General features: G+C 69.0%; 51 protein-coding genes, 1 tRNA gene and 1 other RNA gene (1 of these 53 cut by a window edge). 29 read left to right on the top strand and 24 right to left on the bottom strand.

Going from position 1 to position 54439, the window contains the following annotated elements:
• Positions 1-430 precede the first annotated feature (430 nt).
• Genes ACZ5LB_RS07710 through ACZ5LB_RS07700 form a run of 3 tightly spaced genes read right to left on the bottom strand, consistent with a single transcriptional unit; the run spans position 431 to position 2230 of the window.
• A complete protein-coding gene (locus tag ACZ5LB_RS07710) occupies positions 431-1465 on the bottom strand; it encodes an HDOD domain-containing protein (protein WP_464605599.1) in 1035 nt (344 codons plus the stop codon).
• A 31-nt stretch (positions 1466-1496) separates the two neighbouring features.
• Positions 1497-1922 carry an alternative ribosome rescue aminoacyl-tRNA hydrolase ArfB gene (gene arfB, locus ACZ5LB_RS07705; protein ID WP_464605598.1) on the bottom strand — a complete coding sequence of 142 codons (426 nt, stop codon included), beginning with the start codon at positions 1920-1922 and terminating at the stop codon, positions 1497-1499.
• Complete coding sequence (locus ACZ5LB_RS07700) at positions 1922-2230, bottom strand: STAS domain-containing protein (protein ID WP_464605597.1); 309 nt, start codon at positions 2228-2230, stop codon at positions 1922-1924. The genes arfB and ACZ5LB_RS07700 overlap by 1 nt, the downstream gene beginning before the upstream one ends.
• 90 nt (positions 2231-2320) lie before the next feature.
• Here ACZ5LB_RS07700 and ACZ5LB_RS07695 point away from each other — a divergent pair, with 90 nt between their 5' ends.
• Genes ACZ5LB_RS07695 through ACZ5LB_RS07680 form a run of 4 tightly spaced genes read left to right on the top strand, consistent with a single transcriptional unit; the run spans position 2321 to position 5232 of the window.
• Positions 2321-2644 (top strand): hypothetical protein, encoded by a 324-nt coding sequence (locus ACZ5LB_RS07695; RefSeq protein WP_464605595.1) that lies wholly within the window; start codon positions 2321-2323, stop codon positions 2642-2644.
• A 60-nt stretch (positions 2645-2704) separates the two neighbouring features.
• Positions 2705-3283: a phosphoribosylglycinamide formyltransferase gene (gene purN, locus ACZ5LB_RS07690; protein ID WP_464605594.1), complete on the top strand. Its 579-nt coding sequence runs from the start codon at positions 2705-2707 to the stop codon at positions 3281-3283.
• A 34-nt stretch (positions 3284-3317) separates the two neighbouring features.
• Positions 3318-4280: a Gfo/Idh/MocA family protein gene (locus ACZ5LB_RS07685; RefSeq protein WP_464605593.1), complete on the top strand. Its 963-nt coding sequence runs from the start codon at positions 3318-3320 to the stop codon at positions 4278-4280.
• A 13-nt stretch (positions 4281-4293) separates the two neighbouring features.
• Positions 4294-5232: a serine hydrolase domain-containing protein gene (locus ACZ5LB_RS07680; RefSeq protein ID WP_464605592.1), complete on the top strand. Its 939-nt coding sequence runs from the start codon at positions 4294-4296 to the stop codon at positions 5230-5232.
• Between the two features lie 29 nt (positions 5233-5261).
• Here the strand turns inward: ACZ5LB_RS07680 and ACZ5LB_RS07675 are convergent, their stop codons facing one another.
• The 3 genes from ACZ5LB_RS07675 to ACZ5LB_RS07665 form a co-directional block, all read right to left on the bottom strand.
• Complete coding sequence (locus tag ACZ5LB_RS07675) at positions 5262-6848, bottom strand: capsule assembly Wzi family protein (RefSeq protein ID WP_464605591.1); 1587 nt, start codon at positions 6846-6848, stop codon at positions 5262-5264.
• A 64-nt stretch (positions 6849-6912) separates the two neighbouring features.
• Positions 6913-8049 (bottom strand): glycosyltransferase family 9 protein, encoded by a 1137-nt coding sequence (locus ACZ5LB_RS07670; protein ID WP_464605590.1) that lies wholly within the window; start codon positions 8047-8049, stop codon positions 6913-6915.
• Positions 8046-9428 (bottom strand): IgA Peptidase M64, encoded by a 1383-nt coding sequence (locus ACZ5LB_RS07665; protein ID WP_464605589.1) that lies wholly within the window; start codon positions 9426-9428, stop codon positions 8046-8048. The genes ACZ5LB_RS07670 and ACZ5LB_RS07665 overlap by 4 nt, the downstream gene beginning before the upstream one ends.
• A 75-nt stretch (positions 9429-9503) precedes the next feature.
• Here ACZ5LB_RS07665 and ACZ5LB_RS07660 point away from each other — a divergent pair, with 75 nt between their 5' ends.
• Positions 9504-9800 carry a YhbY family RNA-binding protein gene (locus ACZ5LB_RS07660; RefSeq protein WP_306601361.1) on the top strand — a complete coding sequence of 99 codons (297 nt, stop codon included), beginning with the start codon at positions 9504-9506 and terminating at the stop codon, positions 9798-9800.
• A 12-nt stretch (positions 9801-9812) separates the two neighbouring features.
• On the top strand, positions 9813-11915 hold the full coding sequence (locus ACZ5LB_RS07655; RefSeq protein WP_464605588.1) for a GAF domain-containing protein: 2103 nt from the start codon (positions 9813-9815) through the stop codon (positions 11913-11915).
• Here ACZ5LB_RS07655 and ACZ5LB_RS07650 read toward each other — a convergent pair.
• The 8 genes from ACZ5LB_RS07650 to ACZ5LB_RS07615 all read right to left on the bottom strand — a co-directional run bounded on the left by ACZ5LB_RS07650 (position 11912) and on the right by ACZ5LB_RS07615 (position 19112).
• Positions 11912-12466, bottom strand: a complete 555-nt coding sequence (locus ACZ5LB_RS07650) for a 5-formyltetrahydrofolate cyclo-ligase (protein WP_464605587.1) — start codon at positions 12464-12466, stop codon at positions 11912-11914. The two genes, ACZ5LB_RS07655 and ACZ5LB_RS07650, sit on opposite strands and share 4 nt — an antisense overlap.
• Positions 12459-13577, bottom strand: a complete 1119-nt coding sequence (gene mqnE / locus ACZ5LB_RS07645; protein WP_464605586.1) for an aminofutalosine synthase MqnE — start codon at positions 13575-13577, stop codon at positions 12459-12461. Before mqnE ends, ACZ5LB_RS07650 begins: the two co-directional genes overlap by 8 nt.
• Before the next feature lie 532 nt (positions 13578-14109).
• The gene (locus tag ACZ5LB_RS07640; protein WP_464605585.1) at positions 14110-15237 is read right to left on the bottom strand and encodes an ABC transporter permease; all 1128 of its coding nucleotides are present in this window, start codon (positions 15235-15237) and stop codon (positions 14110-14112) included.
• 3 nt (positions 15238-15240) lie between these two features.
• Positions 15241-16173: an ABC transporter ATP-binding protein gene (locus tag ACZ5LB_RS07635; protein WP_464605584.1), complete on the bottom strand. Its 933-nt coding sequence runs from the start codon at positions 16171-16173 to the stop codon at positions 15241-15243.
• Positions 16166-17062, bottom strand: coding sequence for an ABC transporter ATP-binding protein (locus ACZ5LB_RS07630; protein WP_464605583.1), 897 nt, complete (start codon positions 17060-17062; stop codon positions 16166-16168). The genes ACZ5LB_RS07635 and ACZ5LB_RS07630 overlap by 8 nt, the downstream gene beginning before the upstream one ends.
• A 2-nt stretch (positions 17063-17064) precedes the next feature.
• Positions 17065-18018 (bottom strand): HlyD family secretion protein, encoded by a 954-nt coding sequence (locus ACZ5LB_RS07625; RefSeq protein WP_464605582.1) that lies wholly within the window; start codon positions 18016-18018, stop codon positions 17065-17067.
• Positions 18015-18683, bottom strand: coding sequence for a TetR/AcrR family transcriptional regulator (locus ACZ5LB_RS07620; RefSeq protein ID WP_464605581.1), 669 nt, complete (start codon positions 18681-18683; stop codon positions 18015-18017). The genes ACZ5LB_RS07625 and ACZ5LB_RS07620 overlap by 4 nt, the downstream gene beginning before the upstream one ends.
• Before the next feature lie 141 nt (positions 18684-18824).
• Positions 18825-19112: a DNA-directed RNA polymerase subunit omega gene (locus tag ACZ5LB_RS07615; RefSeq protein WP_464605580.1), complete on the bottom strand. Its 288-nt coding sequence runs from the start codon at positions 19110-19112 to the stop codon at positions 18825-18827.
• A 78-nt stretch (positions 19113-19190) separates the two neighbouring features.
• On the opposite strand from ACZ5LB_RS07615, the gene coaBC reads away from it, so the two are divergent.
• Positions 19191-20387, top strand: coding sequence for a bifunctional phosphopantothenoylcysteine decarboxylase/phosphopantothenate--cysteine ligase CoaBC (coaBC, locus tag ACZ5LB_RS07610; protein WP_464605579.1), 1197 nt, complete (start codon positions 19191-19193; stop codon positions 20385-20387).
• Between the two features lie 63 nt (positions 20388-20450).
• Here coaBC and ACZ5LB_RS07605 read toward each other — a convergent pair whose 3' ends face one another.
• The gene (locus tag ACZ5LB_RS07605) at positions 20451-20882 is read right to left on the bottom strand and encodes a hypothetical protein (protein ID WP_464605578.1); all 432 of its coding nucleotides are present in this window, start codon (positions 20880-20882) and stop codon (positions 20451-20453) included.
• Positions 20883-20957: 75 nt separating this feature from the next.
• Between ACZ5LB_RS07605 and ACZ5LB_RS07600 the strand changes: the two genes are divergently transcribed.
• Together ACZ5LB_RS07600 and ACZ5LB_RS07595 are read left to right on the top strand one after the other, a co-directional pair.
• The gene (locus ACZ5LB_RS07600; protein WP_464605577.1) at positions 20958-22457 is read left to right on the top strand and encodes an acetyl-CoA carboxylase biotin carboxylase subunit; all 1500 of its coding nucleotides are present in this window, start codon (positions 20958-20960) and stop codon (positions 22455-22457) included.
• A gap of 9 nt (positions 22458-22466) precedes the next feature.
• The gene (locus tag ACZ5LB_RS07595; protein ID WP_464605576.1) at positions 22467-23027 is read left to right on the top strand and encodes an acyl-CoA carboxylase biotin carboxyl carrier protein subunit; all 561 of its coding nucleotides are present in this window, start codon (positions 22467-22469) and stop codon (positions 23025-23027) included.
• A gap of 3 nt (positions 23028-23030) precedes the next feature.
• On the opposite strand, the gene ACZ5LB_RS07590 is transcribed toward ACZ5LB_RS07595, so the two are convergent.
• Positions 23031-24170: a hypothetical protein gene (locus ACZ5LB_RS07590; protein ID WP_464605575.1), complete on the bottom strand. Its 1140-nt coding sequence runs from the start codon at positions 24168-24170 to the stop codon at positions 23031-23033.
• Positions 24171-24484: 314 nt separating this feature from the next.
• Between ACZ5LB_RS07590 and ACZ5LB_RS07585 the strand changes: the two genes are divergently transcribed.
• Positions 24485-25645: an ATP-binding protein gene (locus ACZ5LB_RS07585; RefSeq protein ID WP_464605574.1), complete on the top strand. Its 1161-nt coding sequence runs from the start codon at positions 24485-24487 to the stop codon at positions 25643-25645.
• Here ACZ5LB_RS07585 and ACZ5LB_RS07580 read toward each other — a convergent pair.
• Positions 25642-26106, bottom strand: a complete 465-nt coding sequence (locus tag ACZ5LB_RS07580; RefSeq protein WP_464605573.1) for an aminoacyl-tRNA deacylase — start codon at positions 26104-26106, stop codon at positions 25642-25644. The two genes, ACZ5LB_RS07585 and ACZ5LB_RS07580, sit on opposite strands and share 4 nt — an antisense overlap.
• 241 nt (positions 26107-26347) lie before the next feature.
• Between ACZ5LB_RS07580 and ACZ5LB_RS07575 the strand changes: the two genes are divergently transcribed.
• Positions 26348-26533 (top strand): hypothetical protein, encoded by a 186-nt coding sequence (locus ACZ5LB_RS07575; protein ID WP_464605572.1) that lies wholly within the window; start codon positions 26348-26350, stop codon positions 26531-26533.
• A 247-nt stretch (positions 26534-26780) separates the two neighbouring features.
• Here ACZ5LB_RS07575 and ACZ5LB_RS07570 read toward each other — a convergent pair.
• Positions 26781-26855, bottom strand: a tRNA-Gly gene (locus ACZ5LB_RS07570).
• A gap of 92 nt (positions 26856-26947) precedes the next feature.
• Here ACZ5LB_RS07570 and ACZ5LB_RS07565 point away from each other — a divergent pair.
• The gene (locus tag ACZ5LB_RS07565; protein ID WP_464605571.1) at positions 26948-27670 is read left to right on the top strand and encodes an SHOCT domain-containing protein; all 723 of its coding nucleotides are present in this window, start codon (positions 26948-26950) and stop codon (positions 27668-27670) included.
• Here ACZ5LB_RS07565 and lpxK read toward each other — a convergent pair.
• Complete coding sequence (lpxK, locus tag ACZ5LB_RS07560; RefSeq protein ID WP_464605570.1) at positions 27657-28679, bottom strand: tetraacyldisaccharide 4'-kinase; 1023 nt, start codon at positions 28677-28679, stop codon at positions 27657-27659. The genes ACZ5LB_RS07565 and lpxK overlap by 14 nt on opposite strands.
• A 90-nt stretch (positions 28680-28769) precedes the next feature.
• On the opposite strand from lpxK, the gene ACZ5LB_RS07555 reads away from it, so the two are divergent.
• The 3 genes from ACZ5LB_RS07555 (at position 28770) to ACZ5LB_RS07545 (ending at position 31686) form a co-directional block, all read left to right on the top strand.
• Positions 28770-29495: a cyclic nucleotide-binding domain-containing protein gene (locus tag ACZ5LB_RS07555; protein WP_464605569.1), complete on the top strand. Its 726-nt coding sequence runs from the start codon at positions 28770-28772 to the stop codon at positions 29493-29495.
• Positions 29492-29713, top strand: a complete 222-nt coding sequence (locus ACZ5LB_RS07550; protein ID WP_464605568.1) for a hypothetical protein — start codon at positions 29492-29494, stop codon at positions 29711-29713. Before ACZ5LB_RS07555 ends, ACZ5LB_RS07550 begins: the two co-directional genes overlap by 4 nt.
• Before the next feature lie 80 nt (positions 29714-29793).
• Positions 29794-31686, top strand: a complete 1893-nt coding sequence (locus tag ACZ5LB_RS07545; protein ID WP_464605567.1) for a pentapeptide repeat-containing protein — start codon at positions 29794-29796, stop codon at positions 31684-31686.
• 12 nt (positions 31687-31698) lie between these two features.
• Here the strand turns inward: ACZ5LB_RS07545 and ACZ5LB_RS07540 are convergent, their stop codons facing one another.
• Together ACZ5LB_RS07540 and ACZ5LB_RS07535 are read right to left on the bottom strand one after the other, a co-directional pair.
• Complete coding sequence (locus tag ACZ5LB_RS07540) at positions 31699-32661, bottom strand: electron transfer flavoprotein subunit alpha/FixB family protein (RefSeq protein WP_464605566.1); 963 nt, start codon at positions 32659-32661, stop codon at positions 31699-31701.
• 21 nt (positions 32662-32682) lie between these two features.
• The gene (locus ACZ5LB_RS07535) at positions 32683-33432 is read right to left on the bottom strand and encodes an electron transfer flavoprotein subunit beta/FixA family protein (RefSeq protein WP_464605565.1); all 750 of its coding nucleotides are present in this window, start codon (positions 33430-33432) and stop codon (positions 32683-32685) included.
• Positions 33433-33521: 89 nt separating this feature from the next.
• On the opposite strand from ACZ5LB_RS07535, the gene ACZ5LB_RS07530 reads away from it, so the two are divergent.
• The 3 genes from ACZ5LB_RS07530 to ACZ5LB_RS07520 are packed head-to-tail and all read left to right on the top strand — an operon-like array spanning position 33522 to position 36837.
• Positions 33522-34610 carry a UDP-N-acetylglucosamine--N-acetylmuramyl-(pentapeptide) pyrophosphoryl-undecaprenol N-acetylglucosamine transferase gene (locus ACZ5LB_RS07530; RefSeq protein ID WP_464605564.1) on the top strand — a complete coding sequence of 363 codons (1089 nt, stop codon included), beginning with the start codon at positions 33522-33524 and terminating at the stop codon, positions 34608-34610.
• 3 nt (positions 34611-34613) lie between these two features.
• On the top strand, positions 34614-35912 hold the full coding sequence (locus ACZ5LB_RS07525) for a S41 family peptidase (protein ID WP_464605563.1): 1299 nt from the start codon (positions 34614-34616) through the stop codon (positions 35910-35912).
• A gap of 7 nt (positions 35913-35919) precedes the next feature.
• Positions 35920-36837: a divergent polysaccharide deacetylase family protein gene (locus tag ACZ5LB_RS07520; RefSeq protein WP_464605562.1), complete on the top strand. Its 918-nt coding sequence runs from the start codon at positions 35920-35922 to the stop codon at positions 36835-36837.
• Between the two features lie 149 nt (positions 36838-36986).
• Here the strand turns inward: ACZ5LB_RS07520 and glpX are convergent, their stop codons facing one another.
• The gene (gene glpX / locus ACZ5LB_RS07515; protein WP_464605561.1) at positions 36987-37955 is read right to left on the bottom strand and encodes a class II fructose-bisphosphatase; all 969 of its coding nucleotides are present in this window, start codon (positions 37953-37955) and stop codon (positions 36987-36989) included.
• A gap of 24 nt (positions 37956-37979) precedes the next feature.
• Positions 37980-38306 carry a divalent-cation tolerance protein CutA gene (cutA, locus tag ACZ5LB_RS07510; protein WP_306602286.1) on the bottom strand — a complete coding sequence of 109 codons (327 nt, stop codon included), beginning with the start codon at positions 38304-38306 and terminating at the stop codon, positions 37980-37982.
• Positions 38307-38584: 278 nt separating this feature from the next.
• On the opposite strand from cutA, the gene ACZ5LB_RS07505 reads away from it, so the two are divergent.
• The 4 genes from ACZ5LB_RS07505 (at position 38585) to ACZ5LB_RS07490 (ending at position 43409) form a co-directional block, all read left to right on the top strand.
• Entirely contained in the window at positions 38585-39832 is a 1248-nt protein-coding gene (locus ACZ5LB_RS07505; RefSeq protein WP_464605560.1) for an FG-GAP repeat domain-containing protein, read from the top strand.
• 70 nt (positions 39833-39902) lie between these two features.
• Positions 39903-41042: an Ldh family oxidoreductase gene (locus tag ACZ5LB_RS07500; protein WP_464605559.1), complete on the top strand. Its 1140-nt coding sequence runs from the start codon at positions 39903-39905 to the stop codon at positions 41040-41042.
• A gap of 25 nt (positions 41043-41067) precedes the next feature.
• On the top strand, positions 41068-41589 hold the full coding sequence (locus ACZ5LB_RS07495) for a GNAT family N-acetyltransferase (RefSeq protein ID WP_464605558.1): 522 nt from the start codon (positions 41068-41070) through the stop codon (positions 41587-41589).
• A 473-nt stretch (positions 41590-42062) separates the two neighbouring features.
• Positions 42063-43409 carry an IS5 family transposase gene (locus tag ACZ5LB_RS07490; RefSeq protein WP_464604112.1) on the top strand — a complete coding sequence of 449 codons (1347 nt, stop codon included), beginning with the start codon at positions 42063-42065 and terminating at the stop codon, positions 43407-43409.
• A 468-nt stretch (positions 43410-43877) separates the two neighbouring features.
• Here ACZ5LB_RS07490 and ACZ5LB_RS07485 read toward each other — a convergent pair whose 3' ends face one another.
• The gene (locus tag ACZ5LB_RS07485) at positions 43878-47276 is read right to left on the bottom strand and encodes an adenosylcobalamin-dependent ribonucleoside-diphosphate reductase (protein WP_464605557.1); all 3399 of its coding nucleotides are present in this window, start codon (positions 47274-47276) and stop codon (positions 43878-43880) included.
• 256 nt (positions 47277-47532) lie between these two features.
• On the opposite strand from ACZ5LB_RS07485, the gene ffs reads away from it, so the two are divergent.
• The 7 genes from ffs to ACZ5LB_RS07450 all read left to right on the top strand — a co-directional run.
• Positions 47533-47628: signal recognition particle sRNA small type (gene ffs, locus ACZ5LB_RS07480), an RNA gene on the top strand.
• A 148-nt stretch (positions 47629-47776) separates the two neighbouring features.
• Positions 47777-49288 (top strand): amino acid permease, encoded by a 1512-nt coding sequence (locus tag ACZ5LB_RS07475; protein ID WP_464605556.1) that lies wholly within the window; start codon positions 47777-47779, stop codon positions 49286-49288.
• Between the two features lie 185 nt (positions 49289-49473).
• On the top strand, positions 49474-51003 hold the full coding sequence (locus ACZ5LB_RS07470; protein WP_464605555.1) for an amino acid permease: 1530 nt from the start codon (positions 49474-49476) through the stop codon (positions 51001-51003).
• On the top strand, positions 50987-51670 hold the full coding sequence (locus tag ACZ5LB_RS07465) for a phosphoribosyltransferase family protein (RefSeq protein ID WP_464605554.1): 684 nt from the start codon (positions 50987-50989) through the stop codon (positions 51668-51670). The genes ACZ5LB_RS07470 and ACZ5LB_RS07465 overlap by 17 nt, the downstream gene beginning before the upstream one ends.
• 70 nt (positions 51671-51740) lie before the next feature.
• Complete coding sequence (locus tag ACZ5LB_RS07460) at positions 51741-52733, top strand: deoxyhypusine synthase family protein (protein WP_464605553.1); 993 nt, start codon at positions 51741-51743, stop codon at positions 52731-52733.
• A gap of 120 nt (positions 52734-52853) precedes the next feature.
• Positions 52854-53045, top strand: coding sequence for a hypothetical protein (locus ACZ5LB_RS07455; protein WP_464605552.1), 192 nt, complete (start codon positions 52854-52856; stop codon positions 53043-53045).
• A 210-nt stretch (positions 53046-53255) separates the two neighbouring features.
• Positions 53256-54439, top strand: the 5' portion of a protein-coding gene (locus ACZ5LB_RS07450; RefSeq protein WP_464605551.1) for a TonB-dependent receptor. 1804 nt of this gene lie beyond the right edge of the window; 1184 of the gene's 2988 nt are visible here — the first part of the coding sequence; it begins with the start codon at positions 53256-53258; its stop codon lies beyond the right edge, outside the window.

Raw genomic sequence — 54439 nt, 5'->3', positions numbered from 1 at the left:
TTCGAGTACCCCGAACGATCAGACTTCCGAGGCATCTCAGGTTTTGGAGAAGGTCATGCAGCAAGGCGATGCCCTGGAGATGACGATTGAGGAACGCAAGGTCGCTCTCGTGCGTGCCAACCCCCCTTCTGGGAGGGTCCCCCGACCTGGCATCTGAACCGATTGCTGAGCCCAGGCCCGTTCAAGGCAGGGGGCGCTGGCCCGCCACAGGCTCGCATGCGGAAGGGCCAGCGCCTCCTGCCGCGCGTCGCGCCAGCGACGCAGCCCGCGCCAGCGGGCAGGGCCTGGGCGGCATGGGTCGGCGCCAAGAATGCGAAGCCGCCTCAGCGCAACTCTGCGCCTCGGCGTGCTCGGCGTACGTGTTCTTTACTCGAATATTCCTCAACATTCCATTTGGGCGAAAGGGTTCCGCTATTCCAATCGACCCACACTAGGCCGGGAACAGCACCTTCACCCGCTCCACCTGCTGCTCCATCTCCCGGTGCAGCAGGCCCACGCCCCTGCGCACCAGCCTCATGGCCGCGATGCTCTGGCGCGTCTCGTCCAGGCGGCGGAGGTCCGTGGGATCCTTCACCAGCCGGTGGATGCCCGAAACCATGCGCAGGATGTGGATCTCCATGTCGTCGGGGCCGTCGGGCACGAAGGGGTCGTGGTGCCGGCGGCAGATGTCCTGGAGGTGGGCGGGGAGGCCCCAGATCCCGTGCACGGCGGTGCCGATTTCCACGTGGACCCGCTCCAGCACCTCGTTCACCACGGCATCGGGCAGGGGGACCTCCACCTCGCCCGCGATGACCAGGGCCGCCAGGGAGCGCAGGGCCAGGGACTTGCCCAGGTCGTGGAACATGCCCGCCAGGAAGGCGCGGTCCGCCCGGCCCACGTTCTGCTCGAAGGCGAACTGGCTGGCGCCGAAGGCCACGGCCATGGTGTCCAGGAAGAGATCGGTCCACCGCTTCCCGAAGATCTCGTATTCCACCCGGAGCCCCACGTCGAAAAGGCTGCGGCCCGCCACGCCCGCCGCGATCTCGCCCACGCCCCGCAGGCCGATGCGCATGACCGCCATGCGCATGTCGGTGACGTCCGCGCCCCGGCCGTAGAGGGCGGAATTGGCCACCCGCAGCACATTGACCGAGATGGCCGGATCGGGGGTGATGGCCTTGAGGAGCCTGGCCATGTCCACGTCGGGCTCGTTGAGCAGGTCCACGATCCGCACCGCCAGGGCCGGGAAGGAGGTGGGATCCGGGCGGTTCCGGGAGAAGTGCTCCAGGACGCGCGGGGCCAGCTGTTCCACCCGCTCCAGGTCCCCGGGCTCCAGGGTGCGGGGGGCGGGCTCGGCCGCGCCGGAAAGGAAGGCCCAGGGCCCGTCGAAGGGGTCCGGCGGCGCGGCCGGAGCCGCCTCCCGGGGCTCCGGGTGGGCCTCGGCGGGGCGGGAAGGGCCGCGGAACAGGCGCCTGAAGGGGTTGATCACTCCACCATGGTAGTGAAGGAGGCCGGCCCTGTCAGTCCCAGTCCTTGCGGGCGCGGTCCTTTTTCACGGCGCCGGCGCGCTTCTTGACGATGAGGCGCACCGTCCTGCTGGAGCGGGTGGGGCGGGTGGGCCTGCGCGGGACGGGGGCCTTGAGGGCCTCCAGGACGGCGGCGGCCACCTTGGCGCGGGCGTCCTCGAGGTTCAGCAGCTGGTCCCGGGTGCGCGAACTGGTGACGATCCAGCGGCCATCGGCGTCCAGCTGATTGCGGACCCTTCCCCGCAGGCGGTCCAGGGAGGCGGGGTCCAGGCCCTCGATGAGGGCGAGGTCCACCCGCACCTCCACCTTGGAGGCCACCTTGTTCACGTTCTGGCCCCCGGGGCCGCCGGCCCTCACGGCCTTCACCTGGAAGGCGGAGGCGGGTACGACGACGGTGCCGGTGACCTGGAGGGCGTCCATCAGTCCGTGATCTGGAAGAGCCTCTCGAACCGCACCACTTCAAGGAGGTTCAGGACCGGCGGAGACGGGCGGTGGAGGACGACGGCCACCTGGCGGGCCTCGGCGGCCTCGCGCAGCAGCAGGATCATGCCCAGGGAACTGGCGTCCAGGTAGGTCACCTTCTCCATGTCCAGGACGATGCGTTCCAGGGGCCCGGATTCCAGGGCTTCCCGCGTGCACGCCTTGAAGCCGGGGTGGGCTTCGAATGTGAACCGGCCCTCGAGTCCGATCGTCGCCGTGAGGCCCTCAATCCGGCTCGTGAAATTCATGCGTTCCTCCCAGGCGTCCCAGCCAGAATACCCAGGGGAGCCCCGGTTTGCTATTCTGGCGGCCCGGATGCCCCGGATCGGAACCTTCCCATGACGCTTTCCCTGCCTTTCTCCGCCGGCCAGCTGGTGGTCGTGGTGCTCCGCGAACCGCGGGAGCGCATGTGGGGAAGGCTCCTGGGGCTGGAGGCCGCGGGCCTCGCCCTTCGGGGGCTGGACCTGCGGGTCTGGGAGGAGGTGCTCGCCCTGGCCCGGCGCGGGGAGGAGGATCAGATCGCCCTGGGCACGCGGTTTTTCCCCATGCACCGCGTGGAGTCGCTCTACCTGGACGAGCCCAGCTCCGGCGTGCCGAGCCTCGGGGCCGATTTCCTCCAGCGCACGGGGAGGGATCCCCTGGATTTCCTCAAGGACCTGTAGGAGGCCCGGCCCGCTCAATCGTTCGCTTTTCGCTCCATCGCCCCGTGAGAGGATGGGGGGATGAAACGACTGGCGCTCTTCATTTCCGGCACCGGGGGCAACGCCCTGAACCTCCTGGAGGCCTGCGCGGCGGGGAGGGTCCCCGCCACGCCCGTGCTGGGCCTCTCCTCCAGCGCCCGGGCCGCGGGCGTCGAGCGCCTCGCGGCGAAGGGCCTACCGGTGGCCGTGGTGACGCGGCCGGCCTTTCCCGACGACCGCTCCTTCTCCCAGGCCTGCTTCGCCCGCGCCCGGGAGGCCGGGGCGGACGTCATCGCGCTCTGCGGCTGGCTCAAGAAACTGGAGGTGCCCGCGGACTGGGAGGGGCGGATCCTCAACATCCACCCGGGCCTGCTGCCCGCCTTCGGCGGGCCGGGCATGTACGGCATGCACGTGCACCGGGCGGTGCTGGAAGCCGGGGCCGCGGAATCCGGCTGCACCGTGCACCTGGTGGACAACGTCTACGACCACGGGCGCATCCTGGCCCAGGCGAGGGTGCCCGTCCTGCCCGGCGACACGCCCGAGGCGCTCCAGCAGCGCGTATACCAGCAGGAGATGGCCCTCTACCCCGCGGCGCTCCGGGATTTCCTCGCCTCGCTCTGATAGGCTGGATCCAACGGATTGCTGAGGAGACACCATGTCCAAATTGCGTGTGGCCGTCGTCGGAGTGGGCAGCCTGGGCCAGCACCATGCCCGGATCGCCGCGGGTTCTGAGGCCACCGACCTGGTGGCGGTGGTGGATCCCGGCGAGGCCCGGGGCCGGGAGATCGCGGAGAAGTTCGGCACCGCATGGGCGCCCTCCATGGATGGGGTGCTGGACCGCGTGGACGCCGTCCAGATCGCCGCCCCCACCGGCTTCCACCACGCCCTGGGGCTCAAGGTGCTCAAGGCCGGCAAGCACGTGATCATGGAAAAGCCCCTGGCGGCCACCCTCGACGAGGGCAGGGCCCTGCTGGAGGCCCTGGGCGCCGCCCGCCGGGAGCACCCCGGCCTCGTGGCCGCGGTGGGCCACCTGGAGCGCTTCAACCCCGCCGTGACGGCCCTGCGGGCCCTGGGCATCAAGCCCCACTTCGCCGAGGCCATCCGGGTCTCGCCGTTCCCCATGCGCTCCATGGAAGTGGACGTGATCATGGACGTGATGATCCACGACCTGGACCTGCTCCTGGCGCTGATCGGACGTCCCGTGACGTCCGTGGAGGCCGTGGGCGTGCCCGTCCTCACCCGGTACGCCGACCTGGTCAACGCGCGCCTCCGGTTCGAGGGCGGCGCCTTCGCCACCGTCACCGCCAGCCGCGTGGCCCGCAAGAAGGAGCGGGTGCTCCGCGCCTTCGGGACCCAGGCCTACGCCAGCCTGGACTTCGCCGCCCAGAAGCTGGAGGTCCTCCGCCTGGGCATGGGCCCCGACGGCCCCACGGTGCTGCCCGACGTCATCGACATCGTGGAGGGCGAGCCCCTCAAGCTCGAACTGGAGGCCTTCTATACGGCCTGCCTGGGCAAGGGCGAGGACCTCTGCCCCTGGGCCGACGCCCTCGAGGCCATGAAGGTGGCCGACATGGTCCAGAAATCCGTGGCCGAGTCCCTGGCGAACCTCAAGATCTAGGGACAGCCTCCTGGTGTTCTACGACCTCGCGTCCCTCGCCAAGCCCCTGGTGACCGCGCCCCTGGCGCACCGCCACCTGGACCTGGACGAGGACCGCCGGGCGCAGCTGGGCTTCGCGGACCGGGCCCAGCCCCTGACGGTGCGCCAGCTCCTGTCCCATGCCGCGGGCCTGCCCCCGTGGCTCCCGTACACGGGGGAGCCCCTGGCGGCCCAGCTGGGGCGGGGCTTTCCCGTTGGCGCCCACCCCAAGCTCGTGCCGGGCGTCCCCGGCACCAGCCTCTATTCCGACCTGGGGTACCGCCTCCTGGCCGAACTGCTGGAGCGGCAGACCGGCGTGCCATTCCCGGAGCTGGGGGCCCGCGCCTCGGGCCTGGACCCGGCCCCCTGGGCCGTGCCGCCGGCCTTTGCGCCCCAGGGCCCCGACCTGGACATGTGGCGCCTGGCCGAGCCCGGCCTTCCTTTTCCACCCCGGGACCCGCACCTGCCCAACGACGCCAACGCCCGGGCGGGAATGCGCGGCCACGCCGGGTTCGGAACGGACGCCCGGGGCCTGAAGGCCTGCCTGGAGTCCTGGGTGGCTTCCGGTGTCCCCTACCGCATGGCCTGCGACGCCGCCCGGGGCGCCGACGGCTCCCGCTGGGGCCTGGGCCTCCAGCGCGCCTTCACCGGCCCGGGCCGGTTCGGCGACCTCCTGGAGGGCACCCGGCGCACCGGCGTCCACGTCCTGGAATGGACCCCGGAGCGCCTGTCCCCGCCCGTCCCCGATGCGCCCCCGGGACCCCCCTCGGCCTTCTGGTACCACCTGGGCTTCACCGGGCCCGCGCTGTTCTTCCGGCCGGAGGATGGCCTCTGCGTGGCTATCCTGGCGCACCGCGTGGGACCCGCAGGCGAGCTGCTGGATGCCGCCCAGCTTCAGGCGCGGCGCATGGAGGCCCTGCGGGCCTGGGTCTAGCGGAACGAAGCGGGGCCGGGAAGGGCGGGTTACCGGCTCCACCGGAACGCAAGCTCCGCGAAGTACCGGAACCCGTTCTGCCACGCCCCGGGCACCCAGTCCACGGCGGAGTGGCGCGCCCAGGAGGCGCCGGCGCGCAGGGTCGCGGAGCGGTCGATCTTCCAGACGATGTCCTGCTGGAGGCCGTGGAAGGCGTCGCTGGTGGGGGCGAGGCCGGGGTGGTCGGCGGCCCACAGTTCGGGATCGTCCCGGAAGGCGCGGACGCCGGCCAGGGCCCAGGTGGAGGTGGAAACCCGGGGGCCGAGGTCCAGTTCCAGCTTGGCCACCGTGGTCCGGGCCTCGCCCCCCAGGGCTTCGCCCAGGGGGTCGCCGTAGGTGTAGAACCCGGACGGATAGAGGCCGTTGACGAAGGAGCGGTACGAGATGCCGCTGTGGTTGGCGGTGGAGTGGCGCTCGAGGCCCAGGCGCACCCCGGGCCATTCCAGGAGGATGCCGATGGTGTCGTTGGGCGCGATGAGGTTGGGGGCCACGTAGCTGTCCTTGCGGTTCCAGAAGCGGCTGGGGCTGAGGTGGCGCAGGTCGCGGAAGTCGTGCTCAACTTCCTTGCCCAGGTAATGGAAGGGCTTCCGGGCCAGCAGCTTCCACTGCAGAAGGACGCCCTTGCTGCCGCGGCTCACGTAGGCCCAGGCCTTCTCGCTGGAGGTCAGGCGCGCCAGCCAATCCGCGCGGAACCGCATGCCCATGTCGAAGTTCGTGGAGCTCCGGGCGCGGTTCACGGGAATGACTTCCGGGTGGTTGGGGTCGCTGAAGTCCACGCCGCTCTCCGCGATGGCGTCCTTGGTGCCGGTGATGGCGGTGAGGTATTCGCCCAGGTTGTACCCCTGGGTCACGGATTGGCCGTTGAGGGTGCCGCCCCACAGGACGGTCCAGTTCAGGTAGAACTCCACCTTCCCGTTCAGCGACCGCGCCTGGGTGCGCCAGCCGGAGAAGAAGGGGCTCTGCGGGTCGCCGTTATCGGCCATGTCCCGGGCGATGGAACGGGGCATCTGCGAATTCTCGGGGATGGACCGGTCGTTCTCCAGGCGTCCCGTGAACCACTGGAAGCCCCATTCGCCCAGGGACCACTTCCCCAGGGAGAGGTGCCAGTAGGGCGTTTCCACCCGGAGCTTGGGGACGGGGCGCGCGGCCTCGCCCAGCAGGTAGCCGCCCATGAGTCCGTAGCCCCAAACCAGGGGCTCCTGCTCGAACCCGGCGGTCCAGCCCCCGTTCCGGTAGAGGGCGTGGCTGCGCATGACGGTGAAGTGGGACCGGCCCTGGCGGTCGGTGTTGGCCAGGCCCTGGATGGCGAAGCTCCAGCGGCCGAGGTTGGCTCCGGCCTCGGCGGAGACGCCCGACCCGATGTACCCGTTTCCCATGCCCAGGGAATCCACGAGGGGAGCCGGGGCGGCGTGCCGGTCCGCGGTCCACAGCCCCGCGCCGAACCAGGCCGCGTCGCCGGGAAGCCCCGACCCCAGCCCCTCCCGGCGGTTCCAGCCCTCGGGGGCCTGGGCCGCGAGGGCCAGGCCGGGCAGGGCGATCAGGAGGAGGCGCAGCGCGCCGGTGCGGGACGGTGTCATTCAAGTCTCCAAAGGATTCACGGGGATCCTGCTGCGGTAGGATGCCACCAGGAAATCATTGGTTTCAGGGAATATTCTGGGCGACCGATGCGGAGGAGGGGGCCACTTCCTCCCGCGCCGCCTCCCGGGCCAGGGCGTGCAGGATGTTGGCCGCGCGCAGCGGCGTGATGCGATGGGCGCCGCCCCCGCGGGGGTTCCCGGCGCGTTCGTCCTCGGCCAGGCCCATGGCGGGGCCCCGAACGGCCACCGAATAGGGACCCTGGGGCTGGATGAGATGCTCCAGGGACATGTTCATGAGGGTCACGGTGGGCCGCCCCGCCCCCGCGCTGCAGTGGGACAGGCCCGTGTCGACCCCCACGCAGCCGTAGGCGTGGTACTGGACCGCGCAGGCCTCTGGGATGGTGGTGCGGCCCGTGAGGTCCAGGGTCCCGGGGGCCTTCGCCGCGATTTCCGCGGCCAGGGGCATCTCGTCGGAGCTGCCCAGGAGGACGGTGGCGAAGCCCTGGTCCATGAGGATCCGGGACAGTTCCGGCCAGTTCTCCAGCTCCGGGAACCAGCGCTTCTCCTCGCCGCGGGTGCCGAAGGCCAGCACCACGTAGGGCCGGCCGTCCCAGCCCGCCTCCCGCAGCAGCGGCAGGGCGCCCCGGCCTCCCAGGAGTTCGGGCGTGATGGGCAGCCACCGGAGGTCGGAGCGTCCCGTGAGCTTTTCGAGCAGCGGCTGGTAGCGCTGCACGATGTGGATGGGCAGGTCCCGGTACTTGAAGGGGTGTGTGTAGAGCATGCTCAGGTTGTTGTCGGCGATGCCGCCCCGGATGGGCACCCGGGCCATCCACGCGGCCAGGATGAGCCGCACCGACTGGCTGAGGTTGATGACGGCCACGGGGCGGTCCTTGCGCCAGCGCCGGAGCAGCATCCAGGGGTCGGGCTTGCCGACGCCCCCGGTCTCGATGACGCTTTCGGCGATGACCGAAGGGGCCGCCTCGCTGAACACCGCCGCGCCGATGGCGTGGCCCACGGCCACCCACTTGAGGGTGACGCCCAGCTCCGCGGCGGCGGCGTTCCATTCCCGCTGCAGGCTGCCCAGGAAGGGCAGGGCGAAAATGACGTCCCCCAGCTGCCGGGGAAAGCGGATCCACACCTCGGGCAGGGCCTCCCCGCGCCGCAGGCTCTCCTTGAGGGCTTGGGTGCCGTTCGCCCTCATTTGGCGTACAGGGCGATGACCCGCTCGATGGCGCCCGCGCAGGCCGCGCAGAACGGCACGTCGTCGCGGGTGAACATGACGCAGTCCTCCTGGGCCCGGTAGTAGCCCGTGCCCTCGTAGTTGCAGCCCTCGAAGGCGCCCACCTTCCCGGAATGGGCATCGGTGCCCAGGAGCCGGGTCTCGAAAGCCTTCTGCTGGGCGAACAGGGCGTCCATCTCGGCTTCGGGGCGGTTGGCCGCGCGCAGGTCCCGGCGCCGGGCCTGGGTCGCGTGGCTGGCCTTCTCGAAGGCCTCCTTCTGCCAGGGGGTGGGCAGGGGCGTGCCGGCCTTGACGAGGGCCTTCCACTTCGGGGCCTTGGGATCGGCGGTGGCGTTGAGCTCCCAGGGCTCGGGCCGGTCCTTCGAACTCTCGTAGGCGACGTCGGAGGTGTAGTACTCGTCGGCGAGGCCCGCGAAGTGGTGCCCGAACTCGTGCACGAAGACGTAGGGGGCGTAGAGGTTCCCGGCCGCCACGGTGCTGAACTGCCCGAAGATGCCCGCGCCTCCGTAGGTCTCGCCGTTCACAAGGATCTCCAGGACATCGTAGGGGGCGAAGGACGCCACGTCCCGCAGGGCCCGGTTCTCGAAGGTCAGGATGTAGCGCTCGCTGCCGAAGGCGTCGTAGGCGGTGCCCAGGGGGCTGCGGCGGTGCACGCCGGTGGAAGGCCGGGACACGCCGGAGACTTCGGCGGCCGGGCACAGGGCCCACACGTTGAAGTCCTTGCGGTGTTCCCGGAAGGGCGACGTGGCGAACAGGGCCTCGGTGAGCTTCCGGGCCTGCTGCTCGAACCTGGGCTGCTCCTCCCGGGTGTAGCCGTCCCCCAGGATCAGGAGGTCCACCTTCGTGGCCGGATCCCCGGATTCCTGGATGGCGATGAGCTTGCCCGGCGAGGGCGGCGGGGCGGGATCGATGGTCGCGTCGGCGGGGTCCAGGGGGAACGACCAGATCTCCCGGAAGGCGTTGCGCGCATCCCGCTTCTTGACGCTGATCTGCACGGGGCCCGCGGGGCGGGGGAAACGCAGGGACTCGGAGAAGGTGCGGGCCATGGCCCGGGCCTCGCCCGTGGTCTCCCACTCCCCGTAGATGGAATTGAAGCCCCGGGAGAAGATGACCCGGTTGGTGGCCCGGTCCACCACCTCGAAGAAGTACTTGCCCAGGTTGGAGGTGTCCAGGGCCTTGGCGGGGTCTCCGGGCCAGGGCAGGGGCTCCAGGACGGTGCGGTCCGGGGTGAAGGTCTCCGTGGCGGCGGTGCCGGTGTGGTAGTAGTCCACCCGCAGGGTCCGGGGGGCCTGGGCCGCCAGGGCGGAAGCGAGGAACAGCGCAGAAAGGGTTCGTAGCATCACAAGCCTCATCGATACTCCTATACTAGAGCATTCCCGGAATCCCGCCGAACCCAGGCCCCTCTCGAGGTCACCATGCTCACCCCCCGACAACGCCAGCACCTCAAGGCCAAGGCCCACCCCCTCAAGGCGAACGTCCACATCGGCAAGGCCGGGCTCACCGACGCGCTGGCCCAGGAACTCGACGTCATGCTGGAAAGCCTCGAGCTCATGAAGCTCCGCCTCAACCAGAACACCCCCGAGGACGAGGCCAGCGCCGTGGAGGCCCTGACCGCCAAGGTGCCCGGACTCGAGGTGGTGCGCGTCCTGGGCCACACGGTGCTGGTCTTCCGGGCGAGCCGGAACAAGCCCACCGCCTATCCCCTGCCCTGAAGGGAGACCGGCGTGCCCTACCTGTCCTGGACCGATGGCGGCGTCGTGAGGCGCCATGAGGTTGACGATCCGGTGCAACTGGGGCGGGATCCCGTCCTGTGCCCGGTTTCGCTGCCCGGGGATGCCAGCGTCTCCCGGACCCACGCGCTCCTCGCGAAGGTGGGCGGCAGGTGGTGGATCCGGGACCTGGAGTCCCGCAACGGCACGCTCCTCAACGGACTCTCCGTTTCCACGCCCATCGGCAGCGCCCTGGAGGACGGGGACGAGATCGGCCTGGGGGACTGGTGCCTCACGTTCACGGAGGGCTTCCCGGGCCTGGACGGCGTCAACTTCATCGAGGGCGTGGGCGACCTGTTCGCCGAGGTCAAGCCCGAGGCCGGGCAGTCCATGGTGCTCCTGCGGGCCCTGGAGCTGCTGCACCGCTCCTCGGAGAGCCTCCTGGGGGAGGGCAGCTCGTACGTCATGTTCCGCAGCATCCTGGCCGAGGCCCTGAAGCTCATGGGCGCCGACCGGGGCTTCATCGTGATGGTGAACCCGGACGGCACCTGGCAGAGCCTGCACCGCATGGGCGACGTGGAGGACCGCCAGGGGCTGTCCCATTCCGTGGTGGCCTACGTCCTCTCCCACCGCACGGGCATTCTCAGCAATTCCCCGCTGATCGACCCCCGCTTCGGGGGCGAGAGCCTGCTGGAGCTCACCGCCGGGGCCGTCATGTGCGCGCCCATGGAGGTGGCCGGGGAGATCCAGGGCGTGCTCTACCTGGACCGCGCCCAGCAGGGGCGGCCCTTCTCCAGGTTCGACCTGGCCCTGCTCCAGGCCTTCGTGCGCCAGGGCGCCGTGGCCCTGCGCCACACGGAGCTCGTGCAGAAGGCCATGCGCCAGGCCGAGATCCAGGGCGAGTACCTGCGGCTCCGCACCCTCCACGAGCGCATCGTCAAGCGCATGGGGGAGCTGCTCGGGGCCATGGGATCGAGCCTGCGCTGGATCCAGAGCTACTCCGAAAGCGGCTACGGAGACCTGGCCGCGGTGCTCCGCCACCAGACCAGCCGCATCCAGCACCTGGTGGAGTCCGGCCTCCAGGAGACCCTCCTGGAGGTGCCGCGGGAGACCCCCGTGTCCACGAGCCTGCAGGCCCTCCAGGAGGTGCTCGAGCCCGTGTGGCGGGACCTCCTCACCATCCGGAACATCCCCCTGACCCTGGATACCGTTCCCCCCGGCACGGTGTGGGTGGCCGGGGACCTGGCCACCCAGGCCCTCATGGGCCTCGTGGAGCCCCTGCTCATGCGGGCTCCGGAGGGCGGCTCCGTGCAGGGCCGGTGGCTGGACCAGACCACGGACTGGACGTTGCGCCTGACCTTCTCCTCGGGCATGGCCATCCCCACGCCGGATCCCTGGACCCTGCGGACCCTCCAGGAATCGGGCATCCGCTGGCATTGGAACGACCAGTCCCTTTCCCTGGAGTTTCCCAAGGACATCGACCACACCCAGGAAAGCCGGGCCCTTCCCCAGCTGGGCCTGGTCACCGAGGAGATGGAACTGGTGGGCCTGTTCGAGAGCGTGGCCCAGGCCGAGGACCTGGGCCTCCACCTGCTGGAGGCCGAACCGCCCCGCACCCCCCTCCACCCGTTCAGGTACCTCGTCATCGACGCCAAGGGCACGCCGGACCCCGTGGCCGTGGTGGAAGCCTACCGGCGCAACGCCAGCTTCACCACCGTGCCCATCCTCGTGGTGCGGGCCGGGGACGACCAGTTCCCCCGGTTCCTGGCCGCGGGCACCACGGACTGCCTGCCGGAGGGCTTCCGGTGGGAGACCCTCCACCACCGCCTCCAGGTGCTGCGCGGCCACGACGAGCTCCAGCGCAAGGCGCGGGCCGCGGAGCGCCTGGATTCCCTGCGCCAGATGGCCGGGACCCTCAAGCACGAGATCAACAATCCCCTGGCCGTGATCTCCATGCAGGTGGAACTCCTGGCCCGCAAGTACCCCGACGAGCCCAAGCTCCAGAAGGTGATGGAGATGGTCGAACGGATCCGGGTGCTGGTGCAGGTCCTGCAGAAGATGCGCGAGGCCTCCACCGAGGACTACCCGGGCGGGGAGAGCATCTTCAAGCTGGGCTAGAAGACCAGAATCCCCTCTTCGTTGGCGAGGCCCTTGACGGGGACGTCCCGGGGCCCCACGGGCAGGGACTCGCACCTCTGGATGCCGAAGCCCGCGCCCAGGGTCAGGACGTCGGGGGCCAGTGCGGGCAGGACGGCGTCGTAGAAGCCCCGCCCGTAGCCCAGGCGGTGCCCGTCCGCGGCGAAGGCCAGTCCCGGCACCAGCACCAGCTGCACCGGCGGGGACGGATGGGGCGCGGCCAGCGGCTCCTGGAGGCCCCAGGCGCCCGGGCCCAGGGGGCGCGGTCCCCAGGCCAGGGTCGGCGGGTCCTTCTCGACGATGCGGGGGAAGAAGAACGTCCAGAAGGGGTGGGCGTCCATGAGGGGGCGCAGGTCGATCTCGGACCCCAGCGGCCAGAACGCCGCGATGGCGTGGATCCCCCGGCCCTGGCAGAAGGCGCCCAGGTGCCGGCACGCCTCCGCCGACCACAGGGCCCGCTCGAGGGGATCGACGGCGTCCCTCAGGGCCAGGTGATGCCGCCTCAGCGCGGCCTTGTCGCGGGGATCAGGCATAGACCTTGTAGAGATTGTCGCGTTCAAGCGGCTCGAAGCCGGCTTCGGTGATCAGGCGCTCCAGTTCGGACTTGGTGAGGGCCTGGGGCGTCTTGGCGCCGGCGAGGTGGGCGATGGTCTCCTCGATGATGGTGCCGTCCAGGTCGTCGGCGCCGTAGTTGAGGCCCACCTGGGCCAGACCTTCGGTGATCATGACCCAGTAGGCCTTGATGTGCGGGACGTTGTCCAGGAGGAGCCGGGCCACGGCCACCTCCCGCAGGTCGCGGTGCCCGGTGGTCTCGAAGATCTCGTAGGCCCTGCCCAGCTCGTTGTCTTCGATCTGGTAGGCCAAGGGGATGTAGGCCAGGAAGCCCCGGGTGCGGTCCTGCAGATCGCGCAGGCGCAGCAGGTGGTCCACCCGGTGCCGGGCCTCCTCGATGTGCCCGTAGAGCATGGTGCAGTTGGTGGGCAGGCCCATGCGGTGGCTCAGCTCGGCCACGCGCAGCCAGGTGCCGGCGTCCTTCTTGCCGATGCAGATCTTCTCCCGGATCTCCTCGTCGAAGATCTCCGCCCCGCCGCCCGGGCAGCTCTCCAGCCCCGCGGCCATGCAGCGGGCGATGAATTCCTCGATGGGAATCCCCGAGGCCCGGGCGTAGTAGTCCATTTCCACCATGGTGAAGACCTTCAGGTGCAGGTCCGGGAACCGGGCCTTGAGCCTGCGGAACAGATCCTCGAAGTACTCGATCTTGAGCTTGGGGTAGTGCCCGGCCACCATGTGGAGCTCCCGCACCCCGAGGTTCTCGGGCTTCTCCATCTCGGCCACGATGTCGTCCGCCGAAAGCACGTAGGCCCGGGGATCGCCCGGCCTGGCCTGGAACGCGCAGAACTGGCAGTGGGTGACGCAGATGTTCGTGTAGGAAAGGCGCCGGCTCACCACGTAGTAGGTCTTCCTGCCGTGGAGCTTCAGCCGCACATGGTGGGCCATGGCGCCGATGCCCGGGAGGTCGGGGCTTTCGTAGAGCAGCAGGCCGTCGTCGAAGCTAAGCCGGATGCCCCGTTCCACCTTCTCCGCGATGGGGAGGAGCCGGGGGTCCGTGATGTAGCTTTGCAATCCGAGGCTGAGGCTGTGCATGTAGTTCTCCGTCCACCAGTCTAGCGGGGCCCGCTGGGCCGCGGCTTATCGTAAAACCATTCATGACAATGAGCCGGAACCCCGGGAAGGCCGGGGCGTCGGATGGCCATGGCCAACGCGGGAATCGGCCTATATTGAGGCTGTGGGAGGGAGCGGCTGTTTTAAAGTTTCATTCATTCAGGATGGAGAAATCATTATGAAATTTGCATTCCTTCTCGCGGTCCGTTTGGCCCTCTTCGCCCTGGGCCTCCAGGCCTTCCTCCTGGTCTGGGCCTGACGTCACGCACGAACCCGTCACGCCTCGGAAACGGAGCAAAAAGACCAAACGCTGGGGCGCAGAGATCTCGCTGGGGCGCTGGGTGTTGAACTTCGAAATTCAACTTTTTTCTTTTCCCAGCGCCCCAGCGTTTCATCTTTTCGATGGCCTTCCCGATCCGCTCCGGACCTTCCGCAACGACCCTCTACCTTTGGAACCCACTTCCCCGCCAACGAGCCGTCAGCCAGGAGTTCAATCAGAGATTTTCATCTCCCCTCAGGCCGACGCCCGCTTCATCCCCCGCAATGCCACGCTCCACACCACCAGCCCGAAAAACGCCAACTTGATGAGCTGCGGCCAGAACGCCTCGATCCCCGCCCCGCGCAGCACGATGGCCCGGACGATGATGAGGTAGTGGGTGAGCGGGATCACCTGGGCGAGCCCCTGGAAGATGAGCGGCATGCCCTCGATGGGGAAGATGTAGCCGGAGAGGAACACCATGGGCAGGAAGGTGAGGATGGCCATCTGCGTGGACTGGGCCTGGGTGTCGGCGACGGTGGAGAGCGAGATGCCCACCCCCAGCATGGGGACGATGAAGAAGATCGACATGGCGTAGAGCAGGGGCACGCTGCCGGCGACGGGCACGCCGAACAGGACCTTGGCGGCGCCGAAGAGCACGGTCAGCTGCAGGTAGGCGATGCCCACCACCGGGATGATCTTGCCGAGGAACAGTTCGGAAGGGCGCACCGGCGTGACCATCACCTGGTCCAGGGTGCCGCGCTCCTTCTCCTTGACGATGCTGCCCGAGGCGTAGATGACGCAGGTCATGGCGAGGATCACGCCCACGAGCCCGGGGACGATGAAGTTGGGACTGCGCAGGTTCGGGTTGTACCAGGGGCGCACCCGCAGGTCGATGGGGGGGATGGGCTGGGTGGCCTGTCCGTAGCCCATGCGCTGGAAGAGCAGCGTGGTGCTGCGCATCTGGGAGACCCCCACGGCGGTGGCGATGGCGTTGCTGGCCGTGGTGGGATTGGAGGCGTCCACCACCACCATGGCCTGGGCCGTGGCGCCCGACCTCAGCTTTCGCGCGTAGTCGGGGGGGAACCACACGCCCACCTGGGCCCGGCCCATGTCGATCTCCCGGGTGAACGCGGCCTCGCTGTCCACGCGGCTCTTGAGGTCGAAGTACTGGGTGGCGACCAGCCCGTCCACGAAGTCGCGGCTCTCCTGGCTGCGGGACTCGTCATAGACCACGCAGGGGAGATGCTTGACGTCGGTGTTCACCGCGAACCCGAAGATGAGGATCTGGGCCAGGGGCATGATGAGCACGAATCCGATGGTCAGGCGGTCCCGGCGCAGCTGCAGGATCTCCTTCCAGACCAGGGCCTTGATGCGGTTCCACATGGTTCACCTCGGGGGGCGGCCCTGGTCCACCAGGTCCACGAAGACGTCTTCAAGGGAAGGGAGCTCGGGCTCACCCGGGGCGAAGGGCAGCCCCAGGGACGCCACGGACCGCAGGATGGCCCCCGGATCGCCGTCCTCGGCGTAGGCGAGGCGGACGCTCCGCCCCTGCAGGACCGCGGAGAGGACGCCCGGGATGGCCCGCGCGGCCTCCTGGAGGCGGCGGTACTCGGGGGTGCGCAGCGCCAGCACCCGGCGGCCCAGGCCGGCCTTGAGGCGGGAGGGGCTGCCGCTGGCCACGAGCTTGCCGCCCAGGATGAAGGCCAGGCGGTCGCACTGGTCGGCCTCGCCCAGGTTGTGGGTGGTCACCAGGATGGTCATGCCGTCGTCGATGAGGTCGGCCATGGCTTCCCAGAACAGGCGCCGGCGCAGCGGGTCCACCCCCGAGGTGGGCTCGTCCAGGAAGAGCACCTCGGGCTCGTGGAGGGTGGCGGCGGCCAACGACACCCGCTGGCGCTCGCCGGTGGAGAGGCCCGACACCAGCTGGTCCCGCAGGGCCCACACCTGCATCTCCCTGAGCCGGTGGGTGGTTTCCGCCTTGAGGCGTTCGCCGGAAAGGCCGTAGAGGCTCCCGAAGAAGGCCAGGTTCTCGGCCACGGTGAGATCGGTGAGCAGGCTGGACTTCTGGCTCATGTAGCCCATGCGCGCGCGCACCAGCTGGCCCTGGGTGAACAGGTCCCGGCCCAGGGCCCGGGCGCTGCCCGAGGTGGGCGCCAGGACGCCGCACAACATGCGGATGGTGGTGCTCTTCCCGGCGCCGTTGGGGCCCAGGAACCCGAAGGTCTCGCCCTTACGGATCTCGAAGGAGATCCCGTCCACGGCGGTGAAGTCGCCGAAGCGCCGGGTGAGGTTCTCCACTTGCAGGACGGCCTCACTCATGGAGGGCTCCCGACTGGGCGCTGAGCACGTGCAGGAAGTAGTCCTCCAGCGTGCTTGCGGATTCCCGGGCCGACGCCACGCCGGGCAGGGCCCCCAGCCTGGCCAGAAGCGGTTCCACGGGCTGGTCCGGGAAACGGGCCCGGAGCACGTCGCCTTCGGCGAAGAGATCCAGGGGCGCCAGGGCGGCCACCTGGGCCCTGGCGAGCCTGCGGTCCGCCATGGTCAGGGCCGCCACGACCCCGCCCAGCTCCTCCCGGAACCCGTCCAGGGTGCCCTCCGCGAGGATCCGGCCGCCGTCCATGAGCATCAGGCGCAGGGCGTACTCCGCCTCGTCCATGTAGGGGGTCGAGAAGAGGATGGCCACGCCCTCGTCGTGGATGGCGTGGAGCATGGTCCAGAATTCCCGCCGGCTCACGGGGTCCACGCCCGTGGTGGGCTCGTCCAGCAGCAGCAGCCGGGGCTCGGGCAGGAGCGCCGAGCACAGGGAGAGCTTCTGCTTCATGCCGCCGGAAAGGGCCCCGGCCATGCGGTCCCGGAAGCGGTCCAGTTCCACCGAGGCCAGGAGGGACGTGATGCGGGGGCCGGGGTCCCGCAGGCCGTAGAGCCGGGCCTGGAGAATGAGGTTCTCCTCCACCGTGAGGTCCGGGGCCAGGCTGAAGACCTGGGGCACGTAGCTCAGGGCGTGGCGGTCGGCGTGGAGCCGGATGCGCCCGCCGGCGGGTTTCTGGAGGCCCATGAGCATGCGGAAGGTGGTGGTCTTCCCGGCGCCGTCGGGGCCGATGAGGCCCACAAGGTCGCCTTCGTCCAGGGCCAGGTCCAGGCCCTGCACGGCGCGGGTGCCGTTGGGATACCGGCAGGCCAGGCCGGACGTCTCCAGGAGGCGGGCCATGGTCACTTGCCCCGGGGCTTGAGCTTGACGTCCACGGCCACCCCGGGGATGAGGCCCTTGTCCCAGCCGCGGGCCAGGTGCACCTGGGCGGGGTAGACGAGGTTGATGCGCTCCTCGGCGGTCTCCACCATCTTGGGGGTGTATTCGGGCACGCTGTTGACCTCGTCCAGGGCGGCGTCGAAGGTGCGTCCGTCGAGGGTCGCCACCTGCAGCGGCATGCCCTGGGCCACCTTGGGCTGGAGGGGCTGGGGAATGTAGAGCCGCACCCAGAGCTGGTCCAGACGCGCGATGGTGAGCACGGCCTGGGAGGCTCCCACCACGCTGCCCACCTCCCGCAGGCGGTGGATCACCACCGCGTCGAAGGGCGCGCGGATCTCCAGGAACGAGGCCTGGACGCGGCTCTGGTCCAGGACGGCCCGGGCCTTGCGGGCGTCGGCCTCGGCGCCGGCGCGGTCCTCCATGCGGAAGCCCGCGCGCAGCTCGTCCAGGGCCCTGCGCTGCAGGTGGAGGGCCGCCTCCGCCCGTTCCCGGTCGGCCACGGCCTTGTCCAGGTCCGCCCGGGATGCGATGGCGTCCCGGTGGAGGGCGGAGATGCGCTTGAGGGTGTCGTTGGCCAGCGCCAGGGCGGCCTGGGCGTCCCGTACCCGGGCCTCGCCCTGGGCGATGTCCTCGGGGCGGTTGCCGGCCTTGTAGAGGCGGTTGCGGGCCTCGGCGGACGCCAGCCCCGCGGCGTCACGGTCCACCGCGGACCCCAGCTCGGCCGCGGAGAGGCGCACCAGGAGGTCGCCGGCCTTCACGCGCTGGCCCTCCTTCACGTCGATGGAAAGGATCGTGCCCGGCACCCGCGGGCCCAGGTCCGACAGGTAGGCTTCGACCCGGCCGTTGAGCGTCACGGCGCCTTCGCGGTTGCACCCGAGGGCGAGCAGGGCCACCAGGGCCAGGGCGGTCTTCTTCATAGGGACTCCAGGAAGGGCAGGGGTTCCATGGGATGGGCGGCCACGCCCCTCCAGAACACGTCGAACCAGGTGCGCTCGGCCATGGCCACCGCCGCCGGCGGCTGGAGGCCCGCGAGCCGTTCCGCGAAGACCGGCACCAGGTCGAGGATCTCGGCCTCCATGCGGATGAGGAACAGGCCCACCAGGTAGGGGTTGAGGCCCGGGCGCAGCTCGCCCCGGCGCAGCCCGCGGCGGATGATGGCGATCACGGCGAACTGGGCGGGGCGCAGGCGCCGCGCCAGCTGCTCGGGGATGGTCTCGGCGCCCCGCACGATCTGGCCCCGCACCATCGCGCGGAATCCGGCGCTGTCGTGGAGGTGGCGATGGAAGCACCGCATGGCCGTCCAGAGCTTCTCCGCCGTGCTCCGGGGATCCAGAGGGTCGGCCAGGCGGCGCAGGTCCTTCACCAGGGGCGGGATGCGCTCTTCCAGGAGGGCCGTGAACATGGCCTCCTTGTTCTCGAAGTGGTAGTAGATGAGCGACGGGTCGCAGCCGGCCTCCCGGGCGATGGCCCGAAGGCTTGCGCCCTCCAGGCCCTCCCTGCCGAACACCTTCAGGGCGGCGTCCAGGAGGGTCCTGGGATCCATCTTCACGGCTTTGGGGCCACGGGGGCGGGGAGTGGGCAAGGGGCATCCTTATTCAACGCTTGTTGAATTATGGAGCCCGCCCGGGGAAACGCAAAGCTAATTTCATCGATCGTTGAAATAAGGCCGGTGAACGCGAAAAGGCCCCCGCGACGGGGGCCTTGCCGGAGTCCGGGCCGGAACCTACTCCACCGAGATGGGGATCTCCGTGGTGTAGTCCAGGGTGATCACTTCGGGTTCCTCGAAGGCGATGCGGCCTTCCTCCACTTCCTTGATGGCCACCTGGGCCCAGAAGGACGCGAGGCGGGGGGCCTCCTGGGGCTGGCCCAGCTTGTTCACGGGCACGGTCACCTCGACCTTGGGATAGGCGCCGCGCTGAAGCTGCTCGCAACGCTTGCCCGTGACCACGACGAACCGGTACTTGTTGGCGATCTCTTCAGGAATGTGGACTACGGTGCGCTGTACGGTCATGGACTTCCCTCGAAGAGGCCAAGTCTATCAAGGAAACTGGGAGAAATCCAGCGTTAGTATGGTAATGGAGGCTTGAAGATGAACATCCTGCTGGGCATCACGGGGGGGATCGCGGCGTACCGGGCCGCGGAACTGGCCCGCACCCTCACCAAGCGCGGCCACGTGGTCAGGTGCTGCCTGACCGACGCGGGGTCGCGGTTCATCACCCCCCTCACCCTGGCCTCCCTCACGGGCCAGCCCTGCTTCGGCGCCAACCCCGACTACCACGAGTGGCGGCCCAACCCCATCATCGAGCACATCGACCTGGCCCGCTGGGCGGACGTGGCGGCGGTGGTGCCCGCCACCGCCGACATCATCGGCAAGACCGCCAACGGTCTGGCCACGGACCTGCTGAGCACCCTGCTCCTGGCCACCACGGCCAAGGTGCTCTGGGCCCCGGCCATGAACAAGGCCATGTGGGCGCACCCGGCGGTGCAGGCCAACGTGGCCACCCTCAAGGGCTTCGGCCACACCATCGTGGAGCCGGTGGAAGGCCTCCTGGCCTGCGGGGAGGAGGGCGCGGGCAAGCTCGCCGACATCCTGGACATCGCCGACGCCGTGGAGGCCCTGGCCGGGCCCGCCCACCCCACCTTCCAGGGCCGGCGCATCCTCGTCACCGCCGGGCCCACCCGGGAGGACCTGGACCCGGTGCGCACCCTCACCAACCGCTCCACGGGGGAGATGGGCGTGGAACTGGCCCGGGCCCTGCGCAACCTCGGGGCCCGGGTGGATCTGGTGCTGGGTGGCGACCTGCCGGCGCCCTGGGGCATCGAGACCCGCCGGGTGCGCAGCGCCGAGCAGATGCTGGCGGCCTGCCGGGAGGTGTGGCCCCACGCCGACGGCCTCGTGGCCGCCGCGGCCGTGGCGGACCAGCGCCCCGCCGCCTGCGCCCCCGAGAAGGTGAAGAAGCAGGAGGGTCCCGAGACCCTCACCCTGGTGCGGACCCCCGACGTGCTGGCCACCCTCGCCGCGGAGAAGCGCAGCGGCCAGTGGCTCCTGGGCTTCGCCGCCGAAAGCGAGGCGCACGTTCCCAACGCCACGGTCAAGCTCCACAAGAAGCACCTGGACGGCGTGCTGGTGAACGACATCGGCGCGGGCAGGGCCTTCGGCCACCAGGCCAACACCCTGCTGCCGGTCACCGCCGCCGGGGAGGGCGAGCCCATCGGCCCGCTGCCCAAGGATCAGCTGGCCAAGGCCGTGGCGGCGTGGTGGGGGGACTGGCTGGCGTCCCGGTAGGACCGGCCGCCGCCGGGTCGCCCCGGCCGGGCCGAGGAATGCCTTGTCCCTGTCCGGATCCCGTCAGATCGCGGGATCCAGCCAGGCCACCGGTTCGCTGGGGGCGCCGACGACGTTGCCGACCCGCACCGCGGCGGCGGCGACCCAGCCCGAGGGCTTCCCGATCTGCCGCATGTCCAGCAGCACGACTTCCCCCGGACCGGGAAGATCCGGGCGGCTCCGCTCCAGCACCACTTCGCCCCGGGTGAGGACGTCCTGGCCGGTGGGACGGCCGGGCCCCAGGGGCAGCAGGAAGACGCGGACCTTCTCCACGCCCACCAGGTCGCCACCGCGCGCGTCCAGGCGCGGCAGGCGCACCTCCAGCATCCGGTGGGCGGTCCAGCGGATGACGCAGGGGCCGGGCGCCGCGCGGGTGCGGGGAATGGGGTCGCCCTTGCGGCCGCAGGCGGCCAGGGAGAGGACCAGGACGGTACAGATTATGGACCTTGGTGTCATGTTTGGTAGTCTGGGGGTTCGCACTATTCTATGATGCCCCAGTTCGAGTCCGGGGCCATCCGTGAGGAAGAGGCCATGCCCGTCACCAGATTGCTCATCGCGAACCGAGGCGAGATCGCCTGCCGGATCATGCGCACATGCCGGGAGATCGACATCCCCACCGTGGCCGTGTACTCGGATTCGGACCGGGGGGCCATGCACGTGCGCCTCGCCATCCTCTCCGTCCCCATCGGGCCCACCCCGGCCCGGGAAAGCTACATGCGCACCGACAAGCTCATCGAGGCCTGCCGGAAGACCGGGGCGGACGCCATCCACCCGGGCTACGGCTTCATCGCCGAGGACCCCGAGGCGGTGCGCCAGATCCAGGACGCGGGCATCACCTGGCTGGGTCCCAGCGCGGAAGTGTTGGAAAAGATGGACAACAAGATCATCGCCCGGGAAATCGCCCAGTCCGTGGGCTGCCCTGTGCTGCCCGGGATCCAGGAGACCATGGGCGACGAGGAACTCCTGGACGAGGCCCGGAAGATGGGCTACCCCATCATGGTCAAGCCCGTCCTGGGCCGTGACGGCAAGGGGATGCGCCTGGTCAAGACCGCCGGGGACCTGCGCCGGGCGCTGCCCCGGGTCAAGGGCGAGAGCATCTTCTCGTTCTGGGACGAGCGGGTGTACCTGGAGAAGGCCCTCATCCACCCCCGGCACATCGAGGTGCAGATCGCCGGCGACGCCCACGGGAACTACGTGCACCTGTGGGAACGGGAGGGTTCGGTGCAGCGGCGGTTCCAGCAGATCTGCGAGGAGGCCCCCTCCCCGGGCGTCTCCCCCGAGCTGCGCAGGACCCTGGGCGAACAGGCCGTGGCCATCGCCAGGGCCGTGGGCTACGTGGGCATCGGGACGGTGGAGTTCCTCCTGGACCAGGAGGGCAACTACTACTTCCTGGAGATGACCTGCCGCATCCAGGGCGGCCACGCGGTCACCGAATGGATCACGGGCCAGGACCTGGTGAAGTGGCAGATCGACATCGCCCAGGGGAAGAAGCTGCCCCTCACCCAGGACAAGATCCCCTTCTGGGGCCATGCCATCCAGTGCCGGATCAATGCCGAGGACGCCGACCGGGACTTCGCGCCCAGCTCGGGCCGGATCCAGTACCTGCGCTCGCCCCAGGGGCACAACCTGCGCAACGACAGCGGTGTCTACTTCGGCTGGGACATGTCCCCCTTCTACGCGCCGCTGCTGGCCAAGATCTCCACCTGGGGCCAGACGCGCCAGGAAGCCCTGCAGCGCATGCACTCGGCCCTCATGGAGATGCGCCTGGGCGGCGTGCGCAACAACGTGGCCTTCTTCAAGACGCTCCTGGAGAACAAGCAGTTCCTCAAGGGCGACCTCCATACGGGGATCCTCGCCCATCCCTGGTGGAAGCAGAAGGCCGTGGGGCCCAGCCTCAAGTTCGCCGTGGCCGCCGCGATGTTCGACGAGCTGGAGATGGAGGAGCGCCGGGCCCAGCAGCCCACCCCCCGGAACGAGTGCGTTCCCACCAGCCAGGCCTGGAAATCCCTGAACAAGTTCAATAGGCTCTGAGGTCATACCATGAAACGAACCCTCGTCGTCGCCGACCAGACCGTCGAGCTAGAGATCTACCGCCGCCGTGGCACCACCGTCATGACCTGGGACGGGGAGGAAGTGCCCCTGGACATCGTGAAGGTGGAGCGTTCCAGCTATTCCATCATCATGGAAGGCCGGAGCGTGGGCGTGAACATCGACCGCATCCGCAACCCCGACCCGGACCTCCACGGCTTCCGGGCCGCCACGTACGACGGGGCCTACGAGTTCACGCTCCAGGATCCGCGCAAGACCCTCCTGGCCGAGGCCATGGCCCGGAGCAAGCGCAGCGAAGCCAAGACGATCATCGCCCTCATGCCCGGCAAGGTGCTCAAGCTCCTCGTGCAGCCCGGGGACGTGGTGGAGGAGGGGCAGCCCCTGCTGATCCTCGAGGCCATGAAGATGCAGAACGAGTACACGGCGCCCACCGCGAGCCGCGTGTCCGCGGTGCACGTGGAGGAGGGCGTGAACCTCGAGATTCACGCCCCCATGATCTCCCTGCAGAACCTGGAACACCTCGAGGCGGCGGAAGCCGCCCCTAAGGCCTGACCGTCAGTCCGTGACCGCGAAGGCCACCTTCTCGTTGCGGAACCGCTCCTTGGCCAGCAGCTTGACCGTGGCCTGGGTGTGGTCGGGGTTGTACGCCAGCGTGTAGTGCTTGTCCTTCACCAGGGATCCGGGAACCACGTTGATCTTGCCGATCCGCTCCAGGCCCGCCTCGGCGGCGCTGATGGTGATGGTGTCCTGGGAGCGCAGGTCGGCCGTCTTCGTGAAGGCCTCGTCGTTCCAGTTGGAGCCGGCGCGGTCCTTGGAGAACACGGGCACCACGATGATGCCTTCATCCTCCAGCACCTTGCGCTTGCCCACCAGGTAGTGGACGGAATTGAGGAGCGCCTGCTGGGCCTGGCTGGCGGCGGTGAGCACCGTGAGGTCCTTGGTCATCTTCTCCTTCTCGGCGCGGAGGCCCTCCACGTCGGCGGTGAGCTTCTGCTGCTGGGCCGTCAGGTCCACGATGTTGGCCTGGAGCTCCCGGCTGCGCTGCTGGGCCTGGTCCCGCTCACCCTCGATCGCCGCCTTGCGCTCGGCCATCAGCTGCGTGGGGCTCCTGTCCGCCTTGCCCTGGGCCACCCAGGACCCGTAGACGCCGTTGCTGTAGAAGTGGTAGACGTGGAAGCCCGGCGCCAGCTGGTCCACGGTCAGGACCTTGGCCACCAGTGTCTTGGCCTTCTCCTCGGGTACGCCCCGCTTCCTCAGGTACCGCACGGCCATGTCGAAGTGGGTGTCGTCGGCCTTGGCGACTTCAGGGCGGGGCAGGACGGCCCGCAGCTGTCCGATCTTCTGGTTGAGGCCCTTGATCTCCTTGTCCTTGTCCAGCACCTCCTGGAGCAGGGCCTGGTAGGAGCTGTTCTTCTCCACCTTGATGCGGGCCTCCAGGGCCGTCTTCTGGTCGGGGGTCAGCTCCAGGGTGTCCGGGTTGGGCGCCACGTTGTTGACGCCCGCCTGGGCGAGCTTTCGCTTTTCCTCGGCGCTGGCGGTGCCGGCCTTCTGGCTGAGGTCCTCCAGCTCGGCGGCCTTCTGGGAGAGGTCCTTCACCTGCTTCTCGCCTTCGGTGCGGCCGCAGGCGGGGGCCACCAGCATGGTGGCCACCGCCGCCGCGGCCAGGAGGAAATTCGTAAGGGTTGTCCGTGTCATGGCTTTCTCCAGATTCGTGAAGCCGGGAATGGATGTTCGCCCCGGCTCCGGGGTTGGATGAAGGGACCTCCTAGGAAGGTCGGCACGATGCCTGCCCGCCTCGGGGTGCGCCGAGGGGGCCTGGGACAAACCTCCCCCGCCATGGGGCAGGTCTACGGTTCGGCTATTGGATGACCCGGAGGTGACCTTGTTCCAAGGTGGGGGCGGGTTTTTCGAAAGGTGACCATCTAAGTCTTATTACGTATGGGAATAGATGGGTAAACGCCTATTTTTCAAGGGAGGCCGCCGGTGTCCGGCGCCCGGGCGGAGGGAGCATGGTGAAGGAAGAACCGGGCGTGGCCGGGGCCGGGTTGCCGGCCATGCAGGCGGTCCTGGACGCCATGCCGTCGAACATCGCGGTGCTGGATGCCGGCGGCCGGATCCTCCTGGTGAACCGGAGCTGGAAGGAGTTCGCTCTGGCAAACGGCGGGACGAGCGAGGACGTGGGGGCGGACTACCTGGCTTCGGTGCCCCTGGAGGAGGGAGAACTCCGGAAGGGACTCCTGGATGTCCTCGCGGGCGGGAGTGCCCGCTCCTTCGACTACACCTGCGACGCCCCGGACAGGCGGCGCTGGTTCCGCATGACGGCGACGCCCCTTGATGGTCCGGCAGCATTTCTGGTCAACCACGTGGACATCACGCATACGAGGGAAGCGGCGGAGGAAGCCCGGGACGTCACGGCGCTGCGCCGGGCCCAGGAGGCCGAGGCCAGGGCGCGCAAGGCCGACAGCCTCGTGCTGATGGCCGGGAGCATCGCCCACGACTTCAACAACCTGTTCGCGGGCCTTTCGGCGGGCCTGGAGATCATCGCCATGCAGGCGCGGAGCCCCGAGGACGTCCTCCAGGGCGTCGCCACCACCAAGGCCGTGCTCACCCGCGCCGTGGCCCTCTCCTGGAAGATGAACGACTTCTCCGGCCAGGGCATCGTGAGGATGGCCCGGGTGGAGCTGGGGGACCTGCTCCGGCGCTGGGCTCCGGCCTCCGGCGCCCGGCACGGCGGCCGCACCCCGTTGCTGGAGTTGGAGATGGCGGCCCCGGTGAAGGCGGACGCCGCGCGGCTGGAGGCGGCCCTGGACGCCATCGTGGCCAACGCCTGGGAGGCCATGGACGACGCCGGCGTGGCCGGAGGCCGGGTGCGGGTCAGGCTGTTCATGGACCGCGGGGAGGACGGCCCGGCCGGCGGCGAAGGCCTGTGGGCCGCGGAGCGCCCCGGGGGCGCCTGGACGGTGTGCCTGGAAATCGCCAATGAAGGGCCGTGGCCGGGTCCCGAGATCCTCAGCCGCATGTTCGATCCCTTCTTCACCACGCACTTCGTGGGCCGGGGCCTGGGTCTCGCGTCCGTCCTGGGGGTGCTCCAGTCCCACGCCGCGGGCATCCACGTCCTCCCCGCGCCGGGGGGTGGCCTGGCGTTCCGGATCCACTTCCTGGCGCACTAAGGCGCTGAGAGGGCCAGGGTCCTGGGGTGCACGAGACGGTCGAAGTCCCGGTAGCGCATGCGGACCAGTTCCGTGTGGGAACCGGCGTTGAAGGCGATCTCCTCGTTGGACGCCAGGCGCGGGTCCACGAAGACGTCCATGCAGTAGAGGTTGCCGAAAGGCGGCATGGCCCCCAGCTCGCATTCGGGGAAGTCGCCCCGGAATTCCGGCTCCCTGGCCAGGTCCAGGTTCACCGCCCCGGTGCCCCGGCGCAGCAGGTCCAGGTCCACGTGGCGGGTGGCGGGAAGCACCGCCATGGCCAGGTGGTCGTCCACCTTGACCACCACGGTCTTGGCGACCTCCTTGCCCTTGACGTGGGCGGACTCCGCCACGTCCATGGCCGTGTAGGCCTTGGCGTGGGTGATGGAAAGGTAGTTGACCTCGTGGTCATCGAGGAAGTGCTTGAGTTTGGCGACAGGCATGGGTCCCTCCTTTGCCGTCGGCAGGTTGGACCCGAAGCATCGGGCATCGGTGGGCCTTCGCAAGGTGGATTCCGGGCTAATTTAATGAGCTATTTCTAAAAATTTCCGTTCATCCCCCGTTTTCGACCGTTCAGGGGAAGATGGCCGGTTCCGGCCGCTCCGGCGTTATGTTCCTTCATAGCGTCCCGGCGGGCATGCCCGGCCGGGCGCGGAACCTTCCTCCTCCCTGGACCGTGCGCTGATGCAACAGACCACCAAGCCGAGAATTCCCGTCGTCCTGAGCGAAATGGAACTCCATTGGCTCATCACGTGGCATGACTTGAACATCCACGAACCGTCCCCGACGAGCGCGAGCGCCGGCAGGGACTGGAGCCTGGACCGGAGGGAGGACCTGCTGAGCGCCTGGGACCGGACGCCGGAACGGTGAACCGTCCTACCGGCGCGCATCGGACGATTCGATCCCGCCCACCCCCTCCATCGCAAAGGCCCCTTTCGGGGCCTTTGTGCTGGAGCGGGCGATCGGGATCCCCTGCGGGCCGCGTCCGCTGCTGCGCCCGGCCCTGATCCTCCGGACAGCCCCCCGGGCTGTCCTCCGGGGGCCTACCGGCGCGCATCGGACGATTCGATCCCGCCCGCCCCCTCCATCGCAAAGGCCCCTTTCGGGGCCTTTGTGCTGGAGCGGGCGATCGGGATCGAACCGACGACGTTCAGCTTGGGAAGCTGACATTCTGCCACTGAATTACGCCCGCGATAACGTGCACGGTCAACGTATCACGGGGAGGGGAGGGGGTCAACCTGGGTGCTATCCTGGCGGATGCATGACCCACGTTCTGGAGGTTTCATGAAGGTTTATGCAGGGGTGTCGATGGTCCTGTGCGGGTTGGCGGCCTTCGCGGCCGCTCCCCACCGCACCAACTGGGAAATGAAGGAGTTCACCTGGGTCAAGCTGGTGCCGGCGGAGGCCGGGGCGGCGCCTTCGCAGCATCCGGCGCAGCTGGATGGGGAAGTGCTGCGGCGGGGGCTGAAGGCGATCCGGTTCGGGGAGGAGGCGCTGTTCGAGGGCCGGGAGGTGGACCAGCTCGTGAAGCCCCTGCTGGAGGCCTTTGCGGTGGCCGATCCGGGCGAGGATCTGGTGCTCCTGAGCACGGGGCGGCGCGGCGGCGGGTTCCTGAATCCGTCCTTCGGCGTGACGGCGCGGCTCTTCGTGCAGGGGGGCAAGGTGCAGGTGATCGTGCGGGACACGCGCCTGGGTTTCGTGGACCGCTACCGCGTGCGAGGCGAGAAGCCCGAGTTCGTCTACGGCTCCCGCGCGCAGGCGGGCTCCGCGGCCCTCAAGGGCGAAGGCCTGGCCTCCCGGCGCGGGGACTGGGTGGAGTTCCCCGCGGTGCCCGCCGCGGCGCCGGCGGCGGTGCTGCCGGGGTTCCAGGGCGCCCCCGAACCCAGGGCCGTCCCGGCCGAGGGCCCCGAGGCGCGGCTGCGGGCCCTGAAGCGCCTGCGGGAGGAGAACCTCATCACCGAGGATGAGTACCAGGCCAAACGCCAGGAGATCCTCAAGAACCTCTGAGCTGCTCCAGGACCCAGGCCTCGAGGGCTTCGGCGCCCGTCACCCGCTGTTCGGCGACCCAGATGGGCATCGTGGAGGCCCGCCCTGGGTCCAGCTTCACGGCGTCCTTCTCCGTGCACACCAGGCCCTCCGCGCCCGCGGCCCGGGCCTCGGCCTCCAGGGACGCCAGCCGCGGGCCCAGGGCCTGGTGGTCCGGGAAGGCGCGGCTACCGGTCCAGGGGGCGCCGGCCACCAGGAGATCGGCGAAGAACGCTTCGGGGTTTCCCAGGGCGCAGAAGGCGAAAAGCGGTCCGGGCCCGCCCAGGGGCAGGGGGATGCGGGCGCCGTCCTCCAGGCGCCGCAGGGCGGTGATGGCGAAATCCACCCAGAACACCGGGCCTCCGGAACCGTAGCGGCCCCACCAGGCCAGGATGGCGTCCCGGTCGGCGCGGCCGCCCCGGGTGACCACCAGGGCCGAGGCCCGGGCCGCGGACGTGGCGGGCTCCCGCAGGTCGCCCAGGGGCAGCATGCGCCCGTTGCCCCAGCGGCGCACCCCGTCCAGCAGGAGCAGGTCCAGGTCCCGGTGAAGGCCCCGGTGCTGGAATCCGTCATCCATGATCAGCAGGTCGGGCCGGGGCGCCAGGGCCAGGGCGCGCAGGGCGGCGTGATGGCGGCGCCGCCCCACCACCACCCGGCCGGGTCCCAGCCGCTGGGCCATCATGAGGGGCTCGTCCCCGGTCTGGGCGGGGTTGGAACCGGGCGCCACCTCCATGGGGTCCAGGTCCCGCCTTCCGCCATAGCCCCGGGAGACCACCGCGGGGAAAAAGCCTTGGGCTTCCAGGAATTCTGCCAGGTGGAGCGTGACGGGCGTCTTGCCGGTGCCGCCGGTGGACAGGTTGCCGACGGACACCACCGGCACGTCCACCCGGGCCGCCCGTTCCGGGTGCCGGTCGAAGGCGCGGTTCCGCAGGCGCACCACCTCGCGGTACAGGGGGGCCAGGGGCGCAAGGATCCAACGGAGGGGCCGCATCCTTCCAGCATAAAGGGAAAAATCACCTGCCAGTGAAGTTCCCTACGGAAGCGAAGGCAGGTTATCTTTAGATCCATCCCTCGGTTACCCATGTCCGATTCGAACTTCATAGGCCAGAGCAAGCTCACCTTCAAGGAAGGGGAGGTCGTGTACCGCAAGGGCGACCTGGCCCAGGTGATGTACGTGATCCTGTCGGGGAAGATCCGCATGTACGTGGGCTCCGAGCCCCAGGGCGACTGGTCCGAGGAACTGGCCAAGGGCGACTTCTTCGGCGAAGGCAGCCTCCTGGAGCCCATCCCCCGGCACCACACGGTCGTGGCCCTGGAGGACACCGAGGTGGTGACCATCTCCCGGGGCACCTTCCTGCGCATGATCCGCCAGAACCCCGAAGTGTCCGTGAAGATGATGCAGCGCCTGGCCCAGCGCAACCGCGAACTGGCGGGACGCGCGGACCCGGATCCGCAGCGGGGCGTCAAGGCCAAGGCCCAGCCCGTCTCCGTGAGCCTCGTGTCCGTCATCTCGGGGCGCAAGTTCAACATCCTCTCCCACGGCGCACTCGTGGGCCGCTTCGATCCCAACACCGGCATCCACCCCGACATCGACCTCACCGAGGAGGACCCGCAGCTCAGCGTCTCCCGGCGCCACGCGCGGATTCTTTGCGAGCACAACCGGTACTTCCTGGTGGAGGAGCACGGCGTGGCCAACGGCACCTACATCAAGGGCGAGCGCCTCCCCCCCGGGGACGCCCGGGAGCTGAAGGCCGGGGACCGCGTGGGCTTCGGCATGGTGGTGCTGTTCTTCGAGAAGCCCTCATGATCAGCGTCGAGGTGTGGCGCGACGAGCACGGCGTCACGTGGGAGCTGGTGCAGCTTGGCCTGGACGAGACCGGCGGCGGCTGCATCATCCGGGAAGGCTTCAACAGCCTGGACCGCGCCGACGGCGACATGCGGGAGGGCGTGGAGGTCATCGCGCGCTTCGGGGATGTGGAGGACGCGCGGGCCTTCCTGGAGGAGGAGGGCTTCGAGCGCGCCTGAAGGGGAACCGGAACGGCCACACGGACACTTGAGGAGGGAATGCCCCGGAACCGGGCATTGACTTCCACAAGGATTTTCCGATGCAACCGACCCTTCCTTTGGCCCTGGGCCTGCTCCTCGGTGCCCTGCCCCTGGCGGCCCAGGACCCCGTCTACACGCTTCCGCCCGGCCTCGCGCCGGGCGACGTGGGGCCCCTGGGCACCGGGAAGACGCACTTCCCCATGCGGGTCGACGGACGCGTGGCAGGGCCCGGGGCCCGCCTGGAGAACGCCAACCTGAGGGGGGCCGACTTCGCTGGCTGCGACCTCACCGGGGCCCGCCTGGACGGAGCGGACTGCACGGGCGCCAGCTTCCACAATGCGACCCTGGCCGGCGCCAGCCTGAAGGGCACCCGCCTGTTCCAGGCCGACATCTCGGGCGCGACGGGGCTGGACCTCGCCGGGGCCCAGCTGCATCCCTTCTTCGAGCCCGCGGGCGGGCCGGAGAAGACCGGAGCGTTGCGCTTCTACCACACCGGCGGAGAGGAGGCGCCCCGGTATCTCGTGGCCTCTCCCTGGGGCGAGGTGTTCTGGCAGGAAGGATCGGCCCTGCGGCACCTCTCACCCACGGGCGTTCAGTACGGGCTCCGGATCCTGGGGGAGAACCAGGGGGTGAAAGGGATCGCCAAGGACTCCCTGGATCGCCTCTGGGTGTTCGGGGACCGGCGGCACGCGTGGTTCCTCCTAGCCGACCTGAGTCCCGGGCCCAGGTCCGCCAGGGGTCTCTGCCACACCCTTGTCGCGGAGCCGGACCTGGCGCCCGTCGCCATCACCGCCGGGACGTGCGGGGACGTGATGGTCTCCATACCCGGCGGGGCGCTCCACTACCACGCCTACGACGGCAAATTCAGGGTGGACGCCCTGGGAACGCTTCCCGGCAGCGGCCCCGCGGGGGTGGCCACGATGAATGCCGCCGGAACCGGCGTCTTCCTCGCGGGGCCGGAGCGGACGGATATCCGGTTCGTGAAGGTGGGCGGCAGGGGCGGCACCGCCATCGACCTGCCCGCGGGCTGCCGTGTCAACCGTCTCGTGCGCGGAGCGGGAAACTCGGTGTGGTTCACCCTGACGGGGTCCCAGGAGGGGATCGGCTGTTTCGACGAGGACACCCGGGCCGTGACCTTCACGATGCTTGCCCCCGGGGGCGGCCCCCGCGTGCCCTGGGACCTGGCCCTGGACGAGGACGGAGCCGTCTGGTTCACGCAGCGGGGAAGGTCCTGCCTGGGCTGCCTGAAGCCCGGGGGCAAGCCGGTCGAATTCCCGCTTCCCGAAGGCTTCCGCGCCTCGGAACTGGTCCGGGGTCCGGGTGGCCGGATGTTCTTCACGGTGGAAGGCGAGCGCCTCATCGGGTCTGTCCTGGCGGTGCCGGCCCCAAGGGAGGAGAAGAAGTCCACCTCGGGCGGCGGCTGGGACGTGGCGGTCTACGCGCCGCCCCGGGTGGAGCGGCGCAAGCCCCTCACGGACGCCGAGCGCCGCGAGCGCCACGGCGCCCGGGTGCTGGCGGCGGAAGAGCGCTACCGGGCGTGGACCGAGTCTGTCCCCGCGCCCCTGGAGGAGGTGAAGTCCGCCCTCATCCCGGCCGAGCCCCAGGACCGGCTCGCGGCCCTGGACGTGTACCTCTCCAGGGGCGCCCTGCGGAGCATCCTGGCCAAGCACGGATTCGGATCGTGCCCGGACAAGAGCCAGTTCGCGCCGGAATACGGCACGCCCGCGGCCCTGGCGGCGCTGATCGCCGAGGGCATGGAGAACGCCGGCGTCATCGGCCGGGTGCGGGTCACCGACGCCGAAGGCCACTTCCTCACGTTCTGCGAAAAAGCGAACGTGGGCACCCGCTTCGGAAGCGAGGTGCCCACGGGGCGCTTCGTGGTGAGGACGGTGCGGTACTTCAACGGGGAGCACTACGAGCACGACGTGATCGGCGCCTACCCCACGCGGTAGACAGCCTCCAAGCTACCTGGCCAGGGCCTTCGCGGCCTTGGTGAGCTCGGGCACCACCTCGAACAGGTCGCCCACGATGCCGTAGGTGGCCAGCTTGAAGATGGGGGCTTCGGGGTCCTTGTTGATCGCGACGATGACCTTGGAGCCCGACATGCCGGCCACGTGCTGGATGGCGCCGCTGATGCCGCAGGCGATGTAGAGGGTCGGGCTCACGACCTTGCCGGTCTGGCCGATCTGCATGCTGTGGGGCAGGCCCCAGCCCGCGTCCACCGCGGCGCGGCTCGCGCCCACCACGCCGCCCAGGGCTTCGGCCAGCTCCTCCAGGAGCTTGAAGTTGGCGCCGTCCTTCATGCCGCGGCCGCCGGCCACGATCACGTCGGCTTCGGAGATGTCCACGTGGCCCGCGCCCTTGGTGAGGATCTCCTTCACCACGGCCAGGAAGCCGCCGGCGGGGGCGGGCAGGGTCTCCACGGCCCCGGCCTTGGCGCAGGGGACGACGGCGAACACGTTGGGGCGGGTGGTGGCCACCTGCACGGACGTCTCGAAGCGGGTGGTGGCGAAGGCCTTGCCGGCGTAGACGGGACGGGTCGCCAGGAGGCGGCCCCCTTCCATGGCCAGGCCGGTGACGTCCGAAGCGTAGCCCGCGCCCAGGCGCGCCGCGACGCGGGGCGCCACGTCGCGGCCGCAGGAGGTGGCCGCGGCCAGGAGCACGGTGGCGCCCTTGGCCTTGACGGCGTCGACGATGGCCGTCGCGTACCCGTCGCTGGAATAGGCGGCCAGGCTCGGCGCCTCGACCTTGACGATCACGTCCGCGCCGTACTGGGCGGCATCCTCGGCGCCCGCGCTTTCGGCGCCCACGAACAGGGCCCCCAGGCCCAGGCCCGCGCCGTCGGCGAGCTTGCGGGCTTCGCAGAGGGCCTCGAGGGAAGGCTTGCGGATCTTCCCATCCTTCGTCTCACAGAAAACCAGAATCATTTCGACCTCGGAATGGGTGGGTTACAGGACCTTGGCTTCGTCGCGCAGCAGGCCCAGGAGGGCCGCGGCCTGGGAGGCGGCATCCCCGTCCAGCTTCCGGCCTTCGGGGCGGGAGGGGGGCAGGGCGAGGGCGACGGTGGTGACCGCGGGGTCCACGGGGGCGCCGTCGATCTCCTCGATGGTCTTCTTCTTGGCGGCCATGATGCCCTTGAGGTTGGCGTAGCGGGGCTCGTTGAGGCCGCGCTGGGCGGTGATCACCGCGGGCAGGGAGCCCTCGAGCACCTCGCTGTCGGCGTCCCCTTCGCGCTCGGCCTTGAAGCGGCCCTCGGCCACTTCGAGCTTCGTCACGACGTTGGCCTGGGCCACGCCCAGGAGCTCGGCCAGCATGGGGCCCACCGAGGCGTTGTCGCCACCGAAGCCCTTGTTGCCCAGGAGGATCAGGTCGAAGCCCTTGCCGTCGGCGAACGCGGCCAGGGTGCGGGCCACGGCCAGGGGGTCCCCGGTCTGCGCGGACTTGACCAGCACGGCCTGGTCGGCGCCCAGGGCCAGCGCGTTGCGCAGGACGTCCTTGGCCTTGTCCCCGCCCACGGAGACCGCGGTCACCTCGGCGGCGGCGGATTCCTTGAGGCGCAGGGCCTCCTCCAGGGCGTACTCGTCGTAGGGGCTGGTGATCCACTTGACGTCGGCCCCGTCCAGGGACGTGCCGTCCGCGGCCACCTTGATCTTGGTCTCGGTGTCGGGCACCTGCTTCAGGGCCACAAGAATCTTCATTCGATCTCCCGAAAAAAAGGGAGCCGCCCTTTCGGTACGGCTTGGTCCTAAATACTACCAGGGAATCACCAAATGGTATCCTCGTGCCCATGAACGGACGCATGTATGCCGAGAGCCTCGTGTTCACGGGGGGCGGAACGGGGGGCCACTTCTTCCCCGCCGTGGCCCTGGCCGAAGGGGCCCGGACCCGGTGGGACCGGCCCATCGCCTTCGTGGGGGCCACCCGCGGAATCGAGGCCCGGCTCCTGCCCCCGGGGCCATGGCCGCATCAGCTGCTGGACGTGGAAGGCTTCGTGGGGCGCTCCCCGGCGAGGACGCTGCGCGCGGCCTGGAAGCTCTTCCGCGCCTGGCGGACCCTCGTGGACCAATGGAAGGCGAACCGCCCCTGGGCGGTGGTGGGCACCGGCGGATACGGGGCCGGTCCGGCCCTCCTGGCCGCGCGGAGCCTGGGCATCCCGTTCTTTCTCCACGAGTCCAACGCCTATCCCGGGCTCCTGGTGAAGACCTTGGCGAAACGCGCCGACGGCGTCTGGTGCGGCATGGAGGAGGCCCGGGCCGGCCTTCCCGGAGCCCGGTGCGTGCTGGCGGGAACGCCGGTGCGGGAGGCCTTCCTGCGGGACTTCCAGCCCCTGTCCTCCCAGCGGCCCCCCTACCGGCTCCTGGTGCTGGGCGGCAGCGGCGGGGCAAGGGCCCTCAACGAGGCGGTGTTCCAGGCGGCCCCCGGGCTTCTGGAACGCTTTCCCCAGTGGGACATCCTTCACCAGACCGGCCCCGGGCCCTTCGCGGACCTGGCTGGCCTGGACCGCCATCCCCGGCACAAGCTGGCGCCCTTCCTGGAATTCATGGACCGGCAGATGGAGGCCGCCAGTCTGGTGGTGACCCGGGCCGGGGCCAGCACCTGCGCGGAACTGAAGGCTGCCGGACGGCCGGCGATCATCGTCCCCATGCCCGGCAGCGCCGGCGACCACCAGGTGGGAAATGCCCGGGCCATGGAGGCCGAGGGCCGGGCCCGGGTCGTGCTCCAGGGGTCCGGCATGCACCTGCCGCTGGCCGAAGAGGCCGCCCGGCTCATGGCCGACCCCGCCTTGCTCGCCAGCCTGGCGCGGAGCGAGCCCAACCGGGCGGTAAACATCTGTCTGGATGATCTCGCGTCCAGGATGCAAAGGAGCCTACACTAGGGCATGCACCAGCGCACCTGGCTCTCCCTCCTGACGCTCCCCATGGTGGCGATGTTCACCTACCCCGTTGTGTTCCACCCGGTGCAGGAAGCGCCGCGCAAGGAACTCAAGTCCGCGAGCCAGGATCCCCTGGCCGGACTGTCCGACATCCAGGACGTCCTGTCGCTCATCAAGGACAACTACGTCGATCCCCCCGACATGGAAAAGGTCATCACGGGAGGCATCCAGGGCGCCCTGGAAAGGGCCCACCCCCTGAACTCCTACCTCACCCCCGAGGACCTTCGCCTGCCCGACCCCGGGGTCGGGTCCATCGGGATCCAGGTGCTCAAGCGCCAGATCTACGCCCAGGTCATGGGCGTTACCGCCGGAAGCCCCGCCGCCAAGGCGGGGTTCCAGCCCGGCGATGTGATCCGCAAGGTGGACGGCGATTCCATCGGCCCCATGAGCAGCTGGACCCTGGAACGCAGGCTGCGGGGGGTCCCGGGTTCCGAGATCTCCCTGCTGCGCTACGCGGCGGCCAACGGCGAGCTGAAGAAGATCTCCCTCAAGCGCGAACGGGTCGCGGCGCCTCCCGCGTTCGTGCGCAAGGAGGCCAAGGCCACCCTCATCGGCATGGAGGACCTGACTCCCGGCCGGGCGGTTGAACTCCAGGCCCTCCTCAAGGACCTGGACCACAAGCTGCCCCTGATCCTGGACCTGCGCCGCTGCAACGGCGGCACCCTCAACGAGGCCGCCCTGGTGGCGGGGCTCCTGGTGGGCGCCGGTCCCCTGGCCACGGTTCAGGAGACGGGCAAGGCGCCTGTTCCCGTGGCCGTCATTCCCGCCGGCCTGCCGCCCTTCGCCAAGGTGGCCGTGCTCCAGGGTCCCTGGACCTCCGGCGCCGCCGAGGCGCTGTCCTCGGCCCTCAAGAAGCAGTCGGTGCCCGTGTTCGGCGAGCGCACCATGGGCATGGGCGTGGAGCGGACCCGGTTCCCCCTGCGCCAGGGCGGCGCGGCGGAAGTGGTGAACCGGCGCTGGCTGGGCGCCGGCGGTGAGTTCCTGGGCGTGGGCGGCGAGAAGCCCGCGGCCATGAAGGCCAAGGCCGACCCGGCCCGCCCCGGGGAGCCCGTGCAGGCCGGCGTTCTTCCCGACCATGTCTTCAAGAACCTGAAGCCCGAGGAGGACCCCATCCCGCGGATCCTGGAGATCCTCGAGCAGAAGGCCAAGGCCGCCAAGCTGAACATCCCGCGCCAGGAACGGCGCACCCCGGTGCTGGTCTCCGGCCTGCGCCGCATGGTCCCCGCGGACCGGGAAACGGCTTGAATCCGTGGTGAGCCGACGGGGAGGCCGCGCCTCCACGCCCCGACTGGCCGCCCTGGCCGTGCTGATGTTCGCGCTGGGCCTGGGCGTCGGCGCCCTGTTCACGGCCCAGTCCTGCTCGAAGAAGGGCCGCCTTCCCGGGGACGAGGAGAAGACCCCGCCCAGGACCGCTCCCAAGCCCAAGTCCCAGAAGCCTGACAAGCCCGAGAAGCCCGCGCCGGCCGAGCCGGCTCCCCGCGAAGCGGAGCCCAGGCCAGCCCTGCCCCGGTTGGCCGTGGTGATCGACGACCTGGGCTACGCTCCCACCGAACTGGTCACCCGCCTCTGCGCCCAGCCCGTGCCGCTGTCGGTGGCGGTCCTGCCCTACCAGGAGCACACCCGCGCCAGCGCCGACATCGCCCACCAGCGCGGCAAGGAGGTGATGCTGCACCTGCCCATGGAGCCGGTGGGCTACCCCGCCCCCGGCAAGGACCCCGGCCCCGAGGCCGTGATGTTCGACCTGAAGGAGGCCGACATGCGGGCCCGGGTGCGCAAGGCCCTGGCCGACGTCCCCTGGCGCAAGGGCGTGAACAACCACATGGGCTCGCGCATCACCCCCGACCGCACCCGCATGCGGTGGATCCTGGAGGAGATCCGGGCGAAGAAGTGCTTCTTCGTGGACAGCCGCACCGAAAAGGAATCCGTGGCCTTCGACGTGGCGAAGGACCTGTCGGTGCCCGCCGTCCAGCGCAAGGTCTTCCTGGACGACGACAAGAGCTTTGCAGAGATGAAAAAGCAATGGGAACGCGCCCTGGGGATCGCCCAGAAGGACGGCCAGGCCCTCATCATTGGCCACATCTACCCGGAGACGGTGGAGGCGCTGGAGAAGCTCATTCCGGCGGCGAAGGGCAAGGTGCAGTTCGTGCGCGCGGGAGAGCTGGCGCGGTAGCCGGCAGCATCCCTCCCGCATGGGCAGAACAAGGCCCTGACCTATCCGCGGTGCTTTCCGTTCCCATGGGTCGCGTCAGCGACCCATGGGAACGAACGGGGCGGAATGGAGGGACCGCTGCCTATCAAGACCCGATGGACCCAGTAGAACTAGAACCGGACCGTGATGTCCTCGCCCTCGTTCACGTGGACGGTGTCGATGAAGCGCACGCGCCGGGGGTGGCGGTTCAGGACGAGGCTCGCGGTGCGCACGCCGTCGCCGAAGGTGTGGACGCCGTCCAGGAGGTTGCCCCGGGTGACGCCGCAGGCGGCGAAGACGATGTGCTCGCCGGGGGCCAGGTCGTCGGTGAAGTAGATGCGGTTGAAGTCCACGCCCATGGCCTCGGCCTTCTCCCGGCTGGCGGTGTTGGTGTCCACCACGAGGCGGCCCTGGATCTCGCCGCCGAGGCACTTGAGGGCGGCGGCGGAGATGACGCCCTCGGGGGCGCCGCCGATGCCCATGACCGCGTGGATGCCCGTGCCGGAGACCGCGGCGGAGATGGCGGCGGAGAGGTCGCCGTCGCCGATGAGCTGGATGCGCGCGCCCGCGGTGCGGATGGCCTCGATGAGGTGCTCGTGCCGGGGCCGGTCCAGCACCACCACGGTGAGCTCGCTCACCTTCCGGTGCAGGGCCAGGGCGATGGCCTTGAGGTTCTCGGCGGGGGTCGCGTCCAGGCTGACCTTGCCCTTGGCGGCGGGGCCCACGCAGAGCTTCTGCATGTAGAGGTCGGGGGCGTGGAGGAGGCCGCCCTTCTCGGAGGCCGCCAGCACCGTGATGGCGTTGGGAGCGCCGGTGGCGCAGAGATTGGTGCCTTCCAGGGGGTCCACGGCGATGTCGATGGCGGGGTGGCCCATGCCCAGGCCCAGCTTCTCGCCAACGTACAGCATCGGCGCCTCGTCCCGTTCGCCTTCGCCGATGACGATGGTGCCGTCGATGGGCAGGTGCTCCATGCTGCGGCGCATGGACTCCACCGCCAGCCAGTCGCTGTGCTTGCGGTTGCCGTTGCCGATGCTCACGGCGCATGCGATCGCGGCCTGTTCCACGACGCTGAGAAACTCTCCGCTGAGGGACATTTCCATGATGGGCTCCAGATTTTGGGGTGATCAGCCTTCGCGGGAGACCGATTCCTCGATCCACTCGAGGAAACTGTCCGAACATGCTTCCACCGGGACCATCAGGATCTCCGGGATCTCGTACGTGTGGAGTTCGGTGATGACCTGGGCCACCGCGTCGTACCGGTCGCGGCTGGTCTTGATCATCAGCATCACCTCCTCGTCGAGGTGGGTCCCGCCCTTGTAGTAGTAGTAGCTCTTGATGGAAGGCAGGATATTGACGCAGGCGGCATACCCCTGGTCCACGACCGCGGCTGCAATGGTGAGGGCTGTCTCTTCGCTGCCACAGGTGGTGAAGATCGTCACGGCATTGATCATGGGCAATCAAAACTCCGGGCCGGTTCGTGGCCTGAATGTCGAGTTTGCCACGGCTTTGGATGCCATCCCAAGGGAAGTCTCATGGAAATGATTATTTCCTATCGGTTGGCCTTGGACGGTTCCGGCCCCGGAGCGCTAAAACCTCGCAATGCAAGGCATCGGTATCCGAAAAAAAGTGGTTCCCGCGCGTCAACGGTTCCAGGATGGGGGACGTCTATCCTTCTGCGGCCAATCGCCGAGCCGTGGTTTTTTCAAACACCCGAACCGGAGGATCCACCATGGGCAGCCGTCCGATGAACCGAATCCTGTGGGGCGCCCCCCTCCTGGCGGGGCTCGCGTTCGTCCAGGTCTCCTGCTCGGGGGACGACCACTACTACCGGGTGGGCCCGCCGTCCTACCCCGCCACCTGGGTCGCGGTGGCGGACCTGGACGGGGACGGCAGGGTGGACATCGTGGACGCCGTCCACTACGAGGGGGGCGGAGCCACGGCCTCGGGATGGGTCTCGGCCCGGCTCCAGGACCCCGCCAGCCCCGGCACCTACCGGGATCCGGTGCAGACCGCCGCGGGCGACAACCCGGGGTTCCTGGTGGCGGCCCGGCTCTCGCCCACGGGCAACCCCGGCGTGGTGGTGGTGAACACCCAGCTGGCCCTGGACACCGGCGCGTCCAACCACGTCTCCGTCCTGTTCCCGGACGCCGCGGTTCCCGGCGGATTCCGGCCCCCGGTGACCCTGCCGGTGGGCGCGCGCAACCCCCGGGCCGTGGCCGTGGGCAACCTGGACGGGGATGCGCTTCCCGACGTGGTCGTGGCCGCTGACGGCGCCAGCACGCTGCTCCTGTTCGCCCAGCAGGCCCCGGGCGGGACCTTCGCCGCCCCGGTGGCCCTGGCGGTGGGCGGCGAACCCACCTCGGCCGCCGTGGCCGACGTCAACGGGGACGGCCTCCAGGACATCGTGGCCACCACGAACGGCAACCTGGTGTCGGTGCTGATCCAGGACCCCGCCCACCCGGGATCCTTCCTGGCCCACGTGGACTACCCCGTGGGGCCCCACCCCGTGGCCGTGGCCATCGCGGACCTGGACGGCGACGGCCGCCCTGACCTAGCGGTGGCCAACAACGGCACCCGCCTCGCACCTACGACCCAGGGGCTCAGCATCCTTCTCCAGGACGTCCAGCCGGGGACGTTCCGGGCGGCGGTGGCCTACGACACGGGGGATTCCTACGCCACCTCGGTGGCCGTGGGCGACCTGGACGGCGACGGGCGCCCCGACGTGGCCGTGGCCAACGCGGGCCTGCCGGGCTACCCCGGCGGCGTGTCCGTCCTGGTGCAGGATCCGGGCGTTGCCGGCGCGTTCAAGCCGGCGGTGCGCTACGGCGGCGTCCAGGGGCCCGGTTCGGTGGCCATCGCGGACATCGACGGGGACGGCCTGCCGGACCTGGTGATCGGGGACGGCGCCCTCTTCGTGCGGTCCCAGCTCACCGGCCGGCCCGGGGTGTTCGGGCCGCCCGCCCAGTACCGGCAGTAGATCCTTTGGGGCTTGTGCCACCGGGACGATCCGTCCACCATGGCTCCATCCCCTGCTGAAAGGATCTGCCATGAAGTGGGTCGAAGCGTATCCGAACCCCTACCACGACTGCGTCTGGCTTGATTTCGACTACCTCGGGGGGTTCATGCGGGACGCCCTCGCCGCCGCGGGCGTCCCGGGCCCGGACGCGGCCGTCATCGCCGACGTCCTCATCGAATCCGACCGGCGCGGCATCGACTCCCATGGCATCGGGCGCCTCAAGCCCATCTACATCGACCGCATCCGGGACGGCATCCTGGACCCCGTGACCCGCGTCAAGGTCATCCGCGACCGCAAGACCGTCACGGTCCTGGACGGCCAGAATGGCATGGGCCACGTGGTGGCCCGGCAGGCCATGGAGACGACCCTCGCCAAGGCCCGGGCCCACGGCATGGCCATGACCGCGGTGCGGAACTCCACACACTACGGCATCGCCGGCTACTACGCCACCATGGCCACCCGGGAGGGGATGATCGGCATCACCGGCACCAACGCCCGCCCCTCCATCGCCCCCACCTTCGGGGTGGAGAACATGCTGGGCACCAATCCGCTCACCATCGGCTTCCCCACCGACGAGGACTTCCCCTTCATCCTGGACTGCGCCACCTCCGTCACCCAGCGGGGCAAGATCGAGAGCTACGCCCGCATGGGCAAGGAGCTGGTCCCCGGCTGGGTGATCGACGAGGAGGGCCGCACCCGCACCGACACCGCCCAGGTGCTGGTGGACCTGACCCTGGGCAAGGCCGCCCTGACGCCCCTGGGGGGCATCGGCGAGGAGCTGGCCGGGTTCAAGGGCTACGGGTACGCCACCGTCGTGGAGGTGCTCAGCGCGGCCCTGCAGGACGGCGCCTACCTGAAGATGCTCAACGGCGTGGACGAGGACGGGAAGAAGATCCCCATCCCCATCGGGCACTTCTTCATGGCCGTGGACATCGAGGAGTTCATCGAGCTTGCGCGGTTCAAGGAGATCGCCGGCAACATCATGCGCGAGTTGCGGGCGAGCCGGAAGGCGCCGGGCGAGGACCACATCTTCACCGCGGGCGAGAAGGAGCACCTCGCCTGGCAGATCCGGAAGGAGAAGGGCTGCCCGGTGGGCGCCGCCCTGCGCAAGGACATGGAGACGCTGCGGAAATGGTATGATCTGCCCTACCATTTCCCCTGGGACGCCTGAGTCTCAGGATCGAAGGAGGGCGGCCATGACCTTCACCGTCAGGAAAGCGGAACTCCACGAAGGCCACGCCCTGGGACAGTTCGCGGAAGCCTGCTTCCGGGAGTCGTTCGGCTACCTCTTCCCCGAGGAGGCCCTGGACCTCCTGTGCTCCAAGGCCTTCACCACCCCCGTGATGGAGGGCCTCATCCGCAACGGCACCTGGATCGCCGAGGGCGGGGAGGGCTGGCGGGGCTACCTCTCGCTCTCCCCCGATCCCTGTCCCGCGGAGGGCCTGGCCCAGCCCCACCTGGAACTCTCCCGCCTCTACGTGCCCGCCCCCTGGATGGGCCAGGGCGTCTCCGACGCCCTCATGACCGCCTTCCTGGAACACGCCCGGGCCCGGGAGGTCCGGGGCGTGTGGCTGGAGGCCTTCGAGGGCAACCCGAGGGCGCTGCGGTTCTACAAGCGCTGGGGCTTCAAGGACCTGGCCGGCAGCGTGAAGATCCGGGAGGGCCTGCACCTGCCGCACCGCATCCTAGCCAGCGACCTGAGCGGGGTCATCCAGTAACTGGTGTTGATCGATCAAATCACCGAAACCATTTGGTTCCATTTGGTCGTACCGGTATCCGCGAGTAGAAAACACGTACGCTGAGTGCGCCGAGGCGCAGAGTCACGCCGAGCCTGCTTCGCGGTCAACCGTGCCGACCCATGCCGCCCAGGCCCTGCCCGCTGGCGCGGGCCGCGCCGCGAGCGGCGCGCGGCAGGGGGCGCTGGCCCTTGCGCATGCGAGCCTGTGACGGGCCAGCGCCCCCCGCCTTGGACGGGCCTGGGCTCAGCCGATCGCCCTGGCGAAAGTTTCAGTAACCTTCTCCGGTAGCGTCCTATCTTTGCTCCATGCCAACAATCGGCTTCGGTCTTCGGCGGCCAATGAGTCGGCCCTGAAAAACCCTCAAGTTGAAATTCTTCAAATCTTTAAGGGAACTTTTCAAGTATCTGGTACACCAGAAAGGTAGGGACAAACCCCCTTATTGCGGTGTACCGATGAAGCCGAAAGCCAAGCCCAGGACTCACGAGCAGCCCCTGATCGCCACCATGCGCCTCGACTTGGCCCTGGACATGGACCATGAACTGGTTCGCCTGGCGGCCACGATCCCCTGGGACCACCTGGCGGAGGAATTCGGCCCCCTGTACTGCGCCGACAACGGAAGGCCGGCAGTACCGATCCGGCTCATGGCGGGCCTCCATTACCTCAAGCACCTCAAGGGCATCTCCGATGAGCAGACGGTACGCGGGTGGGTCGAGAACCCCTACTGGCAGTTCCTTTGCGGGGAGGAGTTCTTCCAGCATGCCCTGCCCATTGATCCAAGCCAGATGTCCCGCTGGCGCCAGCGCATTGGCGAGGAGGGCGTTGAGAAGCTGCTCCAGGCAACGATCACGGCAGGGATGAAGGCTGGCGTCATCACCGAGAGCAGCCTGGAGAAGGTCATCGTCGACACGACGGTGCAGCCCAAGGCCGTGGAGCATCCGACCGATGCCCGGCTCTATCGGAAGGTCCACGCCGCCATGCTCCGCATTGCCGAAAAGGAAGGCATCACCCTTCGCCAGAGCTACCGAAAACTGATGGCCAGGGCCTATCAGAAGCATGGTGGCCATGCCAAGGCCAAGCAGTACGGCCGGGCCAAGAAGATCCTGCGAACCCTGAAGACCATGACAGGCCGAGTGATGCGGGATGTCGAACGGAAGATGAGTGATGAGGCCTTCGAGGCCCACAAAGGTATCTTCATCCTGGCGGAGCAGATCCTCACCCAGAAGCGCTTCACCAAGGGCAAGGTCTACAGCCTCCATGCCCCCGAGGTGGAGTGCATCGCCAAGGGCAAGGCCCACAAGCCGTACGAGTTCGGGGTCAAGGTGAGCTTGGCCGTGACCCACAAGGAGGGTTTCGTCGTGGGCATCCAGGCCTTCCCGGACAACCCCTACGACGGCCACACCCTGGAGGGCCAACTCGACCAGGTCGAAAGGCTCACCGGCAAGGTCCCCGAGACCACCTTCGTGGACCGAGGCTACAAGGCCCATGGGGTCCCCGTAGAACGGAGCCGGGTCCTCATCAGCGGCACCCGCAAGCTCGGCTACACCCTGAAACGACACCTCCGGCGGCGTTCGGCCGTGGAACCCGAGATCGGCCACATGAAGAACGACGGGCTGCTGGGACGAAACTTCCTCAAGGGCATGAAGGGCGACGCGATGAACGCCTTCCTGTGTGGAGCTGGACACAACCTGCGGAAAATCCTGGCCAAGGTCAGGCTTGGCCTGTACCGATGTGCCGCGGCCATCGTCCATCGGCCCTGGTGGGCCCCCTTTATGCCCTGCCTTCGCCTTCAGGCTGCGTGAGGCCTCCGGACCTGCCATGGGGCGCCGGAGCTCCTTCCGCCGCCTCCGGCGGCCGGAAGGGGTTTTTCACGGCCGACCAATGATACAGCTTCGGCTTTCAGCATCTCATATCACAATTCTTGAAATGTCGTATAGATATAATGATTACAATGGTTGCTTATCACCACGGAGAATGTGCGGGGAGATCGCATTGGGCCACACGGTAATAGCCCAGGCTCGTCCAAGGCAGTGGGCGCTGGTCCGCCACAGGCTCGCATGCGGAAGGGCCAGCGCCCGCTGCCGCGCGCCGCTCGCGGCGCGGCCCGCGCCAGCGGGCAGGGCCTGGGCGGCATGGGTCGGTACCCTTGGGCACGAAGCCTGCTCGGCGCAACTCCGCGCCTCGGCGAACTCAGCGTACGAGTCCTTTACTCGCCCATGCTGGCGCGACGGGATGAAATCTGAAGGTATCGTTGTTTTGATCGACGTACCCTAGCTGCAGCCCGTGGTGGCGCCGCAGGTCTGGCACTTGAGACAGGCGCCGTTGCGGACCAGGGTCAGGTGGCCGCACTCGGGGCAGGGGTCTCCCGTGTAGCCCTTCTGCCGCGCGGACATGAAGGCGGAGGGCGTGGCGGCGGGCTTGGCGGCGCCGGGGGCCGGGTGGCCGTGGGCGGCCAGGGCGGGGGCGGGCTGGGGCGCGGGGGCGGTCTCGGCTTCGGGGAACAGGGGCGTCATGCCGCCGATGGCCACCGAGGACAGGCCCTGGCTCTCGGGCTTGTTGGTGCCGTTGCCGCCGGTCATCTGCATGAGCTGCTCGGGCTCCACCTGGGCCAGTTCGTAGCGGCCCAGGTAGCTGATGGCCAGCTCCCGGAACACGAAGTCGATGAGGCTGGTGGAGAACTTCACCGTGTCGCTGCCCTGGACCATGCCGTTGGGCTCGAAGCGGGTGAAGAGGAAGGCCTCGCAGAACTCCTCCAGGGGCACGCCGTGCTGGAGACCCATGCTAACGGCGATGGCGAAGCAGTTGAGCACGGCCCGGAAGCCGGCGCCCTCGCGGTGGATGTCCAGGAAGATCTCGCCCAGCGTCCCGTCCTCGTATTCGCCGGTGCGCAGGTAGAGCTTGGTGCCTCCGATGGTGGCGGCCTGGGTGTAGCCGCCGCGCCGGTTGGGGAGCTTCTTGCGGTAGGTGCGCACCACCTGGTTGGCCAGGGCCTGGCTGAGGGCGTGGACCTTCTCTGGCTTGGGGGCCTCGTCGTCCACGAGGGTGTCGATCCCCTCCAGGAGGTCCAGGTTGGTGGCGATGGCCTGGCTCATCTTGGAGCCGTCGCGGTAGAGGGCCACGGCCTTGAGCATGTGCTGCCAGGAGGCCTTGTAGATCGCGCCCACCTCCTCCATGGTGGCCTCGGCGGGGAGGTTGATGGTCTTGCTGATGGCGCCGCTCAGGAAGGGCTGCGCAGCCCCCATCATGCGGATGTGGCCCATGGGGGCGATGTAGCGCTGGCCCTTGCGGCCGCACCGGTTGGCGCAGTCGAAGATGGGCAGGTGCTCGTCCTTGAGGTGGGGCGCGCCTTCCACGGTCATGGTGCCGGCCAGGGCGTCCAGGAAGGTCTGGGCGTCCGCGTCGCCGAAGTCCTTCTTCAGGCGGTCCACGGGGATCACGTAGGCGGGGTCGAAGGCGGTGGGGAGCTTGTCCTCGATGGCGGCGAGCTCCTCGACGGTCCAGCCCTTGGCCAGCAGCCGGCTGCGGGTGACGCCCGGGGTCTCGTCGGTGATCTCCAGCCAGCCCACCACGTGCCGCTCGATGTCGCGGATCTGGGCGGGGTTGTAGCCCAGGCGCATGAGGGCCTCGGGGATGGCCCGGTTCACCAGCTTGAAGTAGCCTCCGCCGGCCAGCTTCTTGAACTTGACCAGGGCGAAGTCCGGCTCGACGCCGGTGGTGTCGCAATCCATGAGCAGGCCGATGGTGCCGGTGGGGGCCAGCACGGTCACCTGGGCGTTGCGGAAGCCGTGGGCCTCGCCCAGGGCCAGGGCGTGGTCCCAGCTGTCCCGGGAGGCCTCCAGGATGGACTTGGGCAGCAGGCTGCCCTTGAGGCCCTGGGGCGTGATGGAGAGCTGCTCGTATTCGGAGGCGGGGGCGTCGTAGGCGGCGCGGCGATGGTTGCGGATCACGCGGAGCATGGCCTCGCGGTTGTGCGCGTAGCCCGGGAAGGGGCCCAGCTGTCCGGCCATCTCGGCGCTGGCGGCGTAGGCGTCGCCGGTGAGGATGGCGGTCAGCGCCGCGCACCACTGGGTGCCGGCCTCGCTGTCGTAGGGGATGCCCAGGCGCATGAGCATGGCGCCCAGGTTGGCGTAGCCCAGGCCCAGGGTGCGGAAGTCGTGGGAGAGCTGGGCGATGCGTTCGGAGGGGAACTGCGCCATCAGGACCGATATCTCCAGCACGATGGTCCACAGGCGGATGGCGTGGCGGTACCCGGCCAGGTCGAAGCCGCCGTCGGGGGTGAGGAAGCTGCAGAGGTTCAGGGACGCGAGGTTGCAGGCGGTGTCGTCCAGGAACATGTATTCGGAGCAGGGGTTGCTGGCGTTGATGGGGCCGTCGGCGGGGCAGGTGTGCCAGTCGTTGATGGTGGTGTCGAACTGGATGCCGGGATCCGCGCAGGCCCAGGCGGCGTAGTTGATCTTGGTCCACAGGTCGCGGGCCTTGAGGGTCTTGTGGACCTTGCCGTCGGTGCGCCGCTCCAGGTACCAGTCGCCGTCCTTTTCCAGGGCGCGCATGAACTGGTCGGGGATCCGCACGGAGTTGTTGGAGTTCATGCCGCCCACGGTGGCGTAGGCGTCGCCGTCCCAGCCGGTGTCGTAGGTCTTGAGGTCGCGGCTGAAGTCCCCCTGGGCCAGGCGGCTCATGGACTGGGAGAGGAAGGCCGGGGCCACGCCCTCGCCCTTGGCCCGGGCCAGGGCCTTGCGGAGCTTGTCGTTGGTGCGGGGATCGGCGTCCCGGGTGGTGGAGCCCTCCACGGCCTCGCACAGGGCGTTCCAGGTGCGGCCCAGGACGATGCTGCCCGCGGCCATCATGGCCACCTTGCGCTCCTCGGTGACCTTCCAGTCGATGAAGGCCTCCACGTCGGGGTGGTCCAGGTCCAGGCAGACCATCTTGGCGGCGCGGCGGGTGGTGCCGCCGGACTTTATGGCCCCCGCGGCCCGGTCGCCCACGGCCAGGAAGGACATGAGACCCGAGGAGCACCCGCCCCCGGAGAGGTTCTCGGTGGCCCCGCGGACCTTGGAGAAGTTGGTGCCGGTGCCGCTGCCGTACTTGAAGATCCGGGCCTCGCGGGTCCACAGGTCCATGATGCCGCCGGGGTTCACCAGGTCGTCCTCGACGCTCTGGATGAAGCAGGCGTGGGGCTGGGGGCGCTCGTACGCGGACGTGGATTGGCACATGGCCCCGGTGGCCGGGTCCACGTAGCTGTGGCCCTGGGCCGGGCCGGAGATGCCGTAGGCGTAGTGCAGGCCGGTGTTGAACCACTGCGGGCTGTTGGGGGCGCACATCTGGTTGGCGAGCATGTAGACCAGCTCGTCGTAGAACGCCTGGGCGTCCTCGGGCGTGTCGAAGTAGCCGTGCTGCTGGCCCCAGTGGCGCCAGCAGCCCGCCAGCCGATGGAACACCTGCCGGGCGTCCTTCTCGCCGCCGTTGGCCGCGTCGATGCCCTTCCGGCGGAAGTATTTCTGGGCCAGGATGTCCACCGCCACCTGGGACCAGCTCTCGGGGACCATCACGTCCTTGGCCTCGAACACCACCGTGCCGTCCAGCTTGGTGATCCGGCTGGTGCGGCCCACGAAGGGGATTCCCGTGAGCGGATCCTGGCCGGATTTGGTGAAGGAGCGGGAAATGTGCATAGGATCCTCAGGGTTGGTCTCGGGCTTCGATGAAACGGCCTAATTCACGCGGCCAGTCCAGCTTCTTGCCAAGTTCGACATCAAGGGGTTGTGCTGGGTAGAAAGAATCACCCCAAGATCTTGGGGCGTCAAGGGGGAGCCGCCCCTTAATTTTCGCCTTTTGAAAAGCGCCATAAAAATCAAAGCATTTATCCATCCGGCATCTCCCGCCGCCCCGGGCTATGCCCGGGAACCGCGTCCGGCTAAGATGAAAACAAGCCGGGCCCCATGCATCGGGGTGCGATGAACCGGGTCAGATCGGAAGAAGCAGCCCTAAGTCGTTCCCCCGAGTGCCGTGGCAAGCCCGGCCCTTTTGCGTACCGCGCCATCTGCATCGTGTTGATAGGTGAAATCGGTGGGCAGGGCCGGCTCCTGCGCTACCATGGGGCAAGCCCTCGGCCCACACCTATCCACCGCAGCCCTGAAACGCTCCCACACGGGACCGAATGGAGACTTGCACCATGGCGGAAAAGAACGGATCCCAGCTCTTCAAGCGCAAGCCCCTGGAACTGCTCCTGGAAGAGATGCGGGGAGAGAACCGCCTGCGCCGGGTCCTGGGCCCGGTGCAGCTCACCGCCCTGGGTGTGGGCGCCATCATCGGCGCCGGGATCTTCGTGGCCACCGGGGCCGCGGCGCACAACGTGGCCGGCCCCGCCCTCATGCTCAGCTACGTGGTCGCCGGCATCACCTGCATCTTCGCGGCCCTGTGCTACGCGGAGTTCGCCTCCATGGTCCCGGTGGCCGGCTCGGCCTACACCTACGCCTACGCCACCCTCGGCGAGCTCTTCGCCTGGATCATCGGCTGGGACCTCATCCTGGAATACGGCGTCTCCAGCGCCGCGGTGGCCACCGGATGGTCCGCCTACGCCCAGAGCTCCCTCTCGAAGATCGGCATCACCTTCCCGCTCATCCTGCGGGAGTCCCCCTGGCGGTACGACGCGATCACGGGCGCCTTCGTGCGGACCGGCAGCTGGCTGAACCTCCCGGCCGTGCTCATCACCGCCGTCGTCACCTTCGTGCTGGTCAAGGGCATCAAGGAGAGCGCCGGCTTCAACGCCACCATGGTGGCCATCAAGGTGGCCGCCGTGCTCTTCGTGATCGGCGTGGGCGTGTTCTTCGTGAGCACCACCAACTGGCACCCCTTCGCGCCCTTCGGATGGTCGGGCCTGAGCTTCTTCGGCCACACCGTGGCGGGGCAGGTGGACCCGGGCGGCAAGCCCGTGGGGATGCTGGCCGGCGCCGCGATCATCTTCTTCGCCTACATCGGTTTCGATTCCGTCTCGACCCACACTGAGGAGGCCAAGAATCCCCAGCGGGACGTGCCCATGGCCATCGTGATCTCCCTGGTGCTCTGCACGGTGCTCTACATCGCCGTGGTTGCCGTGCTCACGGGGATGGTGCGGTTCGACCGCCTCGACGTCAACGCCCCGGTCTCCATGGCCTTCAAGGTGCACAACCTGGGCTGGGCCGAGGGCCTCATCGCCACCGCCGGGGTGGCGGGCATCACCTCCGTGCTCCTGGTGATGATGCTCAGTGGCCCCCGCGTCTTCCTGGCCATGGCCCGGGACGGCCTCCTGCCCAAGAGCGTGTTCGGCGTGGTGCACCCCGAATTCCGGACGCCCTGGAAATCCACGATCCTCATCGGGGTGTTCGTGGCGGTCCTTTCGGGCCTGCTGCCCATCGACTCCCTCCTGCACCTCACGAACATCGGGACCCTGCTGGCCTTCGTCATCGTCTGCGCGGCGGTGCTCGTCATGCGCCGGAAGTACCCCGACGCGCCCCGGCCCTTCCGGTGCCCCTGGGTGCCCGTGGTGCCCGTGCTGGGCATCCTCTCCTGCCTGCTGCTCATGTTCTCCCTCCCCACGGAGAACTGGTGGCGGCTCATCGCCTGGTTGGCCCTGGGCTTCGGAATCTATTTCTTGTACGGCCGTAACCATAGCGTTATGAAACATTATAGTGAAAACAATCGGTAACGACTGGCATCGAAAACGCCAGGCGACGCTCTCCCTTCGGATTGAACCACCGCCTCACCCACCGAGCGTGGAACACCGCCCACCGTTGTTTGAATACTCCATAGCGTTATGAATCTGGAGTACCCATTCCGGCGGGGATGGGATCACTCCGCCTCCAGGGTGCCTTTTCCCTCTGGAGGTGGTCCATGGACCCTGCTGTCTCGCCGGGCGCGCGCCGCAACCGGCTTTTCTCCCGCAAACCCCTTGCGGTGCTCCTGGAGGAGGCCAAGGGGGAGGACCGGCTCAGGCGGATCCTGGGCCCCGTCCACCTCACGGCCCTGGGCATCGGGGCCGTCATCGGGGCGGGCATCTTCGTGGCCACCGGGGCCGCCGCGCGCAACGTGGCGGGCCCGGCCCTCATGCTCTCCTACGCCGTGGCGGCCGTGACCTGCGTGTTCGCGGCGCTCTGCTACGCGGAATTCGCGGCCATGGTGCCGGTGGCGGGCTCCGCCTACACCTACGCCTACGCCACCCTGGGCGAGCTGTTCGCCTGGGTCATCGGCTGGGACCTCATCCTCGAGTACGGGGTCTCCAGCGCCGCCGTGGCCACGGGATGGTCCGCCTACGCCCAGGGCCTCCTGGCCAAGGCGGGGCTGGGCCTGCCGGCCGCCCTCGCGGAATCCCCCTGGCGCTACGACGCGGCCTCGGGGGCCCTGGTGGGCACGGGGGCCCTCCTGAACCTGCCCGCGGTGCTCGTGGTGGCCGTGGTCACCCTCATCCTGATCAAGGGGATCCAGGAGACGTCCCGGCTCAACACCGCCATGGTGGCCGTGAAGGTGGCGGCCGTGGTCTTCGTCATCGCCGTGGGCCTGTTCTTCGTGAGCGCGGCCAATTGGCGGCCCTTCGCCCCCTACGGGTGGACGGGCCTGTGCTTTTTCGGCCACACCGTGGCCGGCCAGGTGGACCCCGGCGGCAAGCCCGTGGGAATGCTGGCTGGCGCCGCCATCATCTTCTTCGCCTACATCGGGTTCGACGCCGTGTCCACCCACACCGAGGAGGCCCGGAACCCCCAGCGGGACATCCCGGTGGGCATCGTGGCCTCCCTGGCCGTGTGCACCATCCTCTACATCGCCCTGGTGGCGGTGCTCACGGGCATGGTGCGGTTCGACCAGCTGGACATCAGCGCCCCGGTGTCCCTGGCGTTCAAGGCGCGGGGCCTGGGCTGGGCGGAGGGGCTCATCGCCGTGGCGGGGGTGGCCGGCATCACGTCGGTGCTCCTGGTGATGATGCTCAGCGGCCCCCGGGTCTTCCTGGCCATGGCCCGGGACGGGCTCCTGCCCAAACAGGTGTTCGGCGTCGTGCATCCGAAGTACCGCACCCCCTGGAAATCCACGGCCCTCACCGGCGCCTGCGTGGCGGTGATGGCCGGGCTGCTGCCCATCGACGTGCTGCTCCACCTCACCAACATCGGCACCCTCCTGGCCTTCGTGATCGTCTGCGCGGCGGTGCTCATCATGCGCAGGACCCACCCCGGGGCCGAGCGCCCCTTCCGGTGTCCGTGGGTTCCCGCGGTGCCCGTCCTGGGCATCCTCTCCTGCCTGCTCCTGATGTTCTCCCTGCCCGCGGCCAACTGGTGGCGGCTCGCGGGCTGGCTGGCCCTGGGGATCCTCGTCTACTTCCTGTACGGCCGCCACCACAGCGTTCTGGGAAGGGGGTCCGATGAATGCCCTTCATGAGGTGATCCGCTGCCGCGGCTGCCTGGGGTCCATGGACGGGCGGGCCCAGGCGGGCCTCTGCTCCCGGTGCTGGAGCCTGCTCACGCCCCTGCCGGAGGAGCGGTGCGCCCTGTGCGCCCTGGGGCACGGCGGAGGCGAGGACTGTCCGGATCCCGTGGCCTGGTCCTGGGGGGACGCCCTCTGGGACTACCACGGAGGGTTGGGGGCCCTCCTGGTGCCCGCCATCAAGCGCGGGGAGCTGGGGTGGATGGACGGGCTGCTCGCGCGGGCGGGACGGGCCCCCCTGCCGGCGTGGGCCGCGGGGTTCAGCCTCGTGTGCAACGCCCCGACGGCGAGGCTGCGGCGCTGGTACCGGGGCTTCGACCTGGCCGAGCGCGCCGCGTGCCTGTTCGCGGACCGGCTGGGGGCGGCCTTCCGCAAGGTGCTGCGCAAACCGCTGTACACCCGCGCCCAGGCGGGCCTGCCCCAGGGCCGGCGTCGGCGCATGGGCCCCCACGTGACCCTGGCCCCCGGGCAGTCGGTGGAGGGCGAGGCCGTGCTCCTGGTGGACGACGTGTGGACCACCGGGATGACCCTGCTGCGGTGCGCCCAGGCCCTGGGGGCGGCCGGGGCCCGGGACGTGGCGGTCCTGGCCCTGTTCCGGGCCGGCAAGCGGGGAGGCCATTGATGTTTCTGGTATCCTGCCTATCGGCTCCCAGGGAACCCTGGGGAGCGTATGCCTTTGAATGGAGTCGACCATGCCGAGCACCGCCACGTTCACCCCCGGTCCCGTGGGTTCGTTCATCAAGCACCATTTCCGCCACTTCAACGCGGCGGCGATGATTGACGCGGCCGAAGGGTACCGCACCCACCTCCTGGAGGGCGGGAAGATGATGGTGAGCCTGGCGGGGGCCATGAGCACGGCCGAACTGGGCCTGAGCCTCGCCGAGATGATCCGCCAGGACAAGGTGCACCTCATCACCTGCACGGGCGCCAACCTGGAGGAGGACATCTTCAACCTGGTGGCCCATGACTACTACGAGCGCGTGCCCCACTACCGGGACCTCACCCCCGCGGACGAGCAGGCCCTCCTCGACCGCCACATGAACCGGGTCACCGACACCTGCATTCCCGAAATGGAGGCCATGCGCCGCATCGAGAAGGCCATCCTCAAGGAGTGGATGGGCGCGGACGCGGCCGGGGAGCGGTACTTCCCCCACGAGTTCCTGTACCGCCTCCTGCGCAGCGGGGTCCTGAAGGAGCACCACCAGATCGACACCCGCGACAGCTGGATGATCGCCGCCTGCGAGAAGAACCTCCCCATCGTCGTGCCCGGCTGGGAGGACAGCACCCTGGGCAACATGTTCGCCGCCGCCGTGATCCGCGGGGACGTGAAGAACGTCCACACCGTCCGCACGGGCATCGAGTACATGACCTGGCTGGCCCGCTTCTACCAGGACATCACCAAGGACTGCAGCCTGGGCATGTTCCAGATCGGCGGCGGCATCGCGGGGGACTTCCCCATCTGCGTGGTGCCCATGCTCCACCAGGACCTGGAACTGGAGGCGCCGCTGTGGGGCTACTTCTGCCAGATCAGCGACTCCACCACCAGCTACGGTTCCTACTCCGGCGCCGTGCCCAACGAGAAGATCACCTGGGGCAAGCTGGGGGCCAACACCCCCAAGTTCATCGTGGAGAGCGACGCGACCATCGTGGCGCCCCTGATGTTCGGCTACCTCCTCGGGTGGTAGGCCGTTAGGTCGGCTGGCGTTGGAATTCCATAGGATCTTAATATTTACGACCCTGGGGTCGTGTTCTCTTGCCCCCCTGGAATTCCGCGGCTAAACTGGCTCTACCTTTTGGAGGTTCCCATGAAGCGTTCCATCATCGCCGTCGCCGTCGCCTTCTGCGCCGCCTCGTTCTCGTTCGCCAGCGTTGCCATCCAGAAGGAAGCCAAGGCCAAGGATCCCAAGGTCACCTGCAAGACCTGCCACACCGCCCCTCCCTTCACCAAGACCAACCTGACCGACGAAGGCAAGAAGTGGATTCCCGCCAAGAAGTAGTTTGAATCCCCCGAATGCATGAAAGCGCCCACCTCGCGGTGGGCGCTTTCCTTTTGGCTGGGCCGTCCTGGGTGGTCTAAAGCGCAATCCTCCGGCTGGTCTATTGAGGGTCAGGCGGATTGCCGGACCATGGGGTAGTTCACCCCATTGACACCCCCATCCGGTTTTCCGGTGGAAACGGAACACTCACCAACCAGGAGGTTTCTCCCCATGATCCGACGGCCCTGCATCCTAGGTTCCCTGGCCACCATCCTCGTCTTCGGCCTCCCGCTGGCGGCCCAGTCACTCCAGACCGGTGCCATCGCCGGAACCGTGCGCGATCCATCCGGGAAGCCGGTGAAGGGCATCACGGTGCGGGCCGAATCCGGCCAGACGCGCAGCGTCCAGACCACCAGCGAGAGCGGGGAATTCCGGTTTCCCCTCCTCCTCCCGGGCACCTGGGAGGTGACCGTCCATGGCACCGGATGGCAGACCGTGCGGGGAACGTTCCGCGTCGGCAGCGGAAGCACCCAGAACGCCAACTTCAAGCTGACGCCCATCCAAACCGCCGTGGTGGAAGTGCTGGGCAGCGTCCAGAACATTGACGTCACTTCTTCACAGACCAGCATCAACCTTGATGCGGATCTCATTTCCTCCCTTCCGAAGGACCTGACGAACAGCAACGGCCTCCAGGGCGTCCTCGCCTCCCTTCCGGGCATCAACGTTTACGCGGGCAACGATACCAGCTACTACATCGGCGGCGGTTCCCACGATCAGAACCTGTTCACGGTGGACGGCACGATCACGAACCTGACGAGCAACAATCAAGGAAGCAAGACCGTTTCCAGCCAGCCGGCCATGGAGTTCATCGAGAGCGTCGAGGTCGTCACCGGGGGCTTCGGGGCGGAGTACAACGTCCTGGGCGGGGCCATCAACGTCAATACGAAGAGCGGGACCAATACCTTCGCGGGAGAGGTGTTCGGCTACACGAACTTCCCGAACCAGGCGGCCGTGGGCAAGTACAACACCCGCACCACTCCGCCGATGTATCCTCCCGGCCTTGCCGACAAGTACGTGCGGTACGGCTTCGCCTTTGGGGGACCCATCATCAAGGATGAACTGTTCTTCTTCATCGGCTACCAGGGGTTCCATGACCGGCTTCCCCCCACCCAAGGCGGGATCAACTGGAATGGGCTTGCGTCCGCGACGGCGACGCAGGAAGGTCCGAACCTGACGACCCTCAAGGTGAACTGGATCATCAACCAGAGCAACCAACTGATCCTTTCCTCCACCGACACGAAGCGGGTCGACCACATGGGCGCCCAGTACCCCGGCTCGACGATGTGGCAGGCGGGGACCTTGGACATGGGCCAGATTTCCACGTACCGGTCCGAATCGACCAGCCTGACCTGGAA

The sequence above is a fragment of the Mesoterricola sp. MK458 genome (genome assembly GCF_055384935.1).
The sequence above is the reverse complement of the archived record's forward strand: the minus strand, read 5'-3'. Positions and strand labels throughout refer to the sequence as shown.

What these genes read in the sequence shown, in the direction of transcription:
- ACZ5LB_RS07590 (WP_464605575.1), bottom strand. Translation starts at nt 24,170, where the DNA reads ATGACACGGACAACCCTTACGAATTTCCTCCTGGCCGCGGCGGCGGTG.
- ACZ5LB_RS07640 (WP_464605585.1), bottom strand. Translation starts at nt 15,237, where the DNA reads ATGTGGAACCGCATCAAGGCCCTGGTCTGGAAGGAGATCCTGCAGCTG.
- ACZ5LB_RS07455 (WP_464605552.1), top strand. Translation starts at nt 52,854, where the DNA reads ATGAAGCGTTCCATCATCGCCGTCGCCGTCGCCTTCTGCGCCGCCTCG.
- ACZ5LB_RS07485 (WP_464605557.1), bottom strand. Translation starts at nt 47,276, where the DNA reads ATGCACATTTCCCGCTCCTTCACCAAATCCGGCCAGGATCCGCTCACG.
- ACZ5LB_RS07700 (WP_464605597.1), bottom strand. Translation starts at nt 2,230, where the DNA reads ATGAATTTCACGAGCCGGATTGAGGGCCTCACGGCGACGATCGGACTC.
- ACZ5LB_RS07550 (WP_464605568.1), top strand. Translation starts at nt 29,492, where the DNA reads ATGATCAGCGTCGAGGTGTGGCGCGACGAGCACGGCGTCACGTGGGAG.
- ACZ5LB_RS07540 (WP_464605566.1), bottom strand. Translation starts at nt 32,661, where the DNA reads ATGATTCTGGTTTTCTGTGAGACGAAGGATGGGAAGATCCGCAAGCCT.
- ACZ5LB_RS07580 (WP_464605573.1), bottom strand. Translation starts at nt 26,106, where the DNA reads ATGCCTGTCGCCAAACTCAAGCACTTCCTCGATGACCACGAGGTCAAC.
- ACZ5LB_RS07695 (WP_464605595.1), top strand. Translation starts at nt 2,321, where the DNA reads ATGACGCTTTCCCTGCCTTTCTCCGCCGGCCAGCTGGTGGTCGTGGTG.
- coaBC (WP_464605579.1), top strand. Translation starts at nt 19,191, where the DNA reads ATGAACATCCTGCTGGGCATCACGGGGGGGATCGCGGCGTACCGGGCC.
- ACZ5LB_RS07495 (WP_464605558.1), top strand. Translation starts at nt 41,068, where the DNA reads ATGACCTTCACCGTCAGGAAAGCGGAACTCCACGAAGGCCACGCCCTG.
- ACZ5LB_RS07500 (WP_464605559.1), top strand. Translation starts at nt 39,903, where the DNA reads ATGAAGTGGGTCGAAGCGTATCCGAACCCCTACCACGACTGCGTCTGG.
- ACZ5LB_RS07555 (WP_464605569.1), top strand. Translation starts at nt 28,770, where the DNA reads ATGTCCGATTCGAACTTCATAGGCCAGAGCAAGCTCACCTTCAAGGAA.
- ACZ5LB_RS07675 (WP_464605591.1), bottom strand. Translation starts at nt 6,848, where the DNA reads ATGACACCGTCCCGCACCGGCGCGCTGCGCCTCCTCCTGATCGCCCTG.
- ACZ5LB_RS07490 (WP_464604112.1), top strand. Translation starts at nt 42,063, where the DNA reads ATGAAGCCGAAAGCCAAGCCCAGGACTCACGAGCAGCCCCTGATCGCC.
- ACZ5LB_RS07565 (WP_464605571.1), top strand. Translation starts at nt 26,948, where the DNA reads ATGAAGGTTTATGCAGGGGTGTCGATGGTCCTGTGCGGGTTGGCGGCC.
- ACZ5LB_RS07465 (WP_464605554.1), top strand. Translation starts at nt 50,987, where the DNA reads ATGAATGCCCTTCATGAGGTGATCCGCTGCCGCGGCTGCCTGGGGTCC.
- ACZ5LB_RS07535 (WP_464605565.1), bottom strand. Translation starts at nt 33,432, where the DNA reads ATGAAGATTCTTGTGGCCCTGAAGCAGGTGCCCGACACCGAGACCAAG.
- ACZ5LB_RS07595 (WP_464605576.1), top strand. Translation starts at nt 22,467, where the DNA reads ATGAAACGAACCCTCGTCGTCGCCGACCAGACCGTCGAGCTAGAGATC.
- ACZ5LB_RS07635 (WP_464605584.1), bottom strand. Translation starts at nt 16,173, where the DNA reads ATGAGTGAGGCCGTCCTGCAAGTGGAGAACCTCACCCGGCGCTTCGGC.
- ACZ5LB_RS07615 (WP_464605580.1), bottom strand. Translation starts at nt 19,112, where the DNA reads ATGACCGTACAGCGCACCGTAGTCCACATTCCTGAAGAGATCGCCAAC.
- ACZ5LB_RS07650 (WP_464605587.1), bottom strand. Translation starts at nt 12,466, where the DNA reads ATGCCTGATCCCCGCGACAAGGCCGCGCTGAGGCGGCATCACCTGGCC.
- ACZ5LB_RS07575 (WP_464605572.1), top strand. Translation starts at nt 26,348, where the DNA reads ATGCAACAGACCACCAAGCCGAGAATTCCCGTCGTCCTGAGCGAAATG.
- glpX (WP_464605561.1), bottom strand. Translation starts at nt 37,955, where the DNA reads ATGGAAATGTCCCTCAGCGGAGAGTTTCTCAGCGTCGTGGAACAGGCC.
- ACZ5LB_RS07530 (WP_464605564.1), top strand. Translation starts at nt 33,522, where the DNA reads ATGAACGGACGCATGTATGCCGAGAGCCTCGTGTTCACGGGGGGCGGA.
- purN (WP_464605594.1), top strand. Translation starts at nt 2,705, where the DNA reads ATGAAACGACTGGCGCTCTTCATTTCCGGCACCGGGGGCAACGCCCTG.
- cutA (WP_306602286.1), bottom strand. Translation starts at nt 38,306, where the DNA reads ATGATCAATGCCGTGACGATCTTCACCACCTGTGGCAGCGAAGAGACA.
- ACZ5LB_RS07460 (WP_464605553.1), top strand. Translation starts at nt 51,741, where the DNA reads ATGCCGAGCACCGCCACGTTCACCCCCGGTCCCGTGGGTTCGTTCATC.
- ACZ5LB_RS07600 (WP_464605577.1), top strand. Translation starts at nt 20,958, where the DNA reads ATGCCCGTCACCAGATTGCTCATCGCGAACCGAGGCGAGATCGCCTGC.
- ACZ5LB_RS07670 (WP_464605590.1), bottom strand. Translation starts at nt 8,049, where the DNA reads ATGAGGGCGAACGGCACCCAAGCCCTCAAGGAGAGCCTGCGGCGCGGG.
- ACZ5LB_RS07545 (WP_464605567.1), top strand. Translation starts at nt 29,794, where the DNA reads ATGCAACCGACCCTTCCTTTGGCCCTGGGCCTGCTCCTCGGTGCCCTG.
- ACZ5LB_RS07665 (WP_464605589.1), bottom strand. Translation starts at nt 9,428, where the DNA reads ATGCTACGAACCCTTTCTGCGCTGTTCCTCGCTTCCGCCCTGGCGGCC.
- ACZ5LB_RS07660 (WP_306601361.1), top strand. Translation starts at nt 9,504, where the DNA reads ATGCTCACCCCCCGACAACGCCAGCACCTCAAGGCCAAGGCCCACCCC.
- ACZ5LB_RS07505 (WP_464605560.1), top strand. Translation starts at nt 38,585, where the DNA reads ATGGGCAGCCGTCCGATGAACCGAATCCTGTGGGGCGCCCCCCTCCTG.
- lpxK (WP_464605570.1), bottom strand. Translation starts at nt 28,679, where the DNA reads ATGCGGCCCCTCCGTTGGATCCTTGCGCCCCTGGCCCCCCTGTACCGC.
- mqnE (WP_464605586.1), bottom strand. Translation starts at nt 13,577, where the DNA reads ATGCACAGCCTCAGCCTCGGATTGCAAAGCTACATCACGGACCCCCGG.
- ACZ5LB_RS07625 (WP_464605582.1), bottom strand. Translation starts at nt 18,018, where the DNA reads ATGAAGAAGACCGCCCTGGCCCTGGTGGCCCTGCTCGCCCTCGGGTGC.
- ACZ5LB_RS07685 (WP_464605593.1), top strand. Translation starts at nt 3,318, where the DNA reads ATGTCCAAATTGCGTGTGGCCGTCGTCGGAGTGGGCAGCCTGGGCCAG.
- ACZ5LB_RS07630 (WP_464605583.1), bottom strand. Translation starts at nt 17,062, where the DNA reads ATGGCCCGCCTCCTGGAGACGTCCGGCCTGGCCTGCCGGTATCCCAAC.
- ACZ5LB_RS07525 (WP_464605563.1), top strand. Translation starts at nt 34,614, where the DNA reads ATGCACCAGCGCACCTGGCTCTCCCTCCTGACGCTCCCCATGGTGGCG.
- ACZ5LB_RS07470 (WP_464605555.1), top strand. Translation starts at nt 49,474, where the DNA reads ATGGACCCTGCTGTCTCGCCGGGCGCGCGCCGCAACCGGCTTTTCTCC.
- ACZ5LB_RS07475 (WP_464605556.1), top strand. Translation starts at nt 47,777, where the DNA reads ATGGCGGAAAAGAACGGATCCCAGCTCTTCAAGCGCAAGCCCCTGGAA.
- ACZ5LB_RS07605 (WP_464605578.1), bottom strand. Translation starts at nt 20,882, where the DNA reads ATGACACCAAGGTCCATAATCTGTACCGTCCTGGTCCTCTCCCTGGCC.
- ACZ5LB_RS07585 (WP_464605574.1), top strand. Translation starts at nt 24,485, where the DNA reads ATGGTGAAGGAAGAACCGGGCGTGGCCGGGGCCGGGTTGCCGGCCATG.
- arfB (WP_464605598.1), bottom strand. Translation starts at nt 1,922, where the DNA reads ATGGACGCCCTCCAGGTCACCGGCACCGTCGTCGTACCCGCCTCCGCC.